Annotated in this window: 55 protein-coding genes (1 of these 55 running past the window's edge); 14 read left to right on the plus strand and 41 right to left on the minus strand. The window is 69.0% G+C overall.

Features of this window, described 5'->3' with window-relative positions; translation table 11 throughout:
• Window positions 1-1819: DNA glycosylase AlkZ-like family protein (locus ACIA03_RS25990; protein ID WP_396987973.1), on the plus strand; the 1819-nt coding region annotated here is incomplete at its 5' end.
• Between the two features lie 4 nt (window positions 1820-1823).
• On the plus strand, window positions 1824-2576 hold the full coding sequence (locus tag ACIA03_RS25995) for a DNA-formamidopyrimidine glycosylase family protein (protein WP_396987976.1): 753 nt from the start codon (window positions 1824-1826) through the stop codon (window positions 2574-2576).
• On the opposite strand, the gene ACIA03_RS26000 is transcribed toward ACIA03_RS25995, so the two are convergent.
• From ACIA03_RS26000 to ACIA03_RS26045, 10 genes are all read right to left on the minus strand, one after another.
• A complete protein-coding gene (locus tag ACIA03_RS26000) occupies window positions 2573-2809 on the minus strand; it encodes a hypothetical protein (RefSeq protein WP_396987978.1) in 237 nt (78 codons plus the stop codon). The two genes, ACIA03_RS25995 and ACIA03_RS26000, sit on opposite strands and share 4 nt — an antisense overlap.
• A 120-nt stretch (window positions 2810-2929) precedes the next feature.
• Window positions 2930-3217: a helix-turn-helix domain-containing protein gene (locus tag ACIA03_RS26005; protein ID WP_040754988.1), complete on the minus strand. Its 288-nt coding sequence runs from the start codon at window positions 3215-3217 to the stop codon at window positions 2930-2932.
• Between the two features lie 60 nt (window positions 3218-3277).
• Window positions 3278-3763 (minus strand): CinA family protein, encoded by a 486-nt coding sequence (locus ACIA03_RS26010; protein ID WP_396987981.1) that lies wholly within the window; start codon window positions 3761-3763, stop codon window positions 3278-3280.
• Between the two features lie 59 nt (window positions 3764-3822).
• On the minus strand, window positions 3823-5796 hold the full coding sequence (locus ACIA03_RS26015; RefSeq protein ID WP_396987983.1) for an ExeM/NucH family extracellular endonuclease: 1974 nt from the start codon (window positions 5794-5796) through the stop codon (window positions 3823-3825).
• Between the two features lie 147 nt (window positions 5797-5943).
• Window positions 5944-6582 (minus strand): CDP-diacylglycerol--glycerol-3-phosphate 3-phosphatidyltransferase, encoded by a 639-nt coding sequence (gene pgsA / locus ACIA03_RS26020; RefSeq protein ID WP_396987985.1) that lies wholly within the window; start codon window positions 6580-6582, stop codon window positions 5944-5946.
• A gap of 10 nt (window positions 6583-6592) precedes the next feature.
• On the minus strand, window positions 6593-7996 hold the full coding sequence (rimO, locus tag ACIA03_RS26025; RefSeq protein WP_396988193.1) for a 30S ribosomal protein S12 methylthiotransferase RimO: 1404 nt from the start codon (window positions 7994-7996) through the stop codon (window positions 6593-6595).
• Between the two features lie 106 nt (window positions 7997-8102).
• Window positions 8103-8525, minus strand: a complete 423-nt coding sequence (locus tag ACIA03_RS26030; protein ID WP_396987987.1) for a universal stress protein — start codon at window positions 8523-8525, stop codon at window positions 8103-8105.
• Window positions 8525-10048, minus strand: coding sequence for a tripartite tricarboxylate transporter permease (locus ACIA03_RS26035; protein WP_396987989.1), 1524 nt, complete (start codon window positions 10046-10048; stop codon window positions 8525-8527). Before ACIA03_RS26035 ends, ACIA03_RS26030 begins: the two co-directional genes overlap by 1 nt.
• Before the next feature lie 10 nt (window positions 10049-10058).
• Window positions 10059-10589, minus strand: coding sequence for a tripartite tricarboxylate transporter TctB family protein (locus ACIA03_RS26040; protein ID WP_396987991.1), 531 nt, complete (start codon window positions 10587-10589; stop codon window positions 10059-10061).
• Window positions 10586-11533 (minus strand): Bug family tripartite tricarboxylate transporter substrate binding protein, encoded by a 948-nt coding sequence (locus tag ACIA03_RS26045; RefSeq protein WP_396987993.1) that lies wholly within the window; start codon window positions 11531-11533, stop codon window positions 10586-10588. The genes ACIA03_RS26040 and ACIA03_RS26045 overlap by 4 nt, the downstream gene beginning before the upstream one ends.
• A gap of 219 nt (window positions 11534-11752) precedes the next feature.
• Between ACIA03_RS26045 and ACIA03_RS26050 the strand changes: the two genes are divergently transcribed.
• Window positions 11753-13420 (plus strand): ATP-binding protein, encoded by a 1668-nt coding sequence (locus tag ACIA03_RS26050; protein ID WP_396987995.1) that lies wholly within the window; start codon window positions 11753-11755, stop codon window positions 13418-13420.
• Entirely contained in the window at window positions 13417-14139 is a 723-nt protein-coding gene (locus ACIA03_RS26055) for a response regulator (RefSeq protein WP_396987997.1), read from the plus strand. The genes ACIA03_RS26050 and ACIA03_RS26055 overlap by 4 nt, the downstream gene beginning before the upstream one ends.
• 10 nt (window positions 14140-14149) lie before the next feature.
• Here ACIA03_RS26055 and ACIA03_RS26060 read toward each other — a convergent pair whose 3' ends face one another.
• The 4 genes from ACIA03_RS26060 to ACIA03_RS26075 all read right to left on the minus strand — a co-directional run bounded on the left by ACIA03_RS26060 (window position 14150) and on the right by ACIA03_RS26075 (window position 21541).
• Window positions 14150-15166, minus strand: coding sequence for a LacI family DNA-binding transcriptional regulator (locus ACIA03_RS26060; protein ID WP_396987999.1), 1017 nt, complete (start codon window positions 15164-15166; stop codon window positions 14150-14152).
• Window positions 15167-15219: 53 nt separating this feature from the next.
• Entirely contained in the window at window positions 15220-16590 is a 1371-nt protein-coding gene (locus ACIA03_RS26065; protein ID WP_396988001.1) for a glycoside hydrolase family 16 protein, read from the minus strand.
• Window positions 16591-16901: 311 nt separating this feature from the next.
• Window positions 16902-18878, minus strand: a complete 1977-nt coding sequence (locus ACIA03_RS26070) for a helix-turn-helix domain-containing protein (RefSeq protein WP_396988003.1) — start codon at window positions 18876-18878, stop codon at window positions 16902-16904.
• Window positions 18875-21541: a DNA translocase FtsK 4TM domain-containing protein gene (locus tag ACIA03_RS26075; protein WP_396988004.1), complete on the minus strand. Its 2667-nt coding sequence runs from the start codon at window positions 21539-21541 to the stop codon at window positions 18875-18877. The genes ACIA03_RS26070 and ACIA03_RS26075 overlap by 4 nt, the downstream gene beginning before the upstream one ends.
• A 76-nt stretch (window positions 21542-21617) precedes the next feature.
• Between ACIA03_RS26075 and ACIA03_RS26080 the strand changes: the two genes are divergently transcribed.
• Window positions 21618-22292, plus strand: a complete 675-nt coding sequence (locus ACIA03_RS26080; RefSeq protein ID WP_396988006.1) for a lysoplasmalogenase — start codon at window positions 21618-21620, stop codon at window positions 22290-22292.
• Here ACIA03_RS26080 and ACIA03_RS26085 read toward each other — a convergent pair.
• The 9 genes from ACIA03_RS26085 to gcvT form a co-directional block, all read right to left on the minus strand.
• Window positions 22289-23974: a ribonuclease J gene (locus ACIA03_RS26085; protein WP_396988008.1), complete on the minus strand. Its 1686-nt coding sequence runs from the start codon at window positions 23972-23974 to the stop codon at window positions 22289-22291. The genes ACIA03_RS26080 and ACIA03_RS26085 overlap by 4 nt on opposite strands.
• A gap of 11 nt (window positions 23975-23985) precedes the next feature.
• Window positions 23986-24873, minus strand: coding sequence for a 4-hydroxy-tetrahydrodipicolinate synthase (dapA, locus tag ACIA03_RS26090; protein ID WP_396988010.1), 888 nt, complete (start codon window positions 24871-24873; stop codon window positions 23986-23988).
• Between the two features lie 16 nt (window positions 24874-24889).
• Complete coding sequence (locus tag ACIA03_RS26095) at window positions 24890-25828, minus strand: LLM class F420-dependent oxidoreductase (protein WP_396988012.1); 939 nt, start codon at window positions 25826-25828, stop codon at window positions 24890-24892.
• A 27-nt stretch (window positions 25829-25855) separates the two neighbouring features.
• Window positions 25856-26470: a hypothetical protein gene (locus ACIA03_RS26100; RefSeq protein WP_396988014.1), complete on the minus strand. Its 615-nt coding sequence runs from the start codon at window positions 26468-26470 to the stop codon at window positions 25856-25858.
• 480 nt (window positions 26471-26950) lie between these two features.
• Window positions 26951-27502 carry a dihydrofolate reductase gene (locus ACIA03_RS26105; RefSeq protein ID WP_396988016.1) on the minus strand — a complete coding sequence of 184 codons (552 nt, stop codon included), beginning with the start codon at window positions 27500-27502 and terminating at the stop codon, window positions 26951-26953.
• A 22-nt stretch (window positions 27503-27524) separates the two neighbouring features.
• Window positions 27525-28319 carry a thymidylate synthase gene (locus ACIA03_RS26110; RefSeq protein WP_396988018.1) on the minus strand — a complete coding sequence of 265 codons (795 nt, stop codon included), beginning with the start codon at window positions 28317-28319 and terminating at the stop codon, window positions 27525-27527.
• Between the two features lie 14 nt (window positions 28320-28333).
• Window positions 28334-29167 (minus strand): PhzF family phenazine biosynthesis protein, encoded by an 834-nt coding sequence (locus ACIA03_RS26115; RefSeq protein WP_396988020.1) that lies wholly within the window; start codon window positions 29165-29167, stop codon window positions 28334-28336.
• Complete coding sequence (locus ACIA03_RS26120; protein WP_396988022.1) at window positions 29164-29421, minus strand: hypothetical protein; 258 nt, start codon at window positions 29419-29421, stop codon at window positions 29164-29166. The genes ACIA03_RS26115 and ACIA03_RS26120 overlap by 4 nt, the downstream gene beginning before the upstream one ends.
• Window positions 29422-29503: 82 nt before the next feature.
• Window positions 29504-30646 carry a glycine cleavage system aminomethyltransferase GcvT gene (gcvT, locus tag ACIA03_RS26125; RefSeq protein ID WP_396988024.1) on the minus strand — a complete coding sequence of 381 codons (1143 nt, stop codon included), beginning with the start codon at window positions 30644-30646 and terminating at the stop codon, window positions 29504-29506.
• 77 nt (window positions 30647-30723) lie between these two features.
• On the opposite strand from gcvT, the gene ACIA03_RS26130 reads away from it, so the two are divergent.
• On the plus strand, window positions 30724-32265 hold the full coding sequence (locus tag ACIA03_RS26130; protein WP_396988026.1) for a leucyl aminopeptidase: 1542 nt from the start codon (window positions 30724-30726) through the stop codon (window positions 32263-32265).
• Window positions 32266-32493: 228 nt separating this feature from the next.
• A complete protein-coding gene (gene sucB, locus ACIA03_RS26135; RefSeq protein WP_396988028.1) occupies window positions 32494-34275 on the plus strand; it encodes a 2-oxoglutarate dehydrogenase, E2 component, dihydrolipoamide succinyltransferase in 1782 nt (593 codons plus the stop codon).
• Window positions 34276-34438: 163 nt separating this feature from the next.
• Here sucB and ACIA03_RS26140 read toward each other — a convergent pair whose 3' ends face one another.
• Window positions 34439-35185, minus strand: a complete 747-nt coding sequence (locus ACIA03_RS26140; protein ID WP_396988030.1) for a hypothetical protein — start codon at window positions 35183-35185, stop codon at window positions 34439-34441.
• 139 nt (window positions 35186-35324) lie between these two features.
• Between ACIA03_RS26140 and lipB the strand changes: the two genes are divergently transcribed.
• The 3 genes from lipB (at window position 35325) to ACIA03_RS26155 (ending at window position 37818) form a co-directional block, all read left to right on the plus strand.
• Complete coding sequence (gene lipB, locus ACIA03_RS26145; RefSeq protein WP_396988032.1) at window positions 35325-36062, plus strand: lipoyl(octanoyl) transferase LipB; 738 nt, start codon at window positions 35325-35327, stop codon at window positions 36060-36062.
• Between the two features lie 67 nt (window positions 36063-36129).
• Window positions 36130-37077 (plus strand): lipoyl synthase, encoded by a 948-nt coding sequence (lipA, locus tag ACIA03_RS26150; RefSeq protein ID WP_141794074.1) that lies wholly within the window; start codon window positions 36130-36132, stop codon window positions 37075-37077.
• A 30-nt stretch (window positions 37078-37107) separates the two neighbouring features.
• Window positions 37108-37818 (plus strand): DUF4191 domain-containing protein, encoded by a 711-nt coding sequence (locus ACIA03_RS26155; protein WP_396988034.1) that lies wholly within the window; start codon window positions 37108-37110, stop codon window positions 37816-37818.
• A 74-nt stretch (window positions 37819-37892) separates the two neighbouring features.
• Here ACIA03_RS26155 and ACIA03_RS26160 read toward each other — a convergent pair whose 3' ends face one another.
• From ACIA03_RS26160 to ACIA03_RS26170, 3 genes are all read right to left on the minus strand, one after another.
• Window positions 37893-38390 carry a hypothetical protein gene (locus ACIA03_RS26160; RefSeq protein ID WP_396988036.1) on the minus strand — a complete coding sequence of 166 codons (498 nt, stop codon included), beginning with the start codon at window positions 38388-38390 and terminating at the stop codon, window positions 37893-37895.
• 164 nt (window positions 38391-38554) lie between these two features.
• On the minus strand, window positions 38555-39334 hold the full coding sequence (locus tag ACIA03_RS26165; RefSeq protein ID WP_396988038.1) for a DUF6612 family protein: 780 nt from the start codon (window positions 39332-39334) through the stop codon (window positions 38555-38557).
• 64 nt (window positions 39335-39398) lie between these two features.
• Window positions 39399-39872 (minus strand): RDD family protein, encoded by a 474-nt coding sequence (locus tag ACIA03_RS26170; protein ID WP_396988040.1) that lies wholly within the window; start codon window positions 39870-39872, stop codon window positions 39399-39401.
• A gap of 212 nt (window positions 39873-40084) precedes the next feature.
• Here ACIA03_RS26170 and glnA point away from each other — a divergent pair, with 212 nt between their 5' ends.
• The gene (gene glnA / locus ACIA03_RS26175) at window positions 40085-41506 is read left to right on the plus strand and encodes a type I glutamate--ammonia ligase (RefSeq protein WP_396988042.1); all 1422 of its coding nucleotides are present in this window, start codon (window positions 40085-40087) and stop codon (window positions 41504-41506) included.
• 587 nt (window positions 41507-42093) lie between these two features.
• Window positions 42094-42438 (plus strand): hypothetical protein, encoded by a 345-nt coding sequence (locus tag ACIA03_RS26180; RefSeq protein WP_396988044.1) that lies wholly within the window; start codon window positions 42094-42096, stop codon window positions 42436-42438.
• 314 nt (window positions 42439-42752) lie between these two features.
• On the opposite strand, the gene ACIA03_RS26185 is transcribed toward ACIA03_RS26180, so the two are convergent.
• The 5 genes from ACIA03_RS26185 to ACIA03_RS26205 form a co-directional block, all read right to left on the minus strand.
• Window positions 42753-42932 (minus strand): hypothetical protein, encoded by a 180-nt coding sequence (locus tag ACIA03_RS26185; protein WP_396988046.1) that lies wholly within the window; start codon window positions 42930-42932, stop codon window positions 42753-42755.
• A 319-nt stretch (window positions 42933-43251) separates the two neighbouring features.
• The gene (locus ACIA03_RS26190; RefSeq protein WP_396988048.1) at window positions 43252-44310 is read right to left on the minus strand and encodes an acyl-CoA dehydrogenase family protein; all 1059 of its coding nucleotides are present in this window, start codon (window positions 44308-44310) and stop codon (window positions 43252-43254) included.
• A gap of 47 nt (window positions 44311-44357) precedes the next feature.
• Window positions 44358-45512, minus strand: coding sequence for an acyl-CoA dehydrogenase family protein (locus ACIA03_RS26195; protein ID WP_396988049.1), 1155 nt, complete (start codon window positions 45510-45512; stop codon window positions 44358-44360).
• The gene (locus ACIA03_RS26200; protein ID WP_396988051.1) at window positions 45509-46315 is read right to left on the minus strand and encodes a crotonase/enoyl-CoA hydratase family protein; all 807 of its coding nucleotides are present in this window, start codon (window positions 46313-46315) and stop codon (window positions 45509-45511) included. The genes ACIA03_RS26195 and ACIA03_RS26200 overlap by 4 nt, the downstream gene beginning before the upstream one ends.
• Window positions 46312-47442: a thiolase family protein gene (locus ACIA03_RS26205; protein ID WP_396988053.1), complete on the minus strand. Its 1131-nt coding sequence runs from the start codon at window positions 47440-47442 to the stop codon at window positions 46312-46314. The genes ACIA03_RS26200 and ACIA03_RS26205 overlap by 4 nt, the downstream gene beginning before the upstream one ends.
• A gap of 94 nt (window positions 47443-47536) precedes the next feature.
• Here ACIA03_RS26205 and ACIA03_RS26210 point away from each other — a divergent pair, with 94 nt between their 5' ends.
• Complete coding sequence (locus ACIA03_RS26210; protein WP_396988055.1) at window positions 47537-48301, plus strand: SDR family NAD(P)-dependent oxidoreductase; 765 nt, start codon at window positions 47537-47539, stop codon at window positions 48299-48301.
• Window positions 48302-48380: 79 nt separating this feature from the next.
• On the opposite strand, the gene ACIA03_RS26215 is transcribed toward ACIA03_RS26210, so the two are convergent.
• The 6 genes from ACIA03_RS26215 to ACIA03_RS26240 form a co-directional block, all read right to left on the minus strand.
• Window positions 48381-48815: a nuclear transport factor 2 family protein gene (locus tag ACIA03_RS26215; protein WP_396988057.1), complete on the minus strand. Its 435-nt coding sequence runs from the start codon at window positions 48813-48815 to the stop codon at window positions 48381-48383.
• A 112-nt stretch (window positions 48816-48927) separates the two neighbouring features.
• Window positions 48928-49344, minus strand: a complete 417-nt coding sequence (locus tag ACIA03_RS26220; RefSeq protein ID WP_396988059.1) for a hypothetical protein — start codon at window positions 49342-49344, stop codon at window positions 48928-48930.
• Entirely contained in the window at window positions 49341-49850 is a 510-nt protein-coding gene (locus tag ACIA03_RS26225; RefSeq protein ID WP_396988061.1) for a MaoC family dehydratase N-terminal domain-containing protein, read from the minus strand. The genes ACIA03_RS26220 and ACIA03_RS26225 overlap by 4 nt, the downstream gene beginning before the upstream one ends.
• Complete coding sequence (locus ACIA03_RS26230) at window positions 49847-50266, minus strand: Zn-ribbon domain-containing OB-fold protein (protein ID WP_396988063.1); 420 nt, start codon at window positions 50264-50266, stop codon at window positions 49847-49849. The genes ACIA03_RS26225 and ACIA03_RS26230 overlap by 4 nt, the downstream gene beginning before the upstream one ends.
• Window position 50267: 1 nt before the next feature.
• A complete protein-coding gene (locus ACIA03_RS26235) occupies window positions 50268-51488 on the minus strand; it encodes a thiolase family protein (protein ID WP_396988065.1) in 1221 nt (406 codons plus the stop codon).
• Window positions 51485-53188: a class I adenylate-forming enzyme family protein gene (locus ACIA03_RS26240; RefSeq protein WP_396988067.1), complete on the minus strand. Its 1704-nt coding sequence runs from the start codon at window positions 53186-53188 to the stop codon at window positions 51485-51487. The genes ACIA03_RS26235 and ACIA03_RS26240 overlap by 4 nt, the downstream gene beginning before the upstream one ends.
• Before the next feature lie 164 nt (window positions 53189-53352).
• Here ACIA03_RS26240 and ACIA03_RS26245 point away from each other — a divergent pair, with 164 nt between their 5' ends.
• Window positions 53353-54600 carry a TetR family transcriptional regulator gene (locus ACIA03_RS26245; protein ID WP_396988069.1) on the plus strand — a complete coding sequence of 416 codons (1248 nt, stop codon included), beginning with the start codon at window positions 53353-53355 and terminating at the stop codon, window positions 54598-54600.
• A 4-nt stretch (window positions 54601-54604) separates the two neighbouring features.
• Here ACIA03_RS26245 and ACIA03_RS26250 read toward each other — a convergent pair whose 3' ends face one another.
• From ACIA03_RS26250 to ACIA03_RS26260, 3 genes are all read right to left on the minus strand, one after another.
• Window positions 54605-54760 (minus strand): hypothetical protein, encoded by a 156-nt coding sequence (locus tag ACIA03_RS26250; RefSeq protein WP_396988071.1) that lies wholly within the window; start codon window positions 54758-54760, stop codon window positions 54605-54607.
• Window positions 54761-54994: 234 nt separating this feature from the next.
• Complete coding sequence (locus ACIA03_RS26255; protein WP_396988073.1) at window positions 54995-55783, minus strand: N-acyl homoserine lactonase family protein; 789 nt, start codon at window positions 55781-55783, stop codon at window positions 54995-54997.
• 65 nt (window positions 55784-55848) lie between these two features.
• On the minus strand, window positions 55849-56651 hold the 3' portion of the coding sequence (locus ACIA03_RS26260) for an aldehyde dehydrogenase family protein (RefSeq protein WP_396988075.1). The gene runs 652 nt beyond the window's last position; the window shows 803 of its 1455 coding nt (coding positions 653-1455); its start codon lies beyond the right edge, outside the window; it ends in the stop codon at window positions 55849-55851.

A 56651-nucleotide genomic window follows, 5' to 3' on the forward strand; every position in this document is an offset into this window, starting at 1 on the left:
CCGGGGTGACGCCTCGGCCGACCGGGGTGACGCCTCGGCCGACCGGGGTGACGCCTCGGCCGACCGGGGTGACGCCTCGGCCGACCGGGGTGACGCCTCGGCCGACCGGGGTGACGCGTCGGCGGCGCTGGAAGACCTCGCCACGGCTCGACGGGTGGTCGAGGTGCGGGTGGCCGGGGAGGCTCGGTGGGCGGTGGTCGAGGATGTGGCCAGGCTGAGGGACGGGTTGGGGGTGGCGGTTCCTCCGGGCGTACCGTCGGCGTTCACCGAGCCGGTCGAGGACCCGGTCGGCGACCTGGTCTCGCGCTACGCGCGTTCGCACGGGCCGTTCACGGCGGCCGACGTGGCCGCCAGGCTGGGGCTGGGCGAGGCGGTCGTGCGGCACACTCTGGCCCGGCTCTCGGCCCGCGGGCGGGTGCTCGACGGCGAGTTCCGGCCGGGCGGCAGCGGGCTGGAGTGGTGTGATGCCGAGGTGCTCCGGATGCTGCGCCGGCGCTCGCTGGCCCGGCTGCGCAAGGAGGTCGAGCCCGTCGAGCCGGCGGCGCTGGGCAGGTTCCTTCCGGCGTGGCAGAAGACATCCGTACGCAAGGGCGCACTGCGCGGGGTCGACGGTGTGCTCAGCGTCGTCGACCAGCTCGCCGGCTGCCCGGTGCCGGCCAGCGCGCTGGAGAGCCTGATCCTGCCCGCCCGGGTGGTGGACTACGAGCCGGCGTTCCTCGACGAGCTGACCTCCGGCGGCGAGGTGCTCTGGGCCGGTCACGGCAGCCTGCCCGGCACCGACGGCTGGGTCTCGCTGCACCCGGCCGACACCGCCGAACTAACCCTGCCGCCCCCAACCGAGATGCCGCCCGGCCCGCTCGCCGAGCGCATCCTCGAAGCCCTTGAACCCGGCGGCGCCTGGTTCTTCCACCAGCTCGCCCGGACGATGACGACAGAAGAAGACAAGACCCCGAGCGACGCCGATCTGAGCGCGGCCCTGTGGGAGCTGGTCTGGTCGGGTCGGGTCAGCAACGACACGCTGCTCCCCCTACGGGCGCTGACCCGCTCCGGCACGCCGTCACACCGCTCCCGGAGACCGCCGCCGAGAGCTCGGGGCGGCCGCTACACCGGCGGCGCGCGGATGCCGGCGCGAGCCAGCCTCCCGGAGACGGCCGGGCGCTGGACGATCCTGCCCGAGCCCGACCCCGACCCGACCAAGCGCGCCCATGCGGCTGCCGAGCGGCTGCTGGACCGCCACGGCGTGGTCACCCGCGGCGCGGTCCAGTCCGAGCGCACGCCGGGAGGGTTCGCCGCCGTCTACAAAGTGCTCAGTGCCTTCGAGGAGTCCGGGAGAGCGAGGCGGGGCTACTTCGTCGAGGGCCTCGGTGCCGCCCAGTTCGGCACCGCCGGCTCGGTCGACCGGCTGCGTACGTTCTCCCGGGTCGAGCCGAGCGACAAGCCCGTCGCGCTCGCGCTCGCCGCGACCGACCCCGCCAACCCTTACGGCGCGGCGCTGCCCTGGCCGGTCTCGGAGGACGGCCACCGCCCCGGCCGCAAGGCGGGCGCGATCGTGGTGCTGGTCGACGGCGAGCTGGCGATGTACGTCGAGCGCGGCGGCCGCACGCTGCTGACCTGGTCCGAGGATCCCAACCTCCTCGAGCCGGCCGCCGAGGCGCTCGCCGATGCCGTCAGGCGAGGGGCGCTGGGACGGCTGACGGTCGAGAAGGCCGACGGCGCCCCGCTGCTCGGCTCCGGCGAGACCCCGCTGCGTCAGGCGCTCCAGTACGCCGGCTTCATCGCCACCCCGCGCGGGCTGCGCCTGACCGCGCCGAGCAGGTGAGGACGTGCCCGAAGGCGACGCCGTGCTCCGCACCGCCCGTTCCCTCGACAAGGGGCTGGCGGGACAGGTGCTGACGCGTACGGACTTCCGGGTCCCCCAGCTGGCCACGGCCGATCTCTCCGGCGGCACCGTCCTCGGGACGGTGACCCGCGGCAAGCACCTGCTGACCCGGATCGACCATCGCACCGGCGAGTGGACGCTCCACACCCACCTGAAGATGGAGGGATCCTGGCGGGTCCTCGAGGCGGGACGGCGCTGGCCGAAGCCGGGGTTTCAGGCACGGGTCGTGCTCCGCACCGAGAGGAGGGAGGCGGTCGGCTTCCTCCTCGGCATCGTCGAGCTCGTCCCCCGCGACCAGGAGGAACGGCCGGTCGCCCATCTCGGCCCGGACATCCTCGCCGACAGCTGGAACGCAGACACAGCCCTCGAGCGCCTCGCCCGGCAACCGGAGCGGCCGCTCTTCGAGGCGCTCCGCGACCAGACCAACCTCGCCGGGATCGGCACGATCTACGCCGCCGAGGCCTGCTTCATCGCAGGGATCAGCCCGCTGCGTACGGTCGCCGACGCCGGCGACAGGCTCCCCCGGATCCTGCACCGCGCCCGCGACCTGATGCAGGCCGACTGGGCGCTCTCCCGGCAGATGTGGGTCTACGGCCGCCGGGCATGCCGCCGCTGCAGCGGCCCCGTGACCGTGGCCAAGGTCGGCCCACTCGGCAAGGAGCGCCCGGCCTACTACTGCCCTCGTTGCCAGAGCTAGCGGCCGTGCAGCAGCCGCAACCGGATCTGCGCGATCCGGACCCGGGTGTCCCGCATGTGGCGGGCGACGTGGGTCCGTTCACCGGGAGCGACCGAGGTGAACTCCTCGCGAAGGATGTTCAGCGTCTCCTCCAGCCCGAACAGCTCGGCCTCGAGCAGGTCAGGGGAATCCGAGTCGTCCTCGCCCCGAGGCACCGGGACCGTCAGGTCTGGAAGCTCGTTCTCGACTGCCATGCGCATTGCACCATCTCCCCATGAGTGCGCGGGCCCGTCGTGGGCCCACGCCAGCAAGGAGACGGGAACGTCCGCTTTGAGACATTCCGGGGAGAAGACTTTCCCCGGACGGCGCGGAGATCAGGCAGCGGCAGCGTCGGCCGCGGCGCGCACAGGCATCCGGAGGATGGTGGCCTCTTCGAGGGCGACGGCGTCGGAGACGTCGCGGAGCACGTCGGAGAGGGCGACATCGAGAGCGCTGCAGAGCGAGGCGAGGAGCTCGGAGGAGGCTTCCTTCTGGCCACGCTCGACCTCGGAGATGTAGCCGAGACTGACTCGCGCCTCCGCCGAGACCTCGCGCAGAGTCATCCCGCGCTCGAGCCGCTGGGCACGAAGCACCTCGCCGAGAAGTCGACGGAAGAGCACCATTGCGGTCAGCCTCCTACAGGTCACAAGTCACCGACATCTGGGTGACGTCTGGCTCCAACGCTACCTGACCCTTCGATGTTCCCGCCGAAGTAGTCCGAGTAGTTCATCAACAGCGAACAAACACGTATCACGCTGGATCTCTGCGCGCGAGCCTGACAGCCCGAGACGGGCCGTTGTTTCACCGTGCGGACCGGAAACGCCCAGATAGACCGTCCCGACGGGCTTTCCCTCCTGCTCCTCGGGGCCGGCCACACCCGTGGTCGCAAGCCCGTACGTCGACCCCGACCGCTCCCGCGCGCCCGCGGCCATCGCTGCGGCGCACTCCGCGGAGACCACCCCGACCGTCTCGATCACCGAGACAGGCACACCCAGCAGGGTGTGCTTCAGGTCCGTCGCGTACGTCACGAAGCCCCCGCGAAACGTCTTCGACGCTCCCGGCGGTTCGGTGAGCAGCGCCGCCAGGCGTCCGGCGGTCAGGGACTCGGCGGTCGCCAGGGTCGCGCCGGCGTCCCGAAGAGCGGCATGAAGGTCGTCGACTGCTGCCATACGGACAAGGTAGCGGCCCGGTCACCATGACGGTGACCGGGCCGCGCAGGTCGTGACCTCTACCCCACGTTGCGCTTCAGCCCGACGACGACCGGGTCGTGGTCGGAGGAGCGGTACGGCGAGTCGGTGTGCAGGTCGGCTCCGGTGTAGTTGTAGCGGCTGTACTCGAGCAGCACGGACTCGCCCGAGTTGATCCCCCAGATGTCGGAGCCGGTGAAGCGGCGCTGGGCGTGCCGGTTGAGGAGCACGTGGTCGAGCGAGCCGGACAGGCCGGAGAAGGAGTAGCTGTACTCCTCGTTGCCGCTCAGCGTCTCGGAGTCGGCGAAGCCGGCCTCGTAGAGGACCTGCATCGGGTCCTCCTGGGTGTAGGAGTTGAAGTCACCGGCGAGCGCCACGTCGGTGACCCCGGTCTCGGCGCGGATCGAGGAGACCCAGGAGACCAGCGCGGTGGCCTGCCGGACCCGCGACTCGTTGGAGGCACCCTGGCCGTCGCCGGTGTCGCCGTCGCCCGGCCACGGACCAGCCGAGCCCTTCGACTTGAAGTGGTTGACCACGAAGAGGAACGGCGCACCACCGTCCGTCGGCTTGAAGACCTGCCCGATCGGCTCGCGGGCGTTGCCGAAGGCCTGGTCGTCGCCGCTCTGGTCACCCAGCGCGCGGGCCTCGCCGATGCGGCGTACGGCCGAACGCTTGTAGATGATCGCGTTGGTGATCACGTCGGCGCCGGAGGCGTCGGGCAGCTCGGCCGAGGACGGGTTGGCCGTCCAGACCTTGCGGCCGGCGGCCGCGTTGAGCGCGGCGACCAGCGAGTTGGTCGCCTCGTCGGGGGTCTCGCCCAGGCGCGCGGAGTTCTCGATCTCCATCAGCCCCACGACGTCGGCGTCGAGCGCGTTGATCGCGGAGACGATCTTGGCCTGCTGGCGACCGAAGTCGGCCGGGTCCCAGGCGCCGCGCTGGTCGCATCCGCCGCTGACGCTGTTGCCGTCGCCGGCGCGGTCCTTGTAGGCCGTGCAGCCGCCGTCACCGACGTTGTCGTCGTCGGCGTCACCCAGCGTGGTGAAGTAGTTGAGCACGTTGAACGAGGCGATCTTCAGGTCCGCGCGACGGCCGATCTTGCCCTCGTCCGGGGCGTCGCTGCGTACGTTGCCGAAGTCCGCCGGCCACGACGCCGGGTCTGCGGTGGCGACCTGGGTGGGCTGGAGACGGTAGGTGGGCGCCGCGGGCGAGCCGCCCTGGGACAGGATCACCGGGCCGCGGAAGTCGACGGGGGCACCGACCACGACCGGCGACTCGTTGGAGACGTAGGGGATGGTGCGGCTCGTCGGCGGGCGCAGCGTCGTCGAGGAGCCGTCGTCGAGCACGATCCCGCGGGCGGCGTTGTCGGCCTTGACGGCCTCGGCCTCGTCGGAGCCGGGGCGGGCCACCTCGGTCGGCTGGAGCAGCGGGCGGTCGCCATGAGCGAGACCGAGCTCGCCGAAGTTCTCGACGCCGTAGGTGTTGCTGACGGTGACGTCACCCTGGGGCGCGAAGAGCATGCCCTCCAGGGACTCCTTCTGCGCGTCGGTGGCCGGCCACTGCGAGACGACCGGGTCGATCGTCCCGGTGCCGTCGGTGACGATGTCGGTGGCCGCGGGCACGGACACCTCGGTCAGCCCGGCGTACTCGGTCACCGCTCCGGTCACCGTCACCGCGTCGCCCGGCTTCACCGTGACGGCACCGGCCGAGCGGGGCTGGTAGACGAAGACCGCGTCGGAGGCGTCGTGGGCCCCGAGGTCGAGCGACCCGCCGGTGCCGGAGGTCTGGAGGTAGAAGCCGAAGAACCCACCCGAGGGGTAGGCCGCGGTGACGATGCCGCTGGTCGTGACGGTCTGACCGACGAGCGGGCTGGTGGTGCCGGTGCCCTGGATGTCGGCGATGGCGACGACCTCGGCAGCCGTGGTGGCGCGCGCGGTCGGGATGGCGACCGCGCCGATGCCTGCGACGGCGGCCGTCAGGCCGACCATCGAACCGAGCACGTGACGTGCTGAGAACATGGATGACTCCCCGCGTGTGGAAGGTAGAAGGCGATGGGCGGTCTGCCCGATTCAGCACCGACCGAATCGCGACAATAACGCCGCACACACCTTCTTCGCGGGGATCTTCGATGAACGTCCGGTAACGGAGTTACAACTACCCGAAATTCAGGAGCGGAGCGACGCCCGCTGCTTCCAGACGCCCTGGAAGAACTGCGCCCCCGACCACATCGTCAGCGCGACCGCGACCGCGAGGCAGATCTGGAAGGCGTAGAAGAGCAGCTCCCACACCAGCGCGTCACCGAAGGCGCCGCCGTGAGCCGAACCGTGCGGCAGCGGCAGCAGCAGGCCGCCGAGCGCGACCGCCTGGACGGTGGTCTTGATCTTGCCGAGCTGGTCGGCCGCGATCACGATCTTCTTCAGCACCGAGAGCCGCAGCAGCGTGACGCTCCACTCGCGCAGCAGCACGATGACGGTCACCCACCACCAGATGTCGCCGACGATCGAGAGCCCGATGAAGGCCATCCCGGTGACCGCCTTGTCAGCGATCGGGTCGGCGATCTTTCCGAAGTCGGTGATCAGGTTGTGCTTGCGGGCCAGGTCGCCGTCGATCTTGTCGGTGATCATCGCCAGCACGAAGATCACGAAGGACACCCAGCGCAGGGTCGGGTTGTCACCGCCGTCGGCGAGCAGCGCCCATGCGAAGAACGGCACCGCGAGGATCCGCAGCGTGGTCAGCGCGTTGGGTACGTTCCAGTTGCTCGTCTTCTGCACCGATTCCTCGGGGGCAGTGCTCTCGTCGTTCACGCGGCGAACCCTATCCGTTCACTTCGGCGACCAGGTCAACGCCTTCGGAGGCGATGACGGTCGCGCTCACGAGATCACCGGGACGTACGCCCTCGACGTCTCCTTCGAGGGAGGTCATCCCGTCGACCTCGGGGCCCTGGTGGGCGGCGCGGCCCCAGATCTCCCCGTCGGAGGTCTCCTCGACGAGCACGACGACCTGCTCCCCGATCCGCTCCTCGGCGCGCTGGGCGGTGAGCTCCTCGACGAGCTCGTTGACGTGCTCGACGCGGGCGCGGATCTCGTCCTCGTCCAGCTTGAGCGAGTCGTCGAAGCCGGCGGCCTCGGTGCCCTCCTCGTCGGAGTAGCCGAAGACGCCGGTGACGTCCATCCGGGCGGCGACCAGGAAGTCGGTGAGGATCTGGAGGTCCTCCTCGGTCTCGCCGGGGAAGCCGACGATGACGTTGGACCGAACCCCGGCCTCGGGCGCGTGGCCGCGGATCTGCTCGAGCAGGCCCAGGAAGCTCTCCGGGTCGCCGAACCGCTTCATCCGCCGCAGGACGGCGTTGGAGGCGTGCTGGAAGCTCAGGTCGAAGTAGGGGGTCACGCCCGGCGTGGTGCCGATGACCTTCAGGAGGTCGGGCCGGGTCTCGGCGGGCTGCAGGTAGGAGACGCGTACGCGCTCGATGCCGTCGATGCCGGCGAGCTCGGGAAGGAGCGTCTCGAGCAGCCGGATGTCGCCGAGGTCCTTGCCGTAGGAGGTGGAGTTCTCCGAGACCAGGAAGAGCTCCTTGACGCCCTGCTGGGCCAGCCACTGGGCCTCGTGGAGGACGTCGGAGGGGCGCCGCGAGACGAACGAGCCGCGGAACTGCGGGATGGCGCAGAAGGTGCAGCGCCGGTCGCAGCCGCTGGCCAGCTTCAGCGGCGCCCACGGAGCGTCGTCGAGCCGCGTACGTCCCGCGAAACCCGGCACCTGGTCGACGGCCGCCATGCCGGGGACCGAGATGGCGGAGGCGTCGCGCTCGACCGGGGAGATCGGGAGCAGCAGGCGCCGGTCCTGGGGCGTGTGCGGGTGGTGGGTCTCGCCGCTGAGGATGGAGCGGAGCTTGGCGGCGATGTCGGGGTAGTCGTCGAAGCCGAGCACCGCGTCGGCCTCGGGGAGCTCGGCAGCCAGGTCCTTGCCGTAGCGCTCGGCCATACAGCCGACCGCCACGACCGCCTGGGCCCGGCCGTTCTCCTTGAGATCGGCCGCCTCGAGCAGCGTGTCGACCGAGTCCTTCTTGGCCTGCTCGACGAACCCGCAGGTGTTCACGACCACCGTGTCGGCCTCGTCCGGGTCGGCGACCAGCCGGAAGCCTCCGGCGGTCAGCCGGCCGGCGAGCTCCTCGGAGTCCACCTCGTTGCGGGTGCACCCGAGGGTCACCATGGCGACGGACACCAGGGGCTGGTCGGTCTCGGCGGAGGGTTCGGTCGCAGTGCTCATCACCGTGAAGTATGACGGGCACACCCGCCTGAGACCGAACCCTCGCGCCGGGACGGGGCGATCAGTCGGGGACCGAGCCCGGCTTCACGGAGAGAACCGGGCAGGCCGCGCCGAGCAGGATCCGCTGGGCCACGCTGCCCATCAGCAGCTTGCCCACCGGCGTACGCCGCCTCAGGCCGACCACGATCAGCCGGGCGTCGAGCTGCTCGGCGGCGTCGAGGACCGCGCCGGCGACGTCCGGGTCGATGGACTGCCGGATCTCGTGGGGACGGCCGGACTCGGTGAGCCGGCGCTCGAGCTTGCCGAGCTGCTCCTCGAAGGCGAAGCGCTCGTCGACCAGGGCATCGCCCCGGGAGGCGTTGACGACCACGACGCCACGGTCACGGCGCTCGGCGTCGGCGAGCGCCCAGTCCAGCGCTACCGCGCCGTAGACGTCGGGCGCCCATGCCACGACCACCCAGCCACCTGCGGGAGTCTCACTCATCAGTCCACCAGCTCCTTCTCTTCCTCGACGACGGCCGACTGCTCGGCCCGGTCCCGGGCCCGGGCGATGAACGGCCGGCCCAGGATGAACAACGCGATCAGGACGTAGATGACCACGGCCAGCGGCTCGTTCAGCAACCCACCGTAGTCACCGCCCGAGATCGTCAGCGCCTCGCGCAGCTTGCTCTCCATCAGCGGCCCCAGGATGACACCCAGGATCAGCGGCAGCACCGGCAGGCCGAAGCGGCGCATCATCAGCCCGAGCAGGCCGAACGCGACCAGCAGCCCGATGTCGAACGGGTCCAGGTTGGTGGCGTAGGCACCTAGGCAGGCGAAGAACAGGATGCCCGCGTAGAGCTGCGGACGCGGGATCCGCAGCAGCCGGGCCCACAGCGGCGCCAGTGGCAGGTTGAGCACCAGCAACAGGGTGTTGCCGATCAGCAGACTGGCCAGCAGCGTCCACACCAGGTCCGCGTGGTCGGTCATCAGCTGCGGCCCCGGGGTGATGCCGTAGCCCTGGAGCGCGGAGAGCATCACCGAGGCGGTGGCGGTCACCGGCAGGCCGAGCGCGAGCATCGGCACGAACATGCCGGCCGCCGAGGCGTTGTTGGCCGCCTCCGGACCCGCGACACCCTCGATGGCGCCGCGCCCGAAGTCGCCGCGCTTGGAGAGCTTCCGCTCGGTCAGGTAGGAGAGGAAGGTCGGGATCTCGGCGCCGCCAGCGGGCAGCGCGCCGAACGGGAACCCGAAGGCGGTGCCGCGCAGCCACGGCTTCCAGGAACGGCCCCAGTCGTCGCGTCCCATCCACGGGCGCCCGACGGGGATCACGTGCGTCGGCTTCCGGCGCAGGTGCGCGGCGACCCAGAGCGCCTCGCCGAGGGCGAAGATGCCGACCGCGACGACCACGATGTCGAGCCGGTCGACGAGCTGGGTCACCCCGAAGGTGAGCCGCGGCTGGCCGGTGTTGAGGTCGAGACCGACCAGGCCGATGGTGAGGCCGATGAACAGGGCGGCGAACCCGCGCAGCGCCGAGGTGCCGAGCACGGTCGTGGTCATGACCAGCGCCAGGACCATCAGCGCGAAGTACGACGGCGCGCCCAGGTCGACGGCCACGTCGGCCAGCGCGGGCGAGAAGAACGCGACCAGGATCGTGCCGATGGTGCCGGCGACGAACGAGCCGACCGCCGCGGTGGCCAGCGCCTGCGCGCCACGCCCCGCCCGGGCCATCCGGTTGCCCTCCAGCGCCGTCATCACCGAGGCGGACTCCCCCGGTGTGTTCAGCAGGATGGAAGTGGTGGATCCGCCGTACATGCCGCCGTAGTAGAGGCCGGCGAACATGATGAAGGCGCTGGTCGGCTCCAGCCGGTACGTCACGGGCAGCAGCAGCGCGATGGCCATCGCCGGCCCGATGCCGGGGAGCACGCCGACGAAGGTGCCCAGCAGCACGCCGATGGCGGCGTAGAGCAGGTTCATCGGGGTCAGGGCGGACTCGAGTCCGCCCATGAGCAGTTCGAAGTTCTCCATCACCCAGTCCTCACAGGATCCCGTCGAGTACGCCAGGGGTGAGCGGGATGCCCAGGCCGACGTAGAAGGCGTACCAGCTGGCGACCGCCAGGACGAGCCCGACGATCACGTCGCGCACGAGCGTGCGGCTGCCGAGCGCCCAGGCGGCGCCGGCGAACAGCACCGCGCCCGAGATCGCCCAGCCGAGCAGGTTCACGGTGGCGACCGTGAACAGCAGGACCGTGACCAGCTTGAGGACCGTCAGCCAGTCGGCAGACGAGCTCAGGTCGACGTCCTCGCCCTCCTCGGGCTCCGGCTGGGAGCCACGGGCGGTGGCGACCGCGAGCAGCGCACCGACCAGGACGAGGCCGGCGCCGATGACGTACGGGAAGACGCGGGGGCCGACCGGGTCGGCGAAGCCGACCTCCAGGCCGGCGGCGTCGATGATCGTGTAGATCCCGACGACGACCATGAACGCGGCCAGGCCGAACTGGCCGAAGTCGATCCGGCGCGTGGGCCTGGACTCCGGCGCGGTTGCGGGTTGGGTCTCGTGGACGCTCACAGCAGATCCAGCTCCTTCAGGGTCGTGGCGACGCGCTTGTCCTGCTCGACCAGGAGGTCGTGGAAGTCGTCGCCGGTCACGAAGGCGTCGGTCCAGCCGTTGTCCTTCAGCGCCTGCTGCCACTGCTTCGAGTCGTGCATACGGGTGAGCAGGTCGATCAGCTCCTGGCGGCGCTCGTCGCTGATCCCCGGCGGGGCGAGGATGCCGCGCCAGTTGAGGAAGACCAGGTCGATGCCGCTCTCGGTCAGCGTGGGCGCGTCCGCGAAGACACCGGTGCCACGCTCGTCACCGGAGACCGCGAGGACGCGCAGGTCCCCGGCCTCCACCTGGCCCTCGAACTCGGCGAGACCGGAGAAGCCGACCTCGATCTTGTGACCCAGCAGCGCGCTGGTGAGCGGGCCGCCACCGTCGTAGGGGACGTACTTGACCTCCTTGGGGTCGATGCCGGCGGCCTTGGCCAGCTGCATCGGGAAGAGGTGGTCCGGCCCGCCGGGCGAGGAGCCGCCGCCGATGACGATGGACTCGGGGTCCTCCGCCCAGGCCTTCACCAGGTCGTCGATCGTCTTGAACGGCGAGTCGGCCGGGACCAGCACGCCTTCCTGCTCCTCGATGAGCTGGGCGATCGGGGTGGCGTCCTGGGGGCGGGCGTCCACGCCGAAGGAGTACGTCGAGCCGACCACGCCCAGACCGATGGTCATGAGCAGGTTGCCGTTGCCCTCCTCGCTCATCAGGCGCGACATCGCGACGGAGCCGCCGGCGCCCAGGATGTTGGTCACCTGGATGTCGCCGCCGGTCAGGTTGTCGCGGTCGAGGACACCGACGGCCGCCCGGCCGGTCTGGTCGTAGCCACCGCCGGGGCTGTTCGGGATCCACATGTCGAGGTCACGGGACTCCGCACCACGGGTCACGCCACAGGCAGACGCCACGGCGAGCAGGCAGGTCACGAGCGCGACGGTGAGGACACGGGTTCGGCGTATGCTCGCTGCGCGACGCGGTTGCCGCTGCTGCCTCGGCAGCGGCAGCCGGCTCGGATCGGGCGGGGACTGCGATGTCGGCGTCGACAACGTCTGGCCTCCAGACTCAGGATTGAAACGGTCAGTGGCGATGGTCACAGTCCCGGGTGACCGCCGTCACCGTTCGGCAACCAAAGGAGGTTGTGTAACTTGTGGTCACGGGGTTCGCGCCGCCACCTGTCGCTCGCCGGGCAGGTGCTGCTGCTGCAGCTCTCGGTGCTGCTGCTCGTCGTCGTGGCGACCAGCATCGTGTCCCTGCGGCAGAGCGACGCCGACTTCCGCGACTCCCGTGAGGACCGGCTGCGCGCCGCCGCCGAGAGCCTGGCCGGGATCGCGGCGGTCCAGGACGGGCTGACCAGCGAACCCGACCGGCAGGCGCTGGGCTTCTACCTGCAGACCCGGGCCGCGGACGCCGGCGCCGACACCGCCTACCTCACCGGGCTCGACGGCACGATCCTCGTTGCCACCGACCCCACCCGGATCGGTGAGACCCTGGCCCTCGGCCGGCGCGAGACGACCCGGGCCTGGTCCGGCGACATCGTCGACGCGGGCCGCCGGGCGATCGCCGCCCAGGTGCCGGTCTACGGCGGTGGGTCGACCGGGACCGACCCCCAGGCACCGCATCCGGTCGGCGTGGTCGTGGTGACCGAGGACTACCCACCTCTCACCGAGCGCCTCGCCCGCACCTGGGCCGACGCGGTGACCGTGCTGCTGGCCGGTCTCGCGCTCGGCGTGCTGGGGTCGTGGCTGCTGGCGCGGCTGATCAAGCGGCGTACGCGTGGACTGGAGCCCCGCGACATCGCCGCCCTCGCCGACCACCGAGAAGGCCTGCTGCGCTCGATCCGCGAGGGGGTGCTGGCCGTCGGCGCCGACGGACGGGTCAGCCTGATGAGCGACAGCGCCCGGGACCTGCTCGGGCTGACCACGGACCCGACCGGGCGCCGGCTCGACTCGCTGGGGCTGCCCGCCGACACCCTCGCTCTGCTCAGCGGCACCGAGGAGGTGCATGACGCGCCGCTGGTGGCCGGTGAGCGGGTGCTCGTGCTCAACCGCAACCGCGTCCACCACGCCGGCCGCCCCGCCGGCACCGTCACCACGCTGCGCGACCGCACCGAGCTGGTGGCGCTGCAGAGCGAGCTCAATGCCCGCGAGAGCGTGACCGAGACCCTGCGCGCGCAGACCCACGAGTTCAGCAACCAGCTCCACACCATCACCGGCCTGCTGGAGCTGGAGGAGTACGCCGAGGTGGGTCAGTTCGTCACCGGGCTGACCGCACGCCGGGCAGCTCTGAGCGACCACATCACCTCCCGGATCGACGACCCCGCGGTGGCCGCCCTGCTCATCGCGAAGGCCAGCCTGGCCGCGGAACGCCGGGTGAGCATCGACCTGGACAGCGCCAGCTCGCTCCCCCGACTGACCCCCGACGGGTCGGCCGACGTGGTCACCGTGCTCGGCAACCTGGTCGACAACGCCGTCGACGCGGCCGCACTGGTCGGGCCGCTCGACGGTCGGGTCGGCGTACGGCTGACGACCGAGGGACAGACCGTGACGGTCCGCGTCTCCGACACCGGCGGTGGGGTGCCCGCCGAGCGGCTGCCCGAGATCTTCCGGCGTGGCTTCAGCACGAAGCCGCGCGACGCCAGCGGACGCGGAGTGGGGCTCGCGCTGGTGCAGCTGGTGTGCCGAACGCGCGGCGGCGAGGTCGAGGTGGAGAATAGCGGGTCGGAGGAGCGCCCTGGAGCCGTCTTCATCGCGACCCTGCCCGGCGCCGCCCCGCTCGCCCCACCCACCACCACTGCCCCCGAGGAGGCCCGATGACGTCCACACCGGAGCTGACCGTGCTCGTGGTCGAGGACGACTTCATGGTGGCCTCGATCCACACCCGCTTCGTGGAGCGCGTCGAAGGGTTCCGGGTCGTCGGCGTGGCCGCCACCGGATCCCAGGCGCTCGAGGAGACCGCCCGCCTCTCCCCCGACGTGCTGCTGCTCGACGTGCACCTCCCCGACTTCAGCGGCATCGAGCTGCTGCGCCGGCTGCGCGGCCGAGGCGACGACACCGACGTCATCGTCATCACCGCGGCCCGCGAGGCCGACACGGTGCGGGCCGCCGCGGCCGGCGGGGCCGCCCACTACGTGGTCAAGCCGTTCCCGTTCGAGGACCTGGCCGCCCGGCTCGACGACGTACGCCGCTCCCGCGAGGCGCTCGCCCGGATCGGGCAGCGGGCCGAGGGCGCCGAGGGTGCCGAGCACCGCGACGAGGTCCAGGCCGGGATCGACGAGGTCTTCAGCCACCAAGGTGCCCGTGAGGCCCGGGAGCGGCTGCCCAAGGGGCTCAGCGCCGAGACCGCCCGGGCGGTCCTGGCCGCGCTGCAGAGCGCCGGCGAGCTGAGCGCCACCGAGTGCGCCGACGCGATCGGGGTCTCGCGGGTGAGCGCCCGCCGCTATCTCGAGCACTTCGCGAGCACAGGCCGGATCGGCGTACGTCTCAACTACGGCACCGCCGGGCGCCCCGAACGCCGCTACCGCGCGACGTCCTAGGACGACCGGTTCAGGCGGACTCGCGGATCACCAGCCGCGTCGGAAGCACCACCGAGGCCTCGACCTCCTCCCCCGCCACCAGGCGGAGGATCTGCTCGGCGAGGCGGGTGCCGATCTCATGGATCGGCTGGTGCACGGTCGTAAGCGGCGGGTCGGTGAACCGGGCCGCCTCGACGTCGTCGAACCCGATCACCGCCACGTCGTCGGGAACCCGGCGGCCGAGCCGCCGCAGCGTACGCAGGGCGCCGTCGGCCATCAGGTCGGAGGCCGCGAAGACGCCGTCGATGGCGGGATCGCGCTCGAGCAGGCGCTCCATGGCGTCCATCCCCGACTGGCGCATGAAGTCGCCCTCCTCGACCAGCGGCACGGCTCCCGGAAGCGCCTCGAGACCGGCGAGGTAGCCCGCCAGCCGCTCACGCCCGGCGACCATGTCCTGCGGTCCGGCGATGGTCGCGATCCGGCTCCGGCCGAGGCCGACGAGGTGGCGCATCGCGGCCTTCACCCCGCTGGCGTGCTCGACATCGATGAACGGCACCGTGGCCTCGCCCAGCGGCCGCCCGCTGGTCACGACCGGGACCCCCGCCGCCCGCAGCTCCTCGGGCAGGGTGTCGGCGCCGTGCATCGAGGCCAGCACGACGCCGTCGACGGTGCGCCCGTGCACGTAGCGCAGGATCCGGTCGTGGCTCGACCGCGTCGAGGCGAGCAGCAGGACGAGCTGCTTGTCGGCCTTCTCCAGCGCCTCCCCGACACCGCGGATCACGCCCGGGAAGAACGCGTCGTCGGAGAAGACGCGGGTGGCGGACTCGGGCAGGATCAGCGCGATGGAGTCCGTACGCTGCGTCACCAGGCTCCGGGCCGCCGGATTGGGCACGTAGCCGAGGTCGGCGATGGCCCGGCGGATGTTCTCGGCGACGTCGGGACGCACGGTCGTGGAGCCGTTGACGACGCGGGAGACGGTCGCTCGCGAGGCCCCGGCCGCCCGCGCCACCGTCTCCAGCGTCGGCCGGCCGGCCGGGGTCTCGTTCATGAGTGGAACCTATCGCCTCCCGGCGTCATCGGTCACCGGTCGACGGTCAATGGTCAGCGGGAGAAGGTGAACCAGTTGACGTTGACGAAGTCGGCCGGCTGGCCGCTGGTGAAGCGCAGGAACACGGTGTGCGTGCCGGTCACCCCCGTGATGCTGCCCGGGACCGTACGCCAGCTCTGCCAGCCTCCGGTGTTGGCCACCGAGAAGCTGCCGATCGGCGCGTTGTTCACGTTGTCGAGCCGCACCTCGACAAGGCCGCTGACCCCAGCGGGCGCGCCGGAGGCGACCCGTGCGGAGAACGTGTGGGCAGCGCTGGAGCCGAAGTTCACACCGTCGTAGCGCAGCCAGTCCCCGTTCGCGAGGTAGCCGACGTCCTGGCCGCCGCCGGTGTCGGTGGTCGCCTCGGTCTGGGTGCCGCTCTGGGCGTCGTACGACTCGGCCTGGATGGTGGAGTAGGCGTCGCGGTTCCCCGTGGAGGGCGGGTCGGTCGGCTCGGTGGTGCCGCCGCCCTTGGCGTAGACCGCGACGTAGTCGACCAGCATCGGCACGCCGGAGGCGGTCGCCGAGGTCGGGTTGCCGGGCCAGCCACCGCCGACGGCGACGTTGAGGATGATGAAGAAGCCGTGGTTGGTCGCGTTGTTCCAGGTGGTCGCGTCGACCTGATCCGAGCGGACCGTGTGGTAGAGCGTGTTGTCCACGTAGAACCGGATCTGCTGCGGGCTGGTGCTGCGGTCCCACTCCATCGCGTAGGTGTGGAACGACGACTGACAGGTCGAGCCGGGGCAGCCCTGGATCGTCCCGCCGAGACCGGTCGTCTCGTTGCACGGGCCGCCCGGCGAGGTGCCGCAGTGCAGTGTGCCCCAGACCTGGTTGGCACCGTTGACGTTCTCCATGATGTCGATCTCGCCGATGCCCGGCCAGTTCCAGTAGTTGCCGCGGAAGGGTTCACCGAGCATCCAGAACGCCGGCCAGATCCCCTGGGCGGCCGCGCCGGTGACGTTCGGCATCTGGATGCGGCCCTCGACACGGAGCACGCCACCCGACGGCGGCTGGAAGTCGGTCCGGGTGGTCTCGATGCGCCCGGAGGTCCAGTTGCCGGAGCCGTCGCGGATCGGCTTGATGGCGAGGTTGCCGTTGCCGTCCTGATAGACGTTCTGGGTGCTGTCGGAGTGGTAGGCGATCTCCCCGGTGCCCCAGTTGGCGGCGCCGCCGGGGTAGGAGTGGCCGATGTCGTAGATCCAGTTGTTCGTGTCGATCCGCGACCCGGCCGCACCGGTGAAGTCGTCGCTCCACACCTTGGTCCAGCCTGCCGGTGTGCCCGGCTCCGAGGCCTGTGACGCCTGGCCGAACGATGTCAGCGGGATCGCCACGGCGATCACGCCGGCCGCGACGGCAGCGGCCCCTAATGCCTTGAGACTTCTCATGATGACTCGCTTTCCGAATGAACGAGCGATGAGTCCCTGCGACTCGTGAGAGCGCTCTCTCGGATGTCATGGTCCCAAAGCGATGTGACCCGCGTCACCAAATTCCGAACTCTTTAAGATCCCGCCCACCCGGCGCGTCTGTCCCGGAAATCCCCGCCCACTCGGCGCATCTGCCCCACCCACAACCGTCGAGTCGGCGCATCTGTCCCATTTCGGTGGGACAGATGCGCCGACTCGGCGAAGCCAGGCGGGACAGATGCGCCGACTCGGCGCGCTGACTTGGGACAGACGCGCCGGGTCGGCGGTTGGTGCTAGTTGGCGGTGTAGGTGCGCTGGGCGGCCTCGCCGGTCTTGCCGAGGGCCCGGGCCTTGCCGTCCCCCACGGCGACCTTGAGGGAGCCGTCGGAGGTCTGGACGCGCAGCGGCGGGGTGACCTGCAGCTGCTTGGACTCACCGAAGGCGAGGTCGCCGCTGAAGACGACCTTGCCGCGCGAGTCGCGCACGACCACGTGGGCTCCGCCGCCGGCGGCGGAGATGGTCACCGGGACCGGCGACGACTTGCCGTAGGGGCTGTCGGTGCCGGCCGAGCCGTCGAGCTGGATCGCCCCCGCTTCGGGCTCGTTCTGGGTGCCGTCGATGACCAGGCGGGCGACCGACCAGACCAGGATGACCGCCATCACCGCGGCGACCAGGACCGACCAGGACGGCCCGCCACGCATCCGGCGAACCGGGCGGATCGCCGCGCTGTGGGCGAGCTCGGCCTCGAAGACGGCACGAGGGCTGACCGGGCCGGAGGCGTACTTCTCGTCGTAGGTACGCAGCAGCGGCGCGACCTCGATGCCCAGGACACGCGCCAGCGTACGCAGGTGGCCGCGAGCGTAGAAGTCACCACCGCAGGGGCCGAAGTCGTCGACCTCGATCGCCTCGATGACGTGCGGACGGATCCGCGTCCACTCGGCCAGGCCATCCATGTCCAGGGCAAGCCGGCGACGGGCCGCGGCGATCTCCGCACCGATCTCCGGAACCTTGGTCGCCACCACCTCGGTGGGCTCGTCGTCGGCATCGTCGATGGGGTGTCCTGAGCGTGTCGAAGGGGAGAGCGCCTTGACTTCCTCGTCGGGCTCGCCGATCGCGCGTACGCCCTCGGGTTCGAGGTCCTCCTCGGCCGGCTCGATGGCAACCGGATCCGCGGCGTCGACATCCGCATCGACATCCGCGTCGATCTGGAGGGGGGACTCGATCTGCGCCGGGTCCAGCTGGAGCGCGTTCGCACCGTGGACGGCGATGGTCTCCTGCGGCTCCTCAGGCACGTAGCGTACGTCGACCCGGACCGCCGTCGAGGGCTCGCGCAGCGGCGCGACCGGCTCCGCCTTCGCCTCACTCTTCACCACGGACTCGGGGTCGGTCTTCGGCGTCGTCTCGTCCTGCTCCGTGTCCCGATCCACCTGGTCCTGCCCCGCCTCGTCCGCCACGTCTGCGGCATTGATATCAGGCTCGTCCAAGACCCGGAGCATCCGGGGGTTGGTGTCTCCGGCCTGCTGCGACAGGGGCGGGCGGACCGCGGTGTCGCCGTCGTCCGTGGCCTCGACAGCGGCCTCGTCGGTGCCGTCGTCGCTGGCCTCGGGCTCCGGCTCCTCCGCGTCGAGCCCGGGGTCGATCTCGACGACCTCGACCCCGTCGGCGGCGACGATGGCGATGGCCTCGGTGACGTCGTCACCGGCACCCAGGACGCGGGTGGAGAGACCCAGCGGGAGCGAGAACGGGAGGCCGTAGAGGCGCTCGGTGAGCATCGCCTGGCGCCGCGCCGTCGGCGAGAGCTCCTCGAGCATCTCGTCCTCGTCGTGCAGCAGGATGCCGATGCGGCCGTCCTTCCAGAACCGCTCGATCCCGTCCGGACGCGGGGTGTGCTCGACCGACTCGATCTTCGACCACGGGATGCCCTGCCAGGTCTGGCCGAATCGGAGGCGTACGCCCTGCTCGTCGACGAGCAGCAGCGGCATCCGGGAGTCCCAGGCCGTCCAGCCCTGCACCGCCGCGACGGCGAGCAGGATCAGGCCGACGAGGTAGCCCTCGATGCCGCCGCGCAGCACGAAGGCGAGGCCCACCAGCAGCGACGCGAGCGCCACCACGAGCGCGAGGCGACCGTTGCGGCGTACCTCGACGACATCGACATCATGAGACTCATGGGCCTCAGCAGACTCAACAGACTCAACAGACTCAGCAGACTCAGCGGCCTCAGCAGTGGCAGCAGGGTCGGCGGTCTCGACCGCCGGTGATTTCTCGCTCACATCTCCCCCTGGATCGTTGCGATGACGCCGTCGATCTCGTCCGGCTTGACGAGTACGTCGCGTGCTTTGGAGCCCTCGGAGGGACCGACCACGCCGCGCGACTCCAGAATATCCATCAGGCGGCCGGCCTTGGCGAACCCGACGCGGAGCTTGCGCTGCAGCATCGAGGTCGAGCCGAACTGGGTCGAGACGATCAGCTCGATCGCCTGGATCACCAGGTCCATGTCATCGCCGATGTCGTCGTCGAGCACCCGCTTCGACTCCGCCGGGGCGGTCACGTCGTCGCGGTAGGACGGCTCCAGCTGGCCCTTGACGGACTTGACGACCGCGTTGATCTCCGACTCCGAGACCCACGAGCCCTGCACACGGATCGGCTTGGAGGAGCCCATCGGCAGGAACAGCCCGTCACCCTGGCCGACCAGCTTCTCCGCACCCGGCTGGTCGAGGATGACGCGCGAGTCGGCCAGCGACGAGGTGGCGAAGGCGAGCCGCGAGGGCACGTTGGCCTTGATCAGACCGGTGACGACGTCGACCGAGGGTCGCTGGGTGGCCAGCACCAGGTGGATGCCGGCCGCGCGCGCGAGCTGGGTGATGCGTACGACCGCGTCCTCGACGTCGCGCGGGGCGACCATCATCAGATCGGCGAGCTCGTCGACGATGACCAGCAGGTAGGGGTAGGGCGACAGGACCCGCTCGGAGTCGGGCGGAACCTGCACCTTCCCGGCGCGGACGGCCTTGTTGAAGTCGTCGACGTGACGGAAGCCGAAGTTGGCCAGGTCGTCGTAGCGCATGTCCATCTCGCGTACGACCCAGGCCAGCGCCTCGGCGGCCTTCTTCGGGTTGGTGATGATCGGCGTGATCAGGTGCGGCACGCCCTCATAGGCGTTGAGCTCGACCCGCTTCGGGTCGACCATGATCATCCGCACCTCGTCGGGCGTGGCCCGCATCAGCACCGAGGTGATCATCGAGTTGATGAAGGACGACTTACCCGAGCCGGTCGCACCCGCGACCAGCAGGTGAGGCATCTTGGCGAGGTTGGCGACCACGAAGCCGCCCTCGACGTCCTTGCCGACACCGGTGATCATCGGGTGATGGTCGCCACGCGCGGCGTTGGAGCGGAGCACGTCGCCGAGGGTGACGATCTCCTTGTCGATGTTCGGGATCTCGACACCGACGGCGGACTTGCCGGGGATGGGCGAGAGGATGCGTACGTCGGCGGAGGCCACCGCGTAGGCGATGTTCTTCTGGATGCCGGTGATCTTCTCGACCTTCACGCCGGCGCCGAGCTCCACGATGTAGCGGGTGACCGTCGGGCCACGGGTGTAGCCGGTGACCGCGGCGTCGATGTTGAACTCCTCGAGCACCGCCTGGAGCCGGCTGACGATCTCGTCGGAGGCCTTGGAGCGCGCCTTGTGGGGCGAGCCCGGCTTGAGCAGGTCGCTGCCGGGCAGGGTGTAGGCGACGTCGCCGGCGAGCATCAGCTGCTCGACGCGCTGGGGCAGCTCGGCGTGCGGCGGCGGCTCGAGGTCGCGCTTCTGGCCCGGCTTCCGTGCCCCGTCGTTCATAGACCCAGTGCCGACCGCCGGCAGCAGGCCGGCCGCATCGCTGGGAGCCACCTCGTCCGGCTGAGTGTCGGCGTCGGAGTCCTCGTCGAGAGCGAGCGCGATGTCGAGCCCGTCCTTCTTGCGCTTCTTCTTCGGCTTCTCCTCCTCGAGGAGCGGCGTCTCGTAGGGCTCGAAGCCCTCCGGGTCGAAGGTGTCGTCGTCGACGAAGAGCTTGCCGCTGCGGCGGACCCGTCGGATGTTGGTGCCGCTCTCGCTCAGCTCCTCGGGCGGGGTCAGGCCGAGCGCCCGGTCGCGCAGCTCCACCAGCCGGCTCGGCACCTGGTAGAGCGGCGTCCCGGTGATGACCAGGACCCCGAAGACGACGAGAAGAGACAGGAGTACGACGACCACGGCCGTCGAACGCAGGACGTCGAGCAGCAGGCTGGCCACGACGTAGCCGATCGCGCCCCCGGCCCACTGCAGCTCGCTGCTGTCGCCGGAGGTGGGCTGCGGGTTGCCGTTGGCGATCTGGACGATGCCGAGGGTGGCCATCAGGAACGCGGACCAGCCGATCGCCAGCCGGCCGACCGGGGCGGCGTTGACCGGGTCGCGCATCAGCCGCGCCCCGGCGACGACGAGTCCGACCGGCACCAGCCAGCCGACCTTGCCGACGACACCGGCCACGGCGATGCGGACGACGTCGAAGAACTGGCCGCCGAGCTGGAACCAGACGCCGGCGGCGACGAGCACGGCGAGACCGATCAGGAACAGGCCGGCGCCGTCGCGCCGGTGCTCAGGCTCGAGGTCGCTCGCGGCCTGGCCGCCGACACGGAAGACGGCCGCCACTCCCCCGGCGATCGCCAGCCACAGGCTCGCGATGGTCGAGAAGACGGCGTCGAAGAGGACTGCGATCGGGCTGGGCCCGTTGCGTACGGCACGTGGCGGCGTACGGTTCGTCGTCTTCTTCTTGGCGGCAGGGCGGCGTTTGGCAGGCGTTGCCTTGGAGCGAGCCCGGCTCGTGGCCGTTGCTCGCTTTGTCGTGGTCGTACTCCGGGGACGGGTGCTCTTGGTGGTGGTCGAGCTCCGCGAACCCGGCGGGGAAGACGTACGGGTCGCCATACAAGCAGGGTATTTGACCAAGCGGCCTGGCTCCGGGACCCCATGGGGGTGTGTTGCACAGGTGTAGTTTGCCGCCATGCAGAGCCTGACAGTCCTCGTCGCCCTTCTCACCGCCGCCGACGCCGTGGCCGACTGGACCCTGGTCTGGCTGTCCTGGGGCCGGCGCCGCTACCTGACCAAGCCGCTGGTGATGGTCGGCCTGATCGCGGTGACGGTGCTCGTCGGGCTCGTCGGGCCGGTCGGCGACAGCGAGCCGGCAGCATGGTGGCTGATCGGCGCGCTCTTCTTCGGGATGCTCGGCGACATCTCCATGAACGGGCCCTCCACGCGGCACTTCCTCGGCGGCGTCGGGTTCTTCTTCGTCGGCCACCTGGCGTACGCCGTGACCTTCCTCAGTCTCGGCCTGGACGCCCCCGCGTGGTCCTGGGTGGGTTTCGCGGTTGCCTTGGTGCTGGGGCTCCCGATGCGTCGCGTCCTTGCCGGTGCCCACCAGATGGGCGGCCGTCCGATGGCGGCCGCCCTGGTGGCGTACTCCCTGGTCATCAGCGCGATGCTCGTGCTCGGCTGGCTGACCGGCAGCATCTGGATCGCTGCCGGTGCGCTGATCTTCGTCGTCAGCGACACCCTGATCGGGCTCAACCTCGCCGAGCACGGCAACCAGCCGCCGCGCCTGACCAACCTGGCGATCATGGTGACCTACCACGTCGGCCAGGCGCTGATCACGGCCGGAGTGCTGCTCGCGCTCTCCTAGGCCTCGATGACCACCGGGATGATCATCGGGCGACGGCGGTGGGTCGAGGAGACCCAGCGTCCGAACGTACGCCGGATGGCCTGCTGCAGCTGGTAGGTGTCGGTCGCACCCTCGGAGATGGCGCGGTTGACCGCCTTGACGATCGGCTGTTTGATCGGGTCGAAGGCGTTCTCGGGCCAGACGTGGCCGCGGGCGTGGATCTCGGGTCCGCTCGAGACCACCCCGTTGACGGAGTCGACCACGACGATGATCGAGACGAAGCCCTCCTCGGACAGGATCCGGCGGTCCTTGAGCTCGGACTCGGTGACGTCGCCGACGGTGGTGCCGTCGACGAAGACGTAGCCGCACTCGACCTTGCCGGCGATCTCGGCCTTGCCGTCGATGAGGTCGACGACGACACCGTCCTCGGCGTAGACGACGCTCTCCACACCGGTCTGGCGGGCCAGGTCGCCGTTGGCGAGCAGGTGGCGCACCTCGCCGTGGACGGGCATCACGTTGCGCGGGCGGACGATGTTGTAGCAGTAGAGCAGCTCGCCGGCGCTGGCGTGACCGGAGACGTGCACCAGGGCGTTGCCCTTGTGGACCACGTTGGCGCCGAGGCGGGCGAGGCCGTTGATCACCCGGTAGACCGAGTTCTCGTTGCCGGGAATCAGGCTACTCGCCAGGAGGACGGTGTCGCCCGGCTCGATGTGCACGAAGTTGTGGGTGCCGTTGGCGATCCGCGACAGCGCCGACATCGGCTCGCCCTGCGAGCCGGTGGAGACCATCACGACGCGCTCCGGCGGCAGCTCGGCGAGCTCCTTGGCGTCGACGATCACGTCCTCGGGCACGTGCAGGTAGCCCAGGTCGGAGGCGATCTGCATGTTGCGGACCATCGACCGGCCGACGTACGCCACCTTGCGGCCGTGCGCGACCGCGCTGTCGAGCACCTGCTGGACGCGGTGCACGTGGGAGGCGAAGCAGGCCACGATGATGCGCTGGTCGGACTCCCGGAAGACCTGCTCGATCGCGGGGGCGATCTTCTTCTCGGCGGTCGTGAAGCCGGGCACCTCGGCGTTGGTGGAGTCGGTGAGGAACAGGTCCACACCCTCCTCGCCGAGCCGGGCGAAGGCGCGCAGGTCGGTGATCCGGCCGTCCAGCGGCAGCTGGTCCATCTTGAAGTCGCCGGTGTGCAGCACCAGTCCGGCGCCGGTGCGGATCGCGACCGCGAGCGCGTCCGGGATGGAGTGGTTGACCGCGACGAACTCGAGCTCGAACGGCCCGAAGGTGATCGTGTCGCCCTCGCGTACCTTGTGCTGGACGGTCTCGCGCAGGCGGTGCTCGCGCAGCTTGGAGCCGAGCAGGGCCAGGGTCAGCTCGGAGCCGACCAGCGGGATGTTCTGCCGCTCACGGAGCAGGTAGGGGGTCGCACCGATGTGGTCCTCGTGACCGTGGGTCAGGACCAGCGCCTCGACGTCTGCGAGGCGGTCACGGATCGGGCCGAAGTCGGGCAGGATCAGGTCGACACCGGGCTGCTGCTCCTCGGGGAAGAGCACCCCGCAGTCGACGATCAGCAGTCGGCCGTCGTACTCGAAGACGGTCATGTTGCGGCCGACCTCGCCGAGGCCACCGAGAGGGGTGACCCGCAGGCCGCCCTTGGGGAGCTTGCCGGGTTCGGTCAGCTCCGGGTGTGGGTGAGACAAAGGCATTCCTTCTAGAGAAGGCCAGAGGCCTCCAGCCCGGCTCGCAGCGCCTCGACCTCGTCGGCGTCGAGTGCCACGAGCGGCCCTCGTACGTTGCGGTTGTCGATCACGCCGGTCAGCTCGAGAGCGGCCTTGGCAGTGGTGGCTCCGTAGTTCGGGACGCCCATGATGGCGTCGATCGCGGGGAGCATCCGCGCATAGGTCTTGCGGGCGGTCTCGATGTCACTCGCCGCGAAGGCGTCGATCATCGTCCGCGTCTGGTCGCCGAGCACGTGGGCGGCGACGCTGATCACGCCGACGGCGCCGTGCGCCAGCCAGGCGAGGGTGAGCGCGTCGTCACCGGAGTAGAGCGAGTAGCCGAGATCGAGCAGGCGGGTGCCGCGCGGGAAGTCGCCGGCGGCCTCCTTGACCGCGACGACGGTGTCCCAGGTGATCGCCTCGCGGTAGGTCTCGAAGGTGATCGGGGAGCCGGTGCGGCCGGGCACGTCGTAGAGGATGACCGGGGTGTCGGTCACCGAGGCGACGGTGCGGAAGTGTTCGCGGATGCCGCGCTCGCCCGGCTTGTTGTAGTAGGGCGTCACCAGCAGGAGGCCGTCGGCGCCGATGTCGGCGGCCTGCTTGGCGAGCTCGACGGTGGTGCGGGTGTCGTTGGTGCCGATGCCGGCCACGATCTTGGCGCGGGCGCCGACGGCGTCCTTGACCGCGGCCAGGATCTCGCCGTCCTCGGCCGGGGTCGTGGTCGGCGACTCACCGGTGGTGCCGGAGACGACGATGCCGTCGTGGCCGTGATCGACCAGGTGCTTGGCGACTTTCTGAGTCTGCTCCAGGTCGACCGAGCCGTCGTCGTTGAAGATGGTGACGAGTGCGGAGAGCACGGTGCCGAAGGGAGCATCAGTCATGGCGTACAGACTATCGTCAGACGCGCGGCATGACCTCGTCGGCTACGAGGGCGAGATGGTCCAGGTCGCTCAGATCCAGCACCTGGAGGTAGATCCGGCTGGCGCCGGCGTCCTCGAAGCGCTTGATCTTGGCGACCACCTCGTCGGGGGTGCCGGCCAGACCGTTCTCACGCAGCTCGGCGGGCTCGCGGCCGATCGCCGCGGCACGGCGAGCGATCTCGTCCTCGTCCTTGCCGACGCAGAGGACCTGGGCGGCGGAGAAGACCATGGAGTCGTCGCGTCCGGCAGCCTCGATGAACCGGCCGACGTTCTCGAAGAGCGCCTGGGAGTCCTCGACGGAGACGAAGGCGGCGTTGAACTCGTCGGCGAAGGTGGCGGCCAGCGTCGGCGTACGCTTCTTGCCGCCGCCGCCCACGATCACCGGGATCGAGCCGGCGTGGCCGCGGGTCTGGACCGGCTTGGGCAGGCCCGGGCTCTCCTTGATCGTGTAGTGCTTCCCCTCGAAGCTGAAGGTGTCCCCCGGTTCGGTCGCCCACAGCCCGGTGATGATCTCCAGTTGCTCCTCGAGCCGGTCGAACCGCTCCCCCAGGGTCGGGAACGGGATCCCGTACGCCTCGTGCTCCTCCTCGAACCAGCCAGCTCCCAGGCCGAGCTCGACCCGGCCGTCGGACATGTCGTCTACGTTGGCGGCCTGGATGGCCAAGACTCCGGGGAGACGGAAGGTCGCCGAGGTGACCAGGGTGCCGAGGCGGATCGTGCTGGTGTCGCGGGCCAGACCGGCCAGCGTCGTCCACGCGTCGCTCGGCCCGGGCAGCCCGTCGACCGACCCCATCTTCAGGTAGTGGTCGGAGCGGAAGAACGCTCCGAACCCGAGCTCCTCCGCCTTCTGGGCGACGGCGAGGATGTCGGCGTAGGACGCCCCCTGCTGGGGCTCGGTGAAGATGCGCAGCTCCATGCGGTTTACCTTAGAGGGGCGAGCTGGCTACTCGCGCGTTCGGGCGCGAAGGCGGGCTGTGGAGCTCAGCTCCCGACGCTCACGATCGGCCGCGACCTGCGCGTCGTAGTCGACGCTCATCGGATCGGCTCGTGGCGTCACGGGCGTTCCCCAGATCGTCCAGGTCGGTCCGTTCTCGATCGGAAGCCAAGTATGGGCGAACTCGGCCTCCCAATCGCCGGGTGGCTCGAGTCGTAGGTCTGCCCGGTTGAGGCCGACGAGGTCGGCGGTGAAGACCACCCAGGCGCCGAGGGTCGCCACCAGCGGAAGCGGTTTGCGGACGGCGATCTGGAATGCGGTGAGCAGCGGCAGGTGCCAGCCGGTGCCCATCACCGCGGCCTGCTCCTCCCAGGTGGCTTTCAGGTCGAGCGGCCGCTGCCGTCCGACGCGGGCGATGAACGGCTGCCGTCGGTCGAGCACCTCGTCACTGCACCTCGGTCGCGCAAGCAGCTCCTCGAAGCGTTCGTTCTCATAGAAGTACGCCGACCCGACCCGGTGCCGCGGTCCGGCCAGCCCCGCACGCAACACCCGCTTCGCCTGGGCTTCGCCCAGCACGTGCACGTCGGCGAGCCGGAGCACAGCCTCGGTCGTACTGATCCACATGTGCCGAACATACGTGCGAGCGCCGACAGAAATGAGGGGAATGATGTGTCGGCGTGGACGCTCTGACACCGCGCTCGGGGACCTCGCGGGTCTACGTCGACATGGTCGGCGACCTGTTTCACGCGGGCCACGTTGAGTTGCTTCGGGCTGCCACGTGGTCCACGGCGACGACCTCAGCCCCGAAGCCGCCGAGGCCGTCTATGGCGCCACAGTCACCGCAGGCAAGCTCCAGTACGTCCCTCGCACATCAGGAATCTCGACCACCGACCTCATCCAGCGGGTCATCGACGCAAAGACGAACGGCTCACTGTGCTGACCTGCGAGTTCCCCGCTCAAGCGGGGAAGTGTCTGCATCGGGGTCGCCCCGCGGCAAGAGGACTGTCCGGCCGCTATGACTGAGGATCCGAGTTTGTGAATCGTTCACAAACTCGGATCCTCAGTCATAGCGCACTGAAACGGATCCCTCTGGCAGCGCGGCTGCTACTGGTCCCGCGAAAGGCCGCTGCCGCAACCGAGCCCACGATCAAGTCTGGCTGGTGGCCGGTCTGGTCGGACCCGCCGTCCCGCCCCAGGAACCTCGACGCGGGCCAGGAACACCCGGTCATACGTCTCGTGCGGCTCGCGCTTCGTCTCGACCCACTCCGCCTCGTCGAAGGGCGGGTAGAGGACATCTCCCTCGGGGGTCAGGTGGACCTGGGTGATGACCTGCTCGGTGGCGTACGGCAGAGCGGCCGCGTAGACCTGCGCGCCGCCGGCGATGATCGTGTCGCCCTGCTCCCCCGCGGCCAGGGCGAGGGCGGAGTCGATGTCGTGGGCGACGAGCACACCGTCGTACGACCAGGTCTTGTCTCGGGTCACGACGACAGTCGTGCGGCCGGGAAGCGGACGGCCGATGGACTCGAAGGTGGTGCGGCCCATGACGAGCGTGTGGCCCATCGTGATCGCCTTGAACTCGGCCTGCTCGCCGGGGATCTTCCAGGGGATGTCGGGGCCGTTGCCGATGACGCCGTTGTCGGCCACGGCGGCGACCATGACGACGCGCCGTGACTCGGTCTCAGACGGCAATGGGGGCCTTGATGACGGGGTGGGGATCGTAGCCCTCCACCGCGATGTCCTCGAGCTCGAAGGCGTCGATGTCCTTGACCTCCGGGTTGAGCCGCAGCCTCGGCAACGGCCGCGGCTCGCGGGTGAGCTGGAGGCGGGCCTGCTCGACGTGGTTGCTGTAGAGGTGGGCGTCGCCGAGGGTGTGTACGAACTCACCGGGCTCCAGGCCGGTCACCTGGGCCACCATGTGGGTGAGCAGGGCGTAGGAGGCGATGTTGAACGGCACCCCGAGGAACACGTCGGCGGAGCGCTGGTAGAGCTGCACGCTCAGCTTGCCCTCGGCGACGTAGAACTGGCACAGCGTGTGGCACGGCGGCAGTGCCATGTCGTCGATGTCGGCCGGGTTCCAGGCGCTGATGACGTGGCGGCGGCTGTCCGGGTCCTGCTTGATCTGGTCGATGATCCGGGCGATCTGGTCGACGTGACGGCCGTCCGGCGTGGGCCAGGAGCGCCACTGGTAGCCGTAGACCGGGCCCAGGTCACCGTTCTCGTCGGCCCACTCGTCCCAGATCGTGATGCCGCGCTCCTGGAGCCAGCGCACGTTGGTGTCGCCGCGCAGGAACCACAGCAGCTCACCGAAGACCGAACGGGTGTGGACCTTCTTCGTGGTCAGCAGCGGGAAGCCCTCTGCCAGGTCGTAGCGGGTCTGGTGACCGAAGACGCTGATCGTGCCCGTCCCGGTGCGGTCGGACTTCTCCACACCCTCGTCGAGGATGCGGGTCAAGAGATCAAGGTAGGACTGCACGGCCCCAGCCTAGGTCAGAGCTCGACCGTGCCACGGATGGTGGTCAGTGTGTCTCCGCCCACCCACACCGCTCCGTCGGCCGCGCGCTCGACATGGACGCGGCCGCGCCGCTTCATGACGGTCCCCTGAGAGGCGACGTACGCCTCCGGGAGCTGCGAACCCGCCAGCCACTGCCCGAGCGCGGCGTTGAGCGACCCGGTGACCGGGTCCTCGAAGGCGACGCCGTCGGCCGGGTAGAACGCCCGGACCTCGACCGCGCACTCGCTGCCCTCGGGGTAGCGGCCGACCAGCCCGACCTTGTGATCCCCCAGCACGGCGTGGTCGGGCGTGATCGCCAGCACGGCCTCCGCGTCGGCGAGCATCACCCCGACCCAGCCCGGTCCGTTGTCGCACCACTGCGCGCCCAGGATGTCGTCGCGGGAGATCCGCAGCCCCTTCGCGATGGCGCCCAGCGTCTCCTCGTCGACCTCGCCGCCGCGGATCAGCTCGGGCGCGGCGAACGCGATCCGCCCGTCACGGCGCAGCTCGACCAGCCCGACGCCACACTCCTGGACCAGGTTCGCACCCTGGGGCTCCCCGCCCGCCTCGAGCCACGCGTGCGCCGACCCGAGCGTCGGGTGACCCGCGAACGGCAGCTCGCCGCCGACCGTGAAGATCCGCAGCCGGTAGTCGGCCGCCGGTTCCGTGGGGGGCACGAGGAAGGTGGTCTCGGACAGATTCGTCCACCGCGCGAACGCGGCCATCTGCTCGTCGGTGAGGTCGTCGGCCCCGTGCACGACGGCCACCGGGTTGCCCAGCAGCGGCTCGTCGGTGAAGACGTCGACCTGACGGAACTCGAAGCGGGTCATGCGGTCAGCTTCATCGGGCCGTAGACCTGCCGGTCGTGCTCGAACAGCACCACCGCGGCCACGCCCGCGTCCAGAAGCTCCTGCCAGACCTCGCCCACCCACGACTCGGCGTCGCTCTGGTTGGCGAAGCGCTGGCCGGCGAGGTCTCCGTCGACCGGCACCTCGGCGCCCGAGGCGTCGACCAGCTGCCACCACCACGGCCGCTCGGCGGCCGTCGGCTGCTTGAACACCGAAGGTACGTCCGGGATGCTCATGCCACCACCTCCGTAGCGCAAGCGCCAGAATACGGACGCGGCGGCATGAATGACTGAATGGTCGCTCGCTGACGCTCGCTCATCAGCCCTCCCGAACGTGCGAAGGGACGAAGGGCGGCCTGGTGAGCTGGAAGATCTCGCGGCGGCCGCGTACGTCGATGCCGATCTCGGCCTCGGGGTTGACCGTGGTCGAGACGAGCACCAGGCCGACGCCCTTCTTCAGCGTCGGCGAGAAGGTGCCGGAGGTGACCTCGCCGACCGGTACGTCAGCGGTCAGGGAAGCGGTCATGTGCGGGCGCGGGATGCCGCGGCCGACGGCGACGATGCCACGCAGGGCGCGCTTCGGGCCGGCCTCCTTCTCGGCGACGAGCTTGTCGCGGCCCCAGAAGGCTTCCTTCTTCCAGCCGACGGCCCAGCCGAGGCCGGCCTCGTTGGGCGTGACGTCGATGGTGATGTCCTGCCCATGGAGCGGGTAGCCCATCTCGGTGCGCAGGGTGTCGCGGGCACCGAGGCCGCACGGCACCGCGCCGAGCTCCTCGCCCCGGGACAGCAGCGCGTCCCAGAGCGCGCCGGCGGCCTCGTTGGCGACGATCAGCTCGTAGCCACGCTCACCCGAGTAGCCCGAGCGGCACACGACCACACCGATCTCCTCGCCGAGCACATCGGGAGCGGCGGCCTCCACGAAAGACATGTATTCGTGACCGGCCGGCAGACCGACCGCCTCGAGCAGCTCGTCGGACTTCGGCCCCTGGACGGCGAGCACCGCGTAGTCGCGGTGGTGGTCGGCGAGGGTGATCGTCTCGGGCGCGGTCGCCTCGAGCCGGCGCACGACCTCGGGGGTGTTGGCGGCGTTGGGGACGATCAGGACGTGCTCGTCGTCGCGGTAGTAGGCGATCAGGTCGTCGACGATGCCGCCGGTCTCCTCGTCGCAGCACAGCGTGTATTGCGCCTTGCCCGGCTTGATCCGGTCGAGGTCGTTGGTGAACGAGGCGTTGACGAAGGCGGCCGCACCCGGACCGCTGATCATGACCTTGCCGAGGTGGCTGACGTCGAAGACCCCGACGGCCTCACGAACTGCGGTGTGCTCCTTGACGACGCCGGCGTATTCCAGCGGCATCGACCAGCCGCCGAACTCGCCGAACTTCGCACCGAGTCCTTGGTGCTTTTCGTGCAGAGGGGACTGGAGCAGCTCCGACCCGCCCCCCGTGGAGGTCTCATCAGCCATGATGCGAACTTATCGCACCTCCCCGACACAGCCCGGTCCACGCCCCCTCCGGGCGCGCCACACCTACACTGCACTGCGTGACCCTGCCTGACATCACCTACACGCTGCGTACCGCCTCTCCTGCCAAGACTCGTGCCGAGGCGGTCGTCGTCGGCATCGGCCAGGGCGCGAAGGACGTGGAGGTCACCGCCGGCGCGGAGGACGTCAAGGCCGCCTACGGCCGTCGGTGGCGCGGGATGCTCGCCACCCTCGGCGTCAGCGGCAAGGCCGGCGAGGTCACCCGTCTGCCCGCGGGCGGGGAGATAGGCGCCCAGCTCCTGGTGCTGGTCGGTCTCGGGCGGCCCGACAAGGACGGCACCTACTCACCCGATGCCGTACGCCGCGCCGCCGGTGCCGCCGCCCGAGCGGTGCCCAACGCGACCTCCGTCGCCGTGTCCCTTCCGGCCGACACCCCCGACCTGGTGCGCGCGGTCACCGAGGGCTACCTCCTCGGCGGCTACACCTTCACCTCCTACAAGTCGGGCGGAGGCAAGTCGGGTGGAGGCAAGTCGGGCGAGGACGGCAAGGGACCGAGCGACGTCGCATTCCTGAGCGCGATCGCACGACGTACGGACGCGGTCACCGCCTTCGAGGAGGCGCAGATCCTCGCGCAGGCGATCGCCGGCACCCGCGAATGGGTCAACGTGCCGCCCGCCGATCTGACTCCGCCCGCGTTCGCCGACGCCATCGTGCACGTGGCCGGCCTGGTCGAGGGCGTCGAGACGACCGTCTACGACGAGAAGCAGCTCGCCGAGCTGGGCTGCGGCGGCATCCTCGCCGTTGGGATGGGCTCGGCGGCCAAGCCGCGCCTGGTCGAGCTGACCTACTCCCCCGACGACGCGCGCGGCCACATCGCGCTGGTCGGCAAGGGCATCACCTTCGACTCCGGCGGCCTCACGATCAAGCCGGGCAGCTCGATGTCCACGATGAAGTCGGACATGGCCGGTGCGGCCGCCGTGGCCCAGGCGACCTTCGCGATCGCCCGCCTCGGGCTGCCGGTGAAGGTCTCCGCGTTCGTGCCGATGGCCGAGAACATGATCTCCGGCTCGTCCTTCCGGCCCGGCGACGTCGTCACCCACTACGGCGGCACGACCGTCGAGGTCTCCAACATGGACGCCGAGGGACGGATGATCCTCGCCGACGCGCTGGTGCGGGCGACCGAGGTCTCCCCGGACGTCGTCATCGACGTGGCCACCCTGACCGGTCACATGGTGATGGCGCTGGGTGACCGGGTCAGCGGCGTGCTCGGCTCCGAGGACGTCGTCGACCGCGTCCTCGCCGCCGCCGACGTGGCCGGCGAGCAGATGTGGCCGATGCCGATCCCGGAATGGATGGACGAGCGAATCCGTTCCTCTAAGGTGGCCGATCTCAACCAGCACGACTGGATCCGCTGGGGCGGTGGGCTGTACGCGGCCGCGTTCCTGCGCGAGTTCACCGGCGGCCTCCCCTGGGCCCATCTCGACATCGCCGGGCCCTCCTTCAACAGTGGGGGCGCCTCGGGCCATCTCACTCCCGGAGGCACGGGTGTGGCGGTGGCAACACTGGTGGACTACGTACGCGAGATGGCTACCGATCAGTAGTGGTCCGGTTGACACAGCGCTGCGGGGGTAGTGACAAGATGGGCCCGTGATCGACGCCCTTGGCCGCTCTTCCGGCGGCATCATGAGTGCGTCGGGCAGGTGTCGGCCCAGACCGATGCGCCTCTCTTCTCACAGAGTCTCCTCGCCGAGCCCTCGGGCCCGGTCGTGGCGGCGCGCGTGTCCGGACATACAAGTAGAGCAACGAACAGACGTAGAACGAAGGAACCCATGGCCACCGAAGTAACTCTCCCGGCACTCGGCGAGTCCGTCACCGAGGGCACCGTCACCCGCTGGCTCAAGCAGGTCGGCGACACCGTTGCGGTCGACGAGGCCCTGCTCGAGGTCTCCACCGACAAGGTCGACACCGAGATCCCCTCGCCGGTCGCGGGCACCGTGCTCGAGATCAAGGCCGCCGAGGACGACACCGTCGAGGTCGGTGGCCTGCTCGCCGTCATCGGCGCGGCCGACGAGGCCGGCGCGGGCTCCGCACCCGCGGAGCCCGCCGCTCCCGCGGCCGAGCCCGAGGCTGCCGCTCCGGCCCCGGCCGCCGAGCCCGAGGCGCCGGCAGCCCCGGCTGCTGCCCCGGCAGCTCCGGCCGAGCCCGCCGCTCCGGCTGCGCCCGCCGCGCCTGCCGCCGGCGGCAACGCCACCGAGGTCGCCCTCCCCGCGCTGGGTGAGTCGGTCACCGAGGGCACCGTCACCCGCTGGCTCAAGCAGGTCGGCGACACCGTTGCGGTCGACGACGCGCTGCTCGAGGTCTCCACCGACAAGGTCGACACCGAGATCCCCTCGCCGGTCGCCGGCACCCTGCTCGAGATCAAGGTCGCCGAGGACGAGACCGTCGAGGTCGGCGCCGTGCTCGCGCTCGTCGGTGACGCCGGCGCCGCTCCGGCCGCCCAGCCCGCGCCCGCCGCCCCGGCCCCGGCCCCGGAGCCCACCCCCGAGCCGGCTCCTGCCCCGGACCCCGCGCCCGCTCCGGCCGCCGCCGCGCCCGCTCCGGCTCCTGCCGCTCCCGCCCCCGCCGCTCCCGCGGCCCCGGCTCACGCCGCGCCGTCCACCGACGGTTCCCCGGCCATCCAGCCCGGCGGCTACGTGACCCCGCTCGTACGCAAGCTCGCCGCCCAGCACAACGTCGACCTCGACACCGTCCAGGGTTCCGGCGTCGGTGGCCGCATCCGCAAGGAGGACATCCTCCAGGCGGCCGCCGCGAAGTCGGCTCCGGCCGCTGCCCCGGCAGCCGCCGCTCCCGCGGCCTCGGCTGCTCCGGCCGCCTCCGCCGCCCCCGCTGCCCCGTCGCCGCTGCGCGGCACCACCGAGAAGATCTCGCGTCTGCGCAAGGTGATCGCCGAGCGGATGACCGAGTCGCTGCACACGGCCGCTCAGCTGACCCAGGTCATGGAGGTCGATGTCACCAACATCGCCCGCCTGCGTGAGGCCAACAAGGCCGGGTTCCTGCAGCGTGAGGGCGTCAAGCTGACGTACCTGCCGTTCTTCGCCAAGGCCGCGATCGACGCGCTCAAGGTGCACCCGAAGCTCAACGCCGGGATCGACCTCGAGGCCGGCACGGTCACCTACTACGACCGCGAGAACATCGCCTTCGCCGTCGACACCGAGAAGGGTCTGCTGACCCCGGTCGTCAAGGACGCCGGTGACCTGTCGATCGCGGGCATCGCGAAGAAGATCGCCGATGTCGCCGACCGCACGCGCAACAACAAGATCACCCCGGACGAGCTCTCCGGCGGCACCTTCACGATCACCAACCTGGGTTCGTTCGGTGCGCTCTTCGACACCCCGATCATCAACCAGCCGCAGGTCGCCATCCTCGGCCCGGGTGCGGTCGTGAAGCGTCCGGTCGTCATCGACGACCCGGACCTCGGCGAGACGATCGCGGTGCGCTACATGGTCAACGTCGCGCTCACCTACGACCACCGCCTGGTCGACGGTGCCGACGCCGGCCGCTTCCTCCAGGACGTCAAGAAGCGTCTCGAGGCGGCTCAGTTCGAGATCTGAGCCTGTGACCCTGCGAGGAACGAGCAGGGTCACAACGCGAAGAGATCGAGCGAGCGTGCGGCTGAGCTTGCGAAGCCGCAACCGCGGGTCGAGATCTACGTAAGAGCAGACAGACGCCCCGGAGCCACTGGCTCCGGGGCGTCGTCTCATTTCGACGTACGCCTCAGGCGTCGTCCATCAGCTCCTCGGCCGCCGGCGCGGTGATGGTGAGCTTCTCGCCGTGCTTGCTGAGGTCGACGCTGATCTCGTTGTCCTCGCCCATCGCCAGGGAGAGACGCGTCAACCGGCCATCGGCGTCGAACCAGCCGTCGAGGTCGCCGTCGCCCTCACCGGTGACGTCCTCACCGACGGCGAAGGAGTAGTGGGCGAGGTCGGCGCCGTCGACCTTCTCCTGACCGACGTAGGTGGTCGAGTCGTCGGCGAGCTCGTCGCGCACGGCGTCGACGAGGGTGAACGGGCTCGGCGTCAGGGCGGCGACCATCCCGCTGAACATGCCGTCGTCCTTCATCCACTCCTTGTCGTCGTCCATCCGCAGGTAGGTGGTCTCGTCGATGGCGATGATCTCCATGACGGTCTGGGTGCCGTCCTGCTCGGCCGTCAGCTTGGTCTGGGACGCGACCGGCTCCTTCTGGTAGTCGCCGACGGTGGTGGCGTTGACGCTCGCTCCGTCCTCCACGGCCTTGACGTCGATCTCCACGTGGACCGTCGACATCGACTCGACGGCGGTGTCGATCAGCTTCTCCGCCTCGTCGCCGGAGAGCTTGGTGCCCGGGTCGATCGCGGGCGCGGCGTCGGAGCCGGTGTCCCCCGACTTTGCGGAGCCCTCGCTCCCGCAGGCGGCGAAGGTGGACATCGCGGCGAGCGCGAGGGCGGCCGCCGCGAGGCGGCGGCGGTTCTGGGTGGTACGCACGTCTGTGCCTTTCAAGACTGAGCCGAAGACTGATCGCTCCCGAGCGCAGTCAGTGGAAACACGCGCATTCTGCTCACAATCTCTTTACCCGCGCGGGGTTGTCGCCAAACCGTTATCCGACCCGGCGTACGATCACGGTGTGACTGAGCTGCGCTTCGTTGAGGTCGGGACGATCGACTACCTGGACGCCTGGGAGATGCAGAAGCAGATCCACCAGCGCGTCGTGGACCGCGAAGAGCCCGACACCGTGCTGCTGCTCGACCACCCGCCGACCTACACCGCCGGGAAGCGTACGAAGCCGGAGGACCGTCCTGCGGATCCCGGCGGCGCGCCGGTGATCGATGTCGACCGTGGTGGCGAGGTGACCTACCACGGCCCCGGCCAGATCGTCGCCTACCCGATCGTGCGGCTGCCGGAGAAGGTCAAGGTCGTCGACTTCGTACGCCGCCTCGAGCAGGCCATGATCCTCACCTGTGCCGCGTTCGGCGTCACCGCCTACCGGGTCCCGGGACGCAGCGGCGTGTGGCTGCCCGCGGGCGAGACCCCGGACGGCGTACGCCGCCTGGAGCGCAAGGTCGGGGCGATCGGGCTGCGGGTGAGCCAGCACGTGACGATGCACGGCATCTCGCTCAACTGCGACGTCGACCTGGGGTGGTACGAGCGGTTCGTGCCGTGCGGGATCTCCGACGCAGGGGTGACCACCCTCTCGATCGAGGCGGGCCGGCAGATCGGCAACGCCGAGGCGATGCCTGTGCTCCACGAGCAGATCGCCGAGATGCTCTCCTGGCGCGACTACGACCAGGGCCCGAGCCTCGAGCCGAAGCCCGATCCGGCGAAGACTCCGCGGGTTCCGCTACTCACTCCGAGCCTGGGCTGAACCGGAGTGACCGTCCAGTAACCTCCTGGCTTCGGGGTTCCAACCCCACGCGGCGTACGCTTGTCGGGTGACTCAAGCTCCTGCCCCAGAAGGTCGCAAGCTCCTCCGTCTCGAGGTCCGCAACGCGCAGACTCCGATCGAACGCAAACCGGAGTGGATCAAGACCAAAGCGAAGATGGGGCCGGAATACAAGGAGCTCACCGCACTGGTGAAGTCCGAGGGCCTGCACACGGTGTGCCAGGAGGCCGGCTGCCCCAACATCTTCGAGTGCTGGGAGGACCGCGAGGCCACCTTCCTCATCGGCGGCGACCAGTGCACCCGCCGCTGCGACTTCTGCCAGATCGACACCGGCAAGCCGACCGACCTGGACCGCGACGAGCCGCGCCGGGTGGCCGAGTCCGTGCAGACCATGGGCCTGAAGTACGCCACGATCACCGGTGTCGCCCGCGACGACCTCGCCGACGGCGGGGCCTGGCTCTACGCCGAGACGGTCAAGCAGATCCACGAGCTCAACCCCGAGACCGGCGTCGAGAACCTGATCCCCGACTTCAACGGCATCCCCGAGCTGCTCAACGAGGTCTTCGAGTCCCGTCCCGAGGTCCTCGCCCACAACGTCGAGACCGTTCCGCGGATCTTCAAGCGGATCCGTCCGGCCTTCCGCTACGAGCGTTCCCTGGACGTGATCACCCAGGCCCGCGACTTCGGCCTGGTCACCAAGTCCAACCTGATCCTCGGCATGGGCGAGACCCGCGAAGAGGTCTCCGAGGCGCTGCGTGACCTGCACGCGGCCGGCTGCGAGCTGATCACCATCACGCAGTACCTGCGCCCGAGCGTGCGTCACCACCCCGTCGAGCGCTGGGTCAAGCCCGAGGAGTTCATCGAGCTGCAGGCCGAGGCCGAGGAGATCGGTTTCTCCGGTGTCATGTCCGGACCGCTCGTGCGTTCGTCCTACCGGGCCGGTCGGCTGTACCGTCAGGCGATCGAGGCGCGCGACGCCTCCTCCGTGGCTTCCTGAGTCCCTGCGTACGAGAACTGAAAGAGGAAGATGTCCCAGACCGACCCGAGCAGCATGAGTCGCCGCCAGCAGATGGTGGAGACCTACAAGCTCACCAAGCAGTCAGACCCCAAGATCGGCCTCATCCTGGGCTCGATCTTCGTGGTCGTCGCCGCGGTCGCCGGCGTGATCTTCTGGCTCCTGCCCGGTGAGGGCGTCTTCTCCTGGATCTTCACGATCGTCGGCGCTCTCCTGGCCGGCCTGCTCGCCGCCATGGTGGTCTTCTCGCGGCGCGCCCAGAAGGTGATGTACTCCCGGCTGGAGGGCCAGATCGGCGGCGGGTACGCAGCCCTGACCATGCTCCGCCGTGGCTGGACCGTCACCCAGGCCGTCGGTGTCGAGCCGCGCAGCCAGACGCTGGTGCACCGCGTCGTCGGCCCTCCGGGAGTCGTCCTCGTCGGCGAGGGCAACAGCCCGAGCAAGGTCCGCTCCCTGCTGGCCAGCACCAAGCGCACCCACGCCCGCGTTCTCTCCGACGTGCCGATCACGACCGTCGTCGCCGGCAACGGCGAGGACGAGGTGCCGCTGCCGCAGCTGACCAAGCACGTCACCAAGATCGGCCGCAACGTCTCCGGCCCCGAGATCACCGACATCCTCAACCGCCTCAAGGCCGTCGACGCCACCCGTGGCGCCATGCCGATCCCGAAGGGTCCCGTCCCGACCTCGATGAAGGGCATGCGCGGCAACCTCCGCGGCCGCTGACCCGTTCTTGAATGGATAGTCCGGGACGTTCCCGTCCATTACTCACAGGTACATGGGCCGGAACGTCCCGGACTTCATTTCCACGTCGAGTTCCATCGCCCCGACGGATCGTCACCCTCGTAGGTCGCACCGTCTAGATCCCGCGCGATGGCTTCCACCATGTCCAACGGGCGGGCGATCTCGTCGCGCAACGCGAGCTCTTTGACGTTTGACGCCCGAATCCAGTTCTCTTCCGCTCCATAGTCGGTGTAGCTCAGGTATGCCTCGTCGCTGTCAGGAACCCTCACGTCGACGACCTTCGAGCCAAGCTTCGTGCCGGCGAAACTCCATCTCGCTTGTGAGGGCGCCTCATCCCCTACCGTGGCTTTGGCATCCAGCGAGATATAGATCGCCTCGTCGGGCGTCGGACCAACGTTCATCGACATCTTCAGGTGAGTGGACTCGATCCGCTCAAGCGAGCCCTTGAGTACGTGAGTGGATGCGTGCGAGGTAGACGCCTCCGGACCACATCCCACCAACGCGACAGCGCACATGGATTCCGATGCGTGGGCGAAGTTCCAGAAGCGTTGCACGACCAATACCAGTCACCCGGGCCGGCGTGCCCGGTTCGCCTCGATCTGCCGGGTGCTTTCGGGGTCGAGAGTCATGCGAGCACAGTGCCACGAAGACCGTGCCCGGAAACGGCAGAGGGCCGGTCCCCGTTCGGGGACCGGCCCTGCTGCGTACGACCTGGCTGTCAGCCGCCCAGGTTCGGCATGTCCGTGACCTGATCGGCGGGCGGCGCCTCGATCGTCACGTCCTCGCCGTGCTTGGACAGCACCATCTCGACGGTGCCCATGTCACCCATGCCGACGTCGGCCTTGCGGAGCAGGCCGTCGCCGTCGACCCAGATGTCCTGGTCGATCGTCTTGGGCAGGCTGCTGCTCGTCGACCCGAGGCTCTTGGCGAGCGCCGCGGAGTCGACGGTGAAGCTGTAGTGCTTGGTGTCGGTGCCGTCGAGCTTCTCCTCGCCCTCGAACTTGGCGCTCTTGATCGACTCCTCCATACCTTCGAAGAAGGCGAGCGGGTTGCTCATCGACTCCAGGCTGGTGCCGCCCATCTTGGCGAGGTCGTCGGCGCTCGCGGTCATCCACGAGTCGCCCATCATGCCCTTGATGTAGATCTTCTCGTCGACGAGGATCGTCTCCAGGTCCATGTTCATCGAGCCGCCGCTCATCTTCATGGTGGAGTGCTGGGCCGGCGGCTCCTTCTGGATGTCACCCTCGCCGGTCATCGAGACCGTCTGGCCCGAGGCCTTCGCGTCCATCTTCGTGGTGAAGTGCGCGGTGTCGATGTCGGTGGCCTTCTTCATGACATCGGTCATGTCCTCGGCCGAGACCGTGCCACCCTCGCTGGCGCCGCCGGCCCCACCACCGCCACCACAGGCCACCAGGCCCGAGAGCGATACGGCCAGCACGCCCGCCACAGCGGCGCGGCGCCAGAGGCCACGTGGCCCGAGAGTACGGTTGAGCGTCATTGAGCTTCCCTTCGTGTTTGCCGCTGCCTGCGGCTGACCGCTCCAACCTACCTGCGGAAGGCGCTCAACTCACCCGACGAAACACGTGTCGATAGGTCTGAAGTGTGACGGTCGCGGTTCCGGCCGCCAGGTCGTGCAGCCCGCGCCGGTCGGGTCGGAAGACCAGCGGCGGTACGACGAGCACGATCAGGATCTGGCGGGCGATGCTCCGCAGCGGATCCGGCGGTCGAGCGTCCGGTTCGCCAGCGGTCACCCGAACCGTACGCAGCCGGGTGATCAGCTTGCCGAACGAGCCGCCGCCGAGCGTGGTGAAGACCGCGGTCTGCACGATGAAGACGACCAGGATCCACAGATTGTCGGTCGGCCGCGGGTCGACACCGGCGAGCAGCGACCCGAACGGCAGCGCCCGTACGCCGAGAAAGACCGACGCCACCAGCGACGAGGCGAGCCAGTCGACGAAGAGCGCCAGGACGCGCCTTCCCCAGCTCGCGGTGGGATAAGGCAGAGTAGGTGTCACAGGGGTGGCGGAACTGGTCACGCCAGCAAGGGTAGGCGGCAACGTCTTGAGGGATGAGATCGGGATGGTTGCCGTTCAAATCACACAACCTGTTACATGGCTGAAACATTTGCGACACTCCTGTGCAACCGTCCCTTCGTAGTTTGCGTGGCACGGTCGGGTCCATCAGGGTCCGGCCTCGATCGCGAGAGACCTATCTGGCTCTTCCCGCCCGGGTGAGCCAAGGAGGATTGATGTTCAGCACTGACGACGAGCTCTTGAAGTTCATCTCTGACGAGGGGGTCGAGTTCGTCGACATCCGTTTCGTCGACCTTCCCGGCGTTCAGCAGCACTTCACGGTGCCGGTGTCGTCGTTCAACCTGGAGCCGATGGCCTTCGACGGTTCGTCGATCCGTGGCTTCCAGGCGATCAACGAGTCCGACATGGCGCTGTACCCGGACGTCACGACTGCCTACATCGACCCGTTCCGCACCGCGAAGACCCTCGCGCTGATGTACTTCGTGCACGACCCGATCACCGGCGAGGCCTACTCGCGCGACCCGCGCAACATCGCGCGCAAGGCGCTGGCGTACCTCGCCTCGACCGGCATCGGTGACACCGCCTTCTTCGCCCCCGAGGCGGAGTTCTTCATCTTCGACAAGGTCGCCTACAACACCTCCGAGGGCGAGTCGTTCTACAAGATCGACTCCGTCGAGGCCTGGTGGAACTCGGGTGCCGACAAGAACCCCGACGGCTCGGACAACCTGGGCTACAAGACCCGTTACAAGGGCGGCTACTTCCCGGTCTCCCCCACCGACCACTTCGCCGACCTGCGCGACGTCATGGTCAAGAACCTCGAGGCCTCCGGCCTGCTCGTCGAGCGCGCCCACCACGAGGTCGGCACCGCCGGCCAGGCCGAGATCAACTACAAGTTCGACACCCTGCTCAAGGCTGCCGACGATGTCATGAAGTTCAAGTACATCGTCAAGAACACCGCCTGGGAGGCCGGCAAGACGGTCACCTTCATGCCGAAGCCCGTCTTCGGTGACAACGGTTCGGGCATGCACGTCCACCAGTCGATCTGGAACGCCGGCGAGCCGCTGTTCTACGACGAGACCGGCTACGGCGGCCTCTCCGACATGGCCCGCTGGTACATCGGCGGCATCCTGAAGCACGCCCCGTCGGTGCTCGCGTTCACCAACCCGACCGTGAACTCCTACCACCGCCTGGTGCCGGGCTTCGAGGCTCCGATCTCGCTGGTCTACTCCTCGCGCAACCGCTCCGCCGCGGTCCGCATCCCGATCACCGGCACCAACCCGAAGGCCAAGCGCGTCGAGACCCGGTTCCCGGACCCGTCCTCGAACCCGTACCTCGCCTTCTCGGCCCTTCTCCTCGCCGGCATCGACGGTATCCAGAACAAGATCGAGCCGCCGGCTCCGATCGACAAGGACATCTACGAGCTGCCGCCGGACGAGATGGCCGAGATCAACCAGGTGCCGACCTCCCTCGGTGCCGTGCTGTCGGCGCTGGAGAGCGACCACGACTTCCTCACCGTGGGCGACGTCTTCACCCCCGACCTGATCGAGACCTGGATCGACTACAAGACCAACGACGAGATCCTCCCGATCCAGCTCCGCCCGCACCCGCACGAGTTCGAGCTCTACTACGACATCTGATCCGGCACTTTCCAGCCTCTGTCAGTAGTCACCGAAAGCGGTGGCTGACCTGCGAAGACACCTCTCAACGTCTTCCAGCGCCAGCCGCCGCTTTTCGGCGTCTCGTCCCCATGATGTGCCCATGGACCACCTACCACAATCTCCCTCGGTAAGACACGACACCTGTCCCGCGCGGCGCGCTGGGCCGGGGCGCCTCTGCGATCTAGGCCCGTCGTCGGCTCGTTCAGGTTGCGCTGGAACCCGACCTCATCGAAACGCACGCCGCAACGAGGCAACGAGCGCCCGATCCGTGCTAGGCCTGGCACGGGCCTGGTTGATAGTCGGAAGGAGCCAGGTGTATCGCCCCACAGTTCACGATCTAGCACGGCGAGGTCGCCGGGAATGCCCAGGCAAGGCGGTCTATCACGCACACCAACATGTCGGGGTCTGCACGTGGGGCATGCGATCGGGCATGGTATCTCGCCCTCAATCTGCTGTAGCGACGTTCGACCCCGTCGACCCCTGCACCGTCGTGAAGTTCTCGACGCCTCGGGAAACCCTTGCGAACCTCGGCCAACCAGCACGGAGCGGATTGGATGCCCTGAACCTTGGGCACCAGCCATGGTGGTCCCGGAGTGCAGCTGATATGTAGCGGTCCCCTCGACGGTCAGCGCCACGACCACATCGCCGTCTCTATGGTCGCCGACACAGCCCACGTCGTCGTCAACCGAGCTCTCGCCAAACACGAACACGAGATCGCCCGCGAAGCAGCCGAGATCGCCATGAAAGCAGCCCCCTACGATGACATCCCCAGCCTCGACTTCTCCCGAGTCCTCACAGCCACGGGCCGTAAAGACCTCGCCGACGAGCACATCAAGAAACACATCTACAACCGCGACGATGGCGAGGGCCCCGCAGAGCCACCCACTCGTTCCAAGCGCGCTGCCGGTTAACCAAGACACCCGAGCTTCGTTCGACTTGGTTGACCCTGGACGTGCTTGCCGTGTGGCTACCGTCGCTATTAGCCACCGTTCATCAGCAACTGGCGTTCACATCGGAACTGCCGACACGCGTAGCCTGAGTGCCGATGGGATGAAGCTGGTTTCCGCGGGCGTCAGATAGCGAGTCTCTTGCTCGTCGACGACCGTCGTCTCCCGTCTGATGACTCGACCTCTACTTGGTTGCACGTCGGTCGGGACCGTAGCGTTGGCTCGTCTACAAGCTCCGCCGGTTCGGCAGCGTCTTATCCGTCGCGAATCCACCGACATCAAAGCCTGGCAACGTCCCTGAAGATGCCGCTGAAGCGGCCGATCGCCGGGCGCCCCGTCGACGATGACGATCGTCTCTGGTTCCCCTGCAGCAATCCTCCGCTGACCATTCTCGCTGCGGTGCTCAGTTGTTCGAAACTGACGTTGATCTGCTTGGTCTGGGTGAACCCTTCGATCACGCCGTCCAGGGAAACTCACGACAGATACCGGGCTGTTTGCATCCATCGTAGGGCTGACCGACGACCTGGCCCCCGCCCTGGTCGACGTGGACTCATCCGGGGACCATGCGGTGTCGGCATGATGGTGTCGGGATCGCCTACGCGCGGAGCGCGTGAAGCTGCCCGGTCTCGTGGCCCTCAGGCGTTGTCCAGACCCGTGGTCGTCTCAGGGGAAGACGTCCCCTGAGACGAGTTCGTTGGCTGCGCGGGAGGCTCCGATTGCGATGTCTCTACGGTTGGCGACGAGATCTTCGAACATGCGCCGATGTCTCGATCCTGACTATCGACTCGTCACCTGAGATGAAGCAGGGACCAGGTCCGACCACACAGGTGCGCTGCCACCCTCGACTGCGCCTGCGATCTCGGCGTCCCAGTGCTGCCCACCCCGGTAGTCGGAGCGCCACGCGAGCATCGCGCGGGTTCGTCGCTGCAAGGCGTGCTCGGCTGTCGTGCCCATAGCCCCTAGCACCTGATGCGCGTTGCGGATGACCACGGATGAGGCGTGCCACGCGACCGAGACGGCAGCGGCTGCTGACAGGCGCGACGATTCCGCCGTGCCGTGGTCGACCTCCCACGCTGCCGCATCCGCAGCGCTCGCCGCCAAGGTGGTCTCGACGGCAGCGTCCACAACGAGCCGTTGAACCGATTGGTGAGCTCCGATCGGTCGACCGAACTGCTCCCGCTCCACCGCGTACGCGGAGGCAAGGTCGACGCAGGACGCCATGGCACCGGTCAGTTGCGCGGCGCGGGCCAGCGCACCGCGCAGTTCGAGCGCCTCTGCTACCGAGGGGTCGATCCTCTGCGGCGTACTGATCCCATGCGTGTCGATGCGCACTCGGTCGACCCGCCGTCCGGACAGATCGGTCCCCTCTACGACGGTGGCCGCCGGATCGTCAACCGCGACCACACAGGCCGAGGCTTCATCGCCGTGCCTCCACACAGCGACCAGACTGTCCACGAGACCAGCCCACGGAACTCGAGCGGTGATCACATGCGGGTCACGAGGTGAGATCGGCTGATACGCCGCCCCCGACCCGATCCCGACGACCGGTATTCCAGCGTGCTCGGAGACCCAACGGGCTAGGAGATCGTGCTCGACAAGGGGTGCCGGAACCGCGTGACGGGCGGCAGCTCGAAGGAGCGCGACCGAGTCGACCCAGGTCCCGCCGGCCGTCGACGTGAGCTCGTCAAGTCCAAGACGGGCGAGATGTTGCCACAACTCACGGTCGAGAACGCCGGGCAAGCATGCGTGACTTGCGGACCAATCCGCCATGACCTCTTCAACCAGGGCGATGACCTCGGCATCGGCGGTGCGCTGCGACTGCGGCAGATGGAACATGGGAGGACTCCTGTGAGTGTCGATGTTGCTGACCGGCCGGGCCCGGGCTACCGCAGACCAAGTGCACGGGCCTGGATGCCGCGGAGGATCTCGTTGGTGCCACCGCGCAGCGTGAACCCGGCACGAGCCAACAGGCCCGCGTCGAGCAGGGCACACAGTCGGCCGAGGGCAGGATCGGAGCCGTCGACGACGGCGGCAATGTGCTCGAGGATGTCGCCCTCAAGGCTCGAACCCGTCAGCTTGACCGCAGTGGAGAGCTCGTCCGCGGCGGTGCCTGCGGTGAGCGCTTCAGCCACCGAGGTCGATGCGTGATGCAGGGCCATCAACCGTGCTAGGTCTCTCCCGAGCTCTGGCGGGCGCGTGAGCTGGCCCGATCGGATCATCGCGACGGCCTCCTCCAGGACAGGCTGGACCGAGAGGAAACGCTCCGGACCACTGCGCTCGAAGCCCAGCTCGGAGACGACCTGCCGCCAGCCCTCGCCGAGCGCGCCCACGACGTCACGGTCGGGCACGAACACGTCTTCGAAGACCACCTCGTTGAAGTCGTGCGCACCGTTCATCGAAATGATCGGGCTGATCTGGATCCCGGGGGCCGCAAGGTCGATCAGCACCTGGCTCAAGCCTTGATGCCTCTCGGAGCCAGCCGTGGTCCGCACCAGGACCAGAATGAGATCCGCCCGATGGGCGTGGGAGGTCCACACCTTCCTGCCGTTGATCAGCCAGCCGCCCTCGACTCGACGGCCACGGGTGCGCACCGAGGCCAGGTCTGAGCCCGACTCGGGCTCGGACATGCCGATCGAGAAGCTGGTGGTGCCGGCGGCGATGCCGGGCAGGATCCGGCGACGTTGCTCCTCGTTCCCGTGGCGCAGCAGGCTGGGGGCGATCTGTCGGTCTGCGAACCAGTGTGCTGCGACCGGCGCACCCGCGGCGAGCAGTTCCTCGGTGACCACGAACCGCTCGAGGAACGTCCTGCCCAGCCCGCCGTACTCGACGGGAATCGTCATCCCGACCAGACCTGCAGCCGCGGCTCGGCGGCTGAAGTCGCGGTCGAACCCACCCATCCAGCCGTCGACCTGAGGGGTGAAGCCGCCGCGGAGCAGCTCCTCGGCCACGAAGTCCCGGACGTATTGCCGCATGGCCTGGAGATCTCCCGGTGGCGGCAGCACGCGCTCAGGGGAGCTGGGAAGCGAGGATCCCGTCATGACGTACGCACCTCGTCCGGTGACCTACGGCCCACGGCCTCGCGGTGCTCGGAGTTCTGGTGGGCGATCGCCTGAGCGGCCCCGGCCACCGTCAGGGCGTCACCGAATCGCTGGTGCTCGGCGTCGCGCAGCAGCCGCTTGGCGGTCCGGACAGCACGCGGCGGGTTCACCGCGATCCGGTTCGCCAACGACAGTGCACGGTCAAGCAGCTCGTCCGGTTCGCAGACCTCGCTCACCAAGCCCCACTCCAGCGCCTGCGCGGCGTCCACGGCGTCGCCGGTCAGTGTCATCTCCGCGGCCCGCGCCGGACCGACAGCGCGCCGCAACAGCCAGGCTCCACCGTCACCAGGGATCAGACCGAGCTTGACGAAGCTCTCAGCAAATGATGCGCGTGTCGAGGCCACCCGAAGGTCGCACATCATGGCGAGGTCGCACCCGGCGCCGACGGCTGGCCCGTTCACGGCGGCGACGATGGGCAGCTCCAGGCCCTGCACGGCGCGGGCAAGCCGCTGGATGCCGTCGCGATACCCCTGGGCTGCCTCGAACGGAGCTGCACCGAAGTACCCGAGTCCGGCTCGGATCTCCTTGATGTTGCCACCGGCGGAGAACGCGGGCCCCTCCCCCGTGAGTACGACACATCGCACCTCGGGGTCACGCTCGGCGGCGTCGACCGCGGCCACCATCGCTGTGACCATGTCGGGCCCGGTAATGGGGTTGCGTTGCTCGGGAAGAGCCATGGTCCACACCTCGATGTGCCCGTCGCGCACGACCCGCAACGGCCCGACGTCGCTCGCGCCCGTCATCGCGCCGCCCGGAGGATCGTGGCGGTGCCGAGTCCGCCCCCGCAGCACATCGTCACGAGGGCCCGCTCGTGGCCCGCGACGCCTAGTTCCGTGGCAGCCGTGAGGATCAGGCGGGCGCCACTGGCGCCGACCGGGTGGCCGAGGGCGATAGCGCCGCCATTCACATTCACCGACTCCAGAGGACGGTCGAACTCGTCGAGCCATGCGCCGAGCACGCTTGCGAACGCTTCGTTGACCTCGACCACGCCGATGTCGTCCAGACCCAGACCTGAGCGCTTCAGGATCGTGGCGGTGGCGGGGATGGGTCCGGTGAGCTTGATGACTGGATCGACGCCGACCAGCACCTGGTGCTCGATCTCTGCCAGCGGGGCGAGGCCTCGCCTCGCGGCGTATGCCTCCGATACGACGACCACGCAGGCCGCCCCGTCGGAGACCTGGGACGAGTTGCCCGCGGTGAGTACGCCGTCCTCGGCGAAGACCGGTGACAGCGCCGCGAGCGATTCCGCTGTCGACGGCCGCGGTCCCTCGTCGGTCTCGACGTCGCCCACCGCCAGGATCTCGGCGGCCAGCCGACCCCCAGCGATGGCGGCGGCAGCGCGCTGCTGCGAGGCGACGGCGATCTCGTCGCAACGCTGTCGGTCCAGCCCCCATCGGGTGGCGATGCGCTCAGCAGCCTCGCCTTGGCTGGTGACTTCGTAGATCGCCCGGTAGGGCGCTGCGTACGGGTCGCCCATGCCGGTTCCGACGTCTTGGCCGAGCGGGTGGCTGCTCATGTGCTCGACGCCGTTGCACACCACGACGTCGGCCTGGCCGCTGGCCACGAGCGCTGCGCCCAGGTGGACCGCCTGCTGACTGGAGCCGCACTTGGCGTCGACCGTCGTGGCCGCTACCTCCGCGGGCAGGCCCGCTGTCAGCCACGCGGTGCGTCCCACGTTGTTGGCCTGGTCGCCCGCGGTCGTCACGCATCCCGTCAGGACCTGGTCGACCTCGCGTGGGTCGATGTCGAGCACCTCGAGCGTCGACCGGGTCAGGCGCCCCAGCAACTCCGCAGGGTGCTCCCCTGCAAGTCGTCCTCTGCGTCGACCGAACGGTGTACGCCGCCCGCCGAGAAGCATTGCGGATCCCATGCCACCTCTTCACCTGATAGGGTACTGATCGGACAGTATACTACTAGAGTTCGGCCCGGCCGTCCACCGGGCCGGCATGCAGGGAGAATCGAGCATGAGCGTTTCCATCGATCTGGCCGGGCGAAGTGCCGTCGTGACCGGCGCAACCTCAGGCATCGGAAGGGCGATCGCCCGTGCACTGGCCGACGCCGGCGCCGCGGTCGCGGTTGTCGGTCATGACGCGCGCGAAGCCGTCGAAACCGCGGACTCGATCAGCGCTGCCACGGGCAGTCGAGCGACGGGCCACGGCGTCGACATTCAGGACAATTCAGCCGTCCTGGGCCTTCGTGACGAGGTGTTGCGCCAACACTCGAGGGTCGACATCCTCGTCAACTGCGCCGGGGTCGATCGCTTCGGCCCCTTTCTGGAGAACACCGCGGACGTGTGGCCACTCCTGATCGACGTCAACTACCGCGGTCCGGTTCAGGTGACCCATGCGTTCTTGACGGCGATGGTGACCGAAGGCGCGGGAGGCACCATCGTGAACATCGCGAGCGATGCCGGCCGGGTGGGCAACTCCGGCGAGAGCGTCTACGCGGGCACGAAAGGCGCGATGATCTCGTTCACCAAGTCCCTCGCGCGCGAGGTGGCGCGCTACGGGATCAACGTCAATTGTGTGTGCCCTGGGCCGACGCGGACCCCGCTCCTCGCCGACCTCCCGCAGCACAAGCGCGAAGCCCTCGCCCGGGCGACCCCCATGGGGCGCATCGCCGAACCAGAGGACATCGCCGGGGCGGCACTGTGGTTCGCCTCGGACCTGGCCGGTTTCGTCACCGGCCAGGTGCTCAGCGTGAGCGGCGGGCTCACGATGGTCGGTTGACCAGACCCTGGAGCGGGGCCCGTGGGCACAGTTCGCCGACAACGCGGAGCACTGTGCTCACGGGACTTCCCCACACCCCTCAGCCGTCAGCGCGCGCTGCGGCATTCGCTGCGAGCACCTCGTTCATTCGCTGCGTGTCGAGGTAGAAGGGCCGACACTCGACGACCTTGCCATCTCGCACGAGCCACCACTCCGAGATCTCGAAGACAGCCCTGTCCGGCCCGGCCGCCTTGACCGAGACGAGGGCGGCGACGCGCTCGTCGCCATCGGCCACCAGCTCCGCCACCTCCAGCGTCGACCAGTCGTAGTGTTCGGCGAGCTGACCGATGCACCCCAGGACCGACTCCCGCCCTCGGTAGGTGCCGCCGACCGCCAAGGAGTCGGCTTCGACCAGCACCATGTCCTCAGCACATTGGGCAAGGAACGTCGCGATATCACCCGATGCCACCGCGTCGTAGACACGCTGCACGACTTCCTTGTTGGCCTGTCGGACCTCGGCTGCCTGAAGACTCATTTCCACTCCTCTTGTTGAAAGCATTACAGGGGATCCTGACCAGTCAGGATCCCCTGTAGCGTAACTCACATTTTCTCGGCTGTACACAAGGAGGCCGAGGAGGACGTGCAGGTCAGGAGCTTTGAAGCACGACTATCTGACCCTCGGCCAACACGGTGTCGTCGCGCCTGCAGGTGACGGCGATGACTACCCGCGAACCGGGCTCCGCGGGCGACACATCCTGCACCTCGGCACGGCAGATGAGCTCTTGGCCGACGTGCGCGATGGCGCGGTTGCTGATGGCAACCGACTCGACGCGCGCTCGGGGTCCCGCCCAGTCGGTCACCTGCCGCACCATCAGGGCTGTCTGCAGAGGTCCTTGCACCACGAGGCCGGGATATCCCTCCCGGTCCCGCGCCCAGGACAGGTCGTAATGGATGCGATGAGGGTTGTGGGTAGCCGCGCTGAAGGCGAATGCCTGAACCTCGCCCACGCGCGTCACCAGCTCCGGGAGCGCGTCTCCGGGCTGAACACTTGCCGCCGCACTCATCGCGCCACCAGGGAGAACGTCGTCTCGGCCACGTGCTCGCCCGCGCCGGCGCGGTACGTCGTTGTCCACGTCGCAAGGAGGAAGTCCCCCGAGCGGCCGCGCTTGGCCACGACTTCGCTCAGCACCCGCTCCGCGGTCAGGTGCTCTCCGTCCAAGACCACTCGCGCGTAGGTCAAGCGATCCCCGCCCGCCATTCGTCGAGCCGGGAGGCCCGGCAGGTCGTACTCCGGCACACTGCCGTCCTCACGAAGGTCCGCGAGTGCTTTGAGCGGCCGGACGACCATGGGCAGGAACATCGGCGGCATCACCAGGGCGTCGTAGCCGGCCGCGCGAGCCGCGTCGAGATCAAAGTAGAGCCGGTTGGTCTCACCCACGGCAAGGGCCCATCGCTGGAAGTCGCGCGCTCTTACCTGTCCCTCCCCCGTCCATGTGGTTGTCCCGATCAGCTCGAACAGCTGCCGTGGCACTTCGAGCGGGGGCGGGTCGACGCTGATCTCGGTCTTCATTCGTGCTCCTCGGATGTGTAGTGCAGCAGAGTGACTCCGTCGCGCTGGACGAAGACCGGCCGGACTCGAAGCCCGACTCGGACCTTCTCGGGCGCCACCCCGACCAACTCGGTCGCCACATGCGGGCCCTCGTCCCAACGCACGACGGCTATGACCTGGGGCAGCTCGTCAGCCCAGGCCGGCATGGTGGGCCGGTGGCTGATCGTGAACGTGTAGACCTCGCCGGCGCCGGAGATCTGGCGCCACTCGAGGTCGTCTGCCAGGCTCCCCGGTGCGAACGCGCGAGGGTAGAAGACCCAGGCTTGCGTCGAGGGCGAGTACTGGATCCAGATCTCGCCACTCTCGAGACCCTCCCAATAGCGGGCCGAGACGTCGGTCGGCTCGGGGAGCGGCTTGCTGATCGCGTTCCCGGTCATGTCACGCTCCCTCCAGGATCAGCGCGACCTGTTCGCTCATGATGCCGCCGTTGCCGCTGACGAACGCGACGTCGCAGTTCGAGACCTGGTTCGTCCCGGCTCGACCGGAGACCTGGCGAACCGCGTCGCAAACGTGATGCATCCCGCCCGCGACGTGGGCCTGTCCGAACGAGAGCTGGCCGCCGACCGTGTTGCAGGGAAAGTCCCCGCGGAAGCTCAGGTCGTGTTCAGCGACGAACTTGGCGCCCGCCCCCTTTGGCGCGAAGCCGGCATCCTCCAGCGTCATCAGCACCGTGATCGTGTAGCAGTCGTAGATCGACACCATATCGATCTCGTCGCGACCACGGCCCGCCATGGCGAACGCCCGATCGGCGGCCTCGCGGATAGGTGTGTCGAGCAGGTTTTCGACATGGACTGGCGACTTGGAGCTGAGCCTCTCGCCGAAGCCGGTGACCCGAACTGGTCTGTGCCGTGTGCGGCGAGCGACCTCCTCGCTCGCCACCACGACCGCTGCGCCGCCGGCGACGGGCATCACCATGTCCAGCATCCGAAGTGGGTCGGACACCATCGGCGACTTCAGGGCGTCCTCGATCGTCAGCGGACGGTCATGGAAGATTGCCGGCTCGTACGCATTGGCACTGCGCCGCTGGTCGACCGCGATCTTGGCGAGGGTCGATGGCTCCAAGCCGTGCTCGGCGGCGTATCGCTGCGCGACCAGTGCGTAGGGAGCGTTCTGCGCCGCCAACCCGTAGGGAAGCTCGAACTCCGCCTGGGCCGACCCGAACAACGTACTGGACGAGCCGACCGATCCGCGTGCGGCGTCCGCTGCCAGCGGAGATCGCGAACCTCCCTGGCGCGAGGTGGCCGTCGGCCCGCCCGGGGTGCAGCACACCACCACGTCTGCGAGGCCGAGCTCGATCGCCGCCGCAGCGCGTCCCACCATGCCCGCAGCGGTGGCGCCGCCGAGGTCGACGAACTCCGCGAAGTCGACCGCGAGACCGAGGTACTCGGCCACAGTGGCCGGAACGAACTTCGTCGACTCGGCGATGGCCGTGGCACAGAGGCCGTTCACGTCTCGCACCTGCAAGCCCGCGTCGTCGACAGCTGCGCGGCACAGCCTGGACCACTGCTCCAGAGAGAGCACGGGCGGGGCCGTCGAGAGCTTGCGTGGTGCCAGCTCGACCATGCCGACGATGGCTGCGCTGCCCTTGAGGCCGCTCATGAACGACCTCCCTCGTACAGATCCTTGAGGTCCTGACGTAGACGGTATTTCTGCACCTTGCCGACCGTCTCAGGTACGGCATCGACGAATACCACCGCCTTGGGCGTCTCGTATCCGGCGAGCCGTTCCCTGGCGAAGGTGATGATCTCCTCCTCGGTCGCCTCGCATCCGGTTCGCAGGATGACGACGGCTGTCACGGCCTCGCCCCAGCGAGGGTGCGGCAACCCGATGACCGCGGCTCTCTGTACGGCCGGGTGCGTGGCGATGACCGCCTCGACGCGCATGCTTGCGACGTTCTCCCCTCCGCTCTTGACGATGTCCTTGTAACGGTCGACGAGGTAGCGCAGTCCCATGTCGTCCACCATCACGCTGTCACCGCTGTGGAACCAGCCCCCGCGGAAAGCCTCCCGGGTGGCCTCGGCGTTGCGGAAATATCCCGGCGTCATGACTGCGGAGCGGTACACAACCTCGCCTGGTCGCCCGCGGACACTGCGCCCCTGCTCGTCGACGACGTCGGATGCCAGCATCGGGCTGGGGACGCCGACGTAGTTCGTCATGGGAGCGGTCGCCCTGTGCACCTCCGGCCACTTCGACGGCCAGAAGCGGTGGCACACGATCGATTCGGTCTGCCCGAACACCCCGACGAAGGTCAGGTCCTCCCCTGCCTTGGCCTGGAAGCGCTCGATGGTCGACGGGTCCATCGCTCCCCAGCCGTAGACCACGACGGTGAGGGAGGAGACGTCGAACTCGGGATGTGCCTCCAACTCCTCGACAAGATCGCCCGCGAACTGGGGGGAGCCGACGAAGAGCGCGGTGCTCCGGTGCCCGTGCAGCGCGGATGCGACACGCGGCGCCGTCATGCCGCGCCCCAGATGGACTTGCCCTCCCGCCATCAGCGCTCCGAAGGGGAATGGCTGGTCGCCCACGTGATAGATCATCGGCAGGAAGACGGTCAGGCGGACATCGCACTCGTGCCGGAGACCACGTGTGAGCGACACAGCCATGCTCAGCGCGGCGACCTGCGTGGAGTGGTGCGTGATCATCACTGCCTTGGGCATCGACGTCGTGCCCGATGTGAAGAGCAGCTCCCATACGTCGTCTCCGTGGATCTCGACGTCGGGCTCGGTGATCGGCTGGGAGCCCACCCACGAGCTCCATGGCAACGACTCCGGGACGCACTCGCCTCCGCCGGTGAGAATCGTCGCCACTACGGGTACGCCGGCTTCTTCGATGACCGCCGCGACCCTCGGCCACAGGTCGGCGTCGACGACCGCCGCGGCGGGTTCGCTGAGCTGCACCAGATGCTTGAGTACGTCAGGTGCCAGGTTGACGTTCATCGGGGCCACGACCATGCCCGCCTTCGCCACGCCGATCTTCGTCACGAACGCCTCGATGGAGTTGTCGCAGAACATCATCACGCGATCGCTCGGTTGCAGCCCCTGCGCAGCCAGCGCGTGAGCGACCTGGTTCGCGAGCTGGTCGGCCTCACAGTTGGTCAGGGATCGGAACTGCGGCTCACCGCTGTCCCCTGTGAGCGCGACTTCGTTCGGATAGCTCCAAGACAGACGCTCGAAGACGTCCCCGATCGAGGTTCTCTCCCACCGGCGCGTCGCACGGCGCCCTCGCAGGGTGGTGACGTCGAACCCAGCATCGGGCTCGGGCGGCGACACATCGGTACGCTGGTCCTCAACGGAGGTCATGACAGGGCCTTTCTTCTGACGGTTTTACTTGAATGCCGTGGACCGTGACAGCGGTGGAACCGATCGCCAAGCGTTTCTCCACCACGCGTAGCCCCCGTCTCACGGTATCCTGACCGAACAGGATCACTCAGGTGGTCCACAGCCGAGTTTCGGAAGGTGCAGATATGGCTTCGGTCGACGACACACCGGTGGCTTCGCGCAGCGAACTGTCGACGGCGCGACGCCGTCGAGACATTGCTCGCGCCGCTACCGAGCTGTTTGCGAGCCGCGGGTACGGCGGCGCCACGATGGATGCCATCGCCGAAGCCGCGGGCGTGACCAAGCGAACGTTGTATCGCTACGTCCCGACCAAGCAGGACGTCTTGCCCCTCATCCACGAGCAGTTTCTCAGCGCAGCCGAGCAGCTGATACCCGCTTCCTGGGAGGGTGTCAGTGCTGAACGTGGCCTCCAGGAGTTCATCGAGGCGTACGTACGCGTGGTCGTCGACCATCGGGACGCGGTGCGGGTCTTCTTCGAGGAGGAATACAACCTGACCTCCGCCGCCAGGGAGCAGGTGATCAGTCGACGCGATGCCTTCGAGGGGCACCTCCGCCGGCTGCTGGCCGTGGGGGCGTCGAGTAAGACATTCCGCCCGATCAACCCGACCGTCGCCTCGGCAGCGATCCTCGGCTCGCTTGCCGAGACGTATCGCTGGTACTCCCCCGACGGGCTCTTGGGCGTGCATGACGTCTCCAACTCGCTGTGCCGCCTCGTCGTGGACGGCATTCTCGCTGACGACAGCGAGGATGCCGAGCCAGTTCTTGCCATGCCAGCGGACGTGCCCGAGCTCGAGGCCATCCCGACGATTCCCGGCCACGTTCTCGAAGCAGCCGTCAAGCTGTTCGCGTCCCAGGGCTTCCTGGAAACCAACACGCGCGACATCGCGGACGCCGCTGGCATCACGAAGAGCGCGCTCTTCTACCACATTGGGTCGAAGGACGACCTCCTCTTCGCGATCGCCGCCGGCTTCGGACAAGCAAGCGTCCAGCAGCTGCACGACCTGATGAGCAACGTGACCGAGAAGTCCGCTGTCGCACAGCTCGAGCGTGTCATCGTCGGCCACGCGAAGACGATGGGCGAGCGCAGCGACGAAGTCCGCGTATTCGTCGACCAGACCCGATATCTGAGCCACGAGAAGGCCGAGACCATCGAGAGGTTGCGCGCCGCCTACGTCACCGGCGTCGAAAGCATCATTGCCACCGGCGCGAATGCCGGGGTCTTCTTCCCGGTCAACACGAAGGTGACAACGCTGGCCATCTTGGGAATGCTGAACTCGATGCCACGCTGGTACCGCCCACAAGGTCCGTTGGGCCCTGAGGAGGTGGGCTCGATCTTCGCCGACCTCGTCATTCACGGGATCCACCTCGAGTGACCCTTCAATGGGCCGGTGACACGGCAACGACGTCGGACAGAGCCGGCGCACGTACGGCCGCAGCTTTCTCCTGCCGGGCGAGCTCCGCCTCGATCACCTTGGTGTCGTTGCGCGCCCGCGCCGACATCATCCTGGCTGCAGACTCCGTGAGCGTGCACATGCCAGGGATGGCCGGGTCAGCGGCGCACCCGGAGTTCCTCCGACTCTCCACGCGCGGTGTATCCCCTGCCGGCTCCCTGGCGGATCCTGCGAGCTTCAGACCCGCGAACACCCGCATGGCCGCATGGCCACACAGGTCGCACGACATCTCCTGCGGGGGTGGACTGGGCGTCCAGTGCTCAGCCAGTCCACCGCAGCCACGGCACCTGTAATCGACCAGAATCACAGCTGGTCCTTACTCGTAGCAGGTCGGAGCGTGACCGAGCGCAGCGAAGTCTTCCGGATCGTGGGTGATCCAGATCGTGGCGTCCTCGCTCTCGCGGATCCGCTTGAGCCGACGCAGGGTGGCCAGGGCGGCTTGGCTGTCGTGGTCGAAGGGCGTCGGATACTCGGCTTCGAGGGCGGCCCTCAGGTGCACCGCGTCGCCCGCGAGGACGAAAGTCCGCGACGCCAGCCGGACCCGTAGGCTCAGGTTCCCCGGGGTGTGGCCGGGCATAGGCATGATCACCAGGCTCCCGTCGCCGAAGATGTCCACGTCGATGCCCGGGACGGTACGCCAGTTCAGACCCTGGATCCTACGCACCTGTTCGGTTGCATAGGCGAAGACGCCGATCGGGTCCGGCGCGAGCGCGTAGGCGAACTCCCCCTGGCCGACGTAGAACACGGCGTTCGGGAACAGGTGGTGGGCACCCGCGTGGTCGAAATGCAGGTGCGAGGCGACCACGTGGGTGACGTCGTCGAGGCGGTAGCCCAGCTGTTGCAGCTGCCGGTCGATCTGCTGATCCTCCGTGGCCTGCAGGTTGATCAGGCCAGCGATCTGCTCGCCGTAGGTCTCTACAGGGTCTCGCATCCCTTCGGGCGCCATCCCGGTGTCGAAGAGCACCAGGCCCTTCGGGTGCTCGATCAGAAAAGCCGGCATCGGGATGCTGATCGTGCCGGACAGCCCGAACATCAGCAGCCCGGAGTCGAGCGTGAAGGTGGGTGAATCGAGTGCCCACATCCTGCGTGCCACGTTCACGGACATTGTCGAATCCAATCTCTAGGTGATCGGCGATCGGTAGGTCGCCGTGGGACGCCTGGCCGTGCGGCTCAGACGGTCGGGATGAATCCCTTGGGAAGCGCGATGGAGCGAAGGACGTAGCAGTTGTCCCGCCCCTCTCGAGCCCGCTCCCGTCCGAGACCGGAGCGCCTTACCCCTCCGAAGGGGCCACCGCCTCCACCCGGGGGCGCCTCGTTGATCCGGCAGGTCCCGGTCGTGACCTGACGGGCCACCGCGAGACCGCGATCCAGGTCGTCGGTGAACACGGCGCCCCCGAGGCCGTACTCCGAGTCGTTCGCGAGCTGAACCGCGTGGTCGTCGTCGGTGTAGCGGAGGACCGAGAGCACCGGCCCGAAGATCTCCTCACGTGCGATCGTCATATCCGGGGTGACGCCCGTGAAGACGGTCGGCTCGATGAACCAGCCCGTGTCCAGATCTGCCGGCCGACCGCCGCCGACAGCGACGGTGGCGCCCTCGCTGCGGCCGAGATCGAGGTACCGCTCGACGCGGTCGCGCTGCCGTCGCGCGGCCAGCGGACCGACCGCCACGCCGGCGTCGTGCGGGTTGCCGACGCGCATCGCCGAGACGGCGTCCACCACGGCGTCGACCACCTCGTTGTGACGCGACTCCGGGACCAGCAGTCGGGTCGTGGCAAAGCAGAGCTGTCCGTTGTTGGGCAGCGAGCTCTCGATGATCCGGGGTAGGTGCTGCCCGAGGTCGGCGTCGTCGAGCAGGATCGCGGCGGACTTACCACCCAGCTCGAGCGTCACACTCTTGAACGAGTCCGCTGCCAGCGAGGCGACGCGTGCACCGGCCACGGTGCTCCCGGTGAAGGAGATCCGGTCCACGCCGG

Source organism: Nocardioides sp. NPDC051685 (assembly GCF_044453405.1).
Lineage (GTDB): Bacteria > Actinomycetota > Actinomycetes > Propionibacteriales > Nocardioidaceae > Nocardioides.

Coding starts and splice junctions, on each gene's coding strand:
- ACIA03_RS26115 (WP_396988020.1), bottom strand. CDS start 29,167: ATGACCCGCTTCGAGTTCCGTCAGGTCGACGTCTTCACCGACGAGCCG.
- ACIA03_RS26215 (WP_396988057.1), bottom strand. CDS start 48,815: ATGAGTCTTCAGGCAGCCGAGGTCCGACAGGCCAACAAGGAAGTCGTG.
- ACIA03_RS26080 (WP_396988006.1), top strand. CDS start 21,618: ATGCAGAGCCTGACAGTCCTCGTCGCCCTTCTCACCGCCGCCGACGCC.
- ACIA03_RS26015 (WP_396987983.1), bottom strand. CDS start 5,796: ATGTTCTCAGCACGTCACGTGCTCGGTTCGATGGTCGGCCTGACGGCC.
- ACIA03_RS26220 (WP_396988059.1), bottom strand. CDS start 49,344: ATGAGTGCGGCGGCAAGTGTTCAGCCCGGAGACGCGCTCCCGGAGCTG.
- ACIA03_RS26030 (WP_396987987.1), bottom strand. CDS start 8,525: ATGAGTGAGACTCCCGCAGGTGGCTGGGTGGTCGTGGCATGGGCGCCC.
- ACIA03_RS26210 (WP_396988055.1), top strand. CDS start 47,537: ATGAGCGTTTCCATCGATCTGGCCGGGCGAAGTGCCGTCGTGACCGGC.
- ACIA03_RS26005 (WP_040754988.1), bottom strand. CDS start 3,217: ATGGTGCTCTTCCGTCGACTTCTCGGCGAGGTGCTTCGTGCCCAGCGG.
- ACIA03_RS26105 (WP_396988016.1), bottom strand. CDS start 27,502: ATGGTCGCCGCCGTGGCCGACAACGGCGTCATCGGCAACGGCCCCGAC.
- ACIA03_RS26075 (WP_396988004.1), bottom strand. CDS start 21,541: ATGGCGACCCGTACGTCTTCCCCGCCGGGTTCGCGGAGCTCGACCACC.
- ACIA03_RS26165 (WP_396988038.1), bottom strand. CDS start 39,334: ATGACGCTCAACCGTACTCTCGGGCCACGTGGCCTCTGGCGCCGCGCC.
- ACIA03_RS26240 (WP_396988067.1), bottom strand. CDS start 53,188: ATGACCTCCGTTGAGGACCAGCGTACCGATGTGTCGCCGCCCGAGCCC.
- ACIA03_RS26010 (WP_396987981.1), bottom strand. CDS start 3,763: ATGGCAGCAGTCGACGACCTTCATGCCGCTCTTCGGGACGCCGGCGCG.
- ACIA03_RS26225 (WP_396988061.1), bottom strand. CDS start 49,850: ATGAAGACCGAGATCAGCGTCGACCCGCCCCCGCTCGAAGTGCCACGG.
- ACIA03_RS26060 (WP_396987999.1), bottom strand. CDS start 15,166: ATGAACGAGACCCCGGCCGGCCGGCCGACGCTGGAGACGGTGGCGCGG.
- ACIA03_RS26205 (WP_396988053.1), bottom strand. CDS start 47,442: ATGGGATCCGCAATGCTTCTCGGCGGGCGGCGTACACCGTTCGGTCGA.
- ACIA03_RS26235 (WP_396988065.1), bottom strand. CDS start 51,488: ATGAGCGGCCTCAAGGGCAGCGCAGCCATCGTCGGCATGGTCGAGCTG.
- ACIA03_RS26055 (WP_396987997.1), top strand. CDS start 13,417: ATGACGTCCACACCGGAGCTGACCGTGCTCGTGGTCGAGGACGACTTC.
- ACIA03_RS26190 (WP_396988048.1), bottom strand. CDS start 44,310: ATGTTCCATCTGCCGCAGTCGCAGCGCACCGCCGATGCCGAGGTCATC.
- ACIA03_RS26035 (WP_396987989.1), bottom strand. CDS start 10,048: ATGGAGAACTTCGAACTGCTCATGGGCGGACTCGAGTCCGCCCTGACC.
- ACIA03_RS26100 (WP_396988014.1), bottom strand. CDS start 26,470: ATGTGGATCAGTACGACCGAGGCTGTGCTCCGGCTCGCCGACGTGCAC.
- ACIA03_RS26120 (WP_396988022.1), bottom strand. CDS start 29,421: ATGAGCATCCCGGACGTACCTTCGGTGTTCAAGCAGCCGACGGCCGCC.
- ACIA03_RS26230 (WP_396988063.1), bottom strand. CDS start 50,266: ATGACCGGGAACGCGATCAGCAAGCCGCTCCCCGAGCCGACCGACGTC.
- ACIA03_RS26095 (WP_396988012.1), bottom strand. CDS start 25,828: ATGGAGCTGCGCATCTTCACCGAGCCCCAGCAGGGGGCGTCCTACGCC.
- ACIA03_RS26155 (WP_396988034.1), top strand. CDS start 37,108: ATGTCCCAGACCGACCCGAGCAGCATGAGTCGCCGCCAGCAGATGGTG.
- ACIA03_RS26245 (WP_396988069.1), top strand. CDS start 53,353: ATGGCTTCGGTCGACGACACACCGGTGGCTTCGCGCAGCGAACTGTCG.
- ACIA03_RS26195 (WP_396988049.1), bottom strand. CDS start 45,512: ATGACGGGATCCTCGCTTCCCAGCTCCCCTGAGCGCGTGCTGCCGCCA.
- gcvT (WP_396988024.1), bottom strand. CDS start 30,646: ATGGCTGATGAGACCTCCACGGGGGGCGGGTCGGAGCTGCTCCAGTCC.
- dapA (WP_396988010.1), bottom strand. CDS start 24,873: ATGACTGATGCTCCCTTCGGCACCGTGCTCTCCGCACTCGTCACCATC.
- ACIA03_RS26200 (WP_396988051.1), bottom strand. CDS start 46,315: ATGACGGGCGCGAGCGACGTCGGGCCGTTGCGGGTCGTGCGCGACGGG.
- ACIA03_RS26000 (WP_396987978.1), bottom strand. CDS start 2,809: ATGGCAGTCGAGAACGAGCTTCCAGACCTGACGGTCCCGGTGCCTCGG.
- ACIA03_RS26250 (WP_396988071.1), bottom strand. CDS start 54,760: ATGTGCACGCTCACGGAGTCTGCAGCCAGGATGATGTCGGCGCGGGCG.
- glnA (WP_396988042.1), top strand. CDS start 40,085: ATGTTCAGCACTGACGACGAGCTCTTGAAGTTCATCTCTGACGAGGGG.
- sucB (WP_396988028.1), top strand. CDS start 32,494: ATGGCCACCGAAGTAACTCTCCCGGCACTCGGCGAGTCCGTCACCGAG.
- ACIA03_RS26255 (WP_396988073.1), bottom strand. CDS start 55,783: ATGTCCGTGAACGTGGCACGCAGGATGTGGGCACTCGATTCACCCACC.
- ACIA03_RS26065 (WP_396988001.1), bottom strand. CDS start 16,590: ATGAGAAGTCTCAAGGCATTAGGGGCCGCTGCCGTCGCGGCCGGCGTG.